Origin of the sequence: Curtobacterium sp. PhB136, assembly GCF_004346855.1 — a bacterium.
Classification (GTDB): domain Bacteria; phylum Actinomycetota; class Actinomycetes; order Actinomycetales; family Microbacteriaceae; genus Curtobacterium.
Map to the genome: position 1 here is coordinate 563,898 of NZ_SMGH01000005.1, position 55,485 is coordinate 619,382.

The following is a 55,485-nucleotide window of genomic DNA, read 5'->3' on the forward strand; positions in this document are numbered from 1 at the left end:
CTCGTGACTCCCAGCGCGTGCGGTCGAACGTCCGGTCGCCCCCGAGGTGGCTCGCACGGCCGGCCAGGGTCTCGGAGAGGTGGTCGAGCCGCCAGGCGATCGTCGTGATCGGCGGCGGCCACGGGCTCTCGGGGGCACCGTCGCGTCCCCACTCCCCGGCGCCGATGAGCTTCACCGCACCCCGACCGGGACCGTCGGTGCGCCTGCGTACCGACCAGCACGCGTCCACCGGCTCCCAGCGGTACTCGTCGTCCGTCAGCGGCGGCACCTCGACCTCGCGGCCGTCACCCGAGTCGCTCGACGGCCCCGCCAGGCGCGTGAGGAGTCGCTCCGTCGCGAAGTCGTACTGTTCGAGCAGCGGCTCGAGACGCTGGTTCGTGGCCATGGCGTGGAGCCTACGGGTCCGCTCGCCCGGCAGGGCATGCTGGACGGCATGACGACCACGACGGAACTGCGAGCCCGCGTCCAGGACGACCTGACCCGCCTCGGCGAGCAGCACGGCGTCCCCGGCGCGGCGGTGGCGTTCTCGCTGGGGACCGATGTGGTCGAGGCGACCCACGGGGTCCTCAACACCCGGACGGGCACCCCGGTCACCCCTGACTCGCTCTTCCAGATCCAGTCCATCACGAAGGTGTTCACGGCGACGCTCGTGATGCAGCTCGTCGACGACGGGCTCGTCGCGCTCGACGAACCCGTCCGCTCGTCCCTGCCGGAGTTCCGGACCGCCGACGAGGCAGCCAGCGCGAAGATCACCGTCCGGCACCTCCTGACCCACACCGGGGGCTTCGAGGGAGACCTCTGGCAGCCCACCACCTCGGGCCCCGACGCGCTCGACCGGTTCGTCCGCGACCTCGTGAGCCAGGCCGCGCAGCACAGCGCGCCGGGCGAACGGTGGTCGTACTGCAACGCGGGCTACGGCACCCTCGGACGGTTGGTCGAGACCACGCGCGGGCTGCCGTACGAGCAGGCGCTCCGGCGGCACCTGCTCGAGCCGCTGGGCATCGAGCAGGTGGCGTTCTCCGCGAGCCAGGCCCTGGCGTACAGCACCGCGATCGGCCACGTCCACCGGACGGACACCGGTCCGGACGCCGACTCGGACGCCGTCTCCGACACCGGATCGCACACCGACGAGCTCGGACCGTCCCGGGAGTGGGCCCTCATGCCGCCGTCGAACCCGGCCGCCGGCAACCAGCTCGCCATGTCCGCGCGCGGCCTCCTCGCCCTGGGGCAGCTCTTCCTGTCCCACGGGGTGACCCCGACCGGTCAGCGGCTGCTCTCGGAGACCTCGGTCGCGATGATGCTCCGTCCCGAGGTGCCACTCCGGGGTGTCGGTTCCGTGCCGTCGTACCAGTCGCTGGGCTGGGCCCTGCTCCGGCCGGGCGTCGCCGAGCACGGCGGCGGAGCCCCCGGTGTGGCCACCCAGTTGGCCATCGCACCCGACCGGTCGGTGGTCGCCGCCGTCGTCACCAACGCGGACGTCGGCGGGCGGCTCGCGCGTGACCTGCTGGACCCGTTGTTCGCCGAGTTCGCCGACATCGCTCCGGCAACGACTGCGCCCGTGCCGAGCCCCGCACGCCGCGTCGCCGACGCGACGCCGTACACCGGTCGCTACGCCACCAGGCAGACCGAGTCCGAGGTCACCCACGATGCAGACGGACGGCTCTGGCTCGCCGAGGAACCGGTGCGCGAGGGCGCTGCCATGTACCGCACGGCCGGGGCGTCGCCGACTGCCACGAGGAACGAGCTCCGCCCGATCGAGCGGGACACCTTCGGGATCATCGGCGCCGACGGCGCGCTCAGCGGCACGGTCGACTTCGTCGACCCCGACCGCCACGGCCGGTTCCGGCTCCTCGCCAAGGGTCGGGTGGCCATGCGGCGGTCCTGACCGCGGCATGGCACCGCATCCGGACAGGAGGCTCGGGTCGCGCCTGGCAGGCTGGTCCGGTGCACATCACCCTGGACTCCACGACCGACGTCGTCACCGACATCCGCTTCCCCGAGGGGAACCGCTGGCACGACGGTCGGCTCTGGTACTCGGACATGCACACCGGCGAGGTCTTCTCGATCGATCCGGCATCGGACGCCGGCCCGCGTCTCGAGACCACGGTCGACGGGCAGTCCTCGGGGCTCGGGTGGCTCGCCGACGGTCGCCTGATCGTCAGCTCGATGGAGTCCCGCACCGTCGTGGCGGTCGCAGCTGACGGAGCCACGTCGGTGTTCGCCGACCTGTCCGGGGTCGAGTCGTCGCTCCTCAACGACCTGGTCGTCGACACCGAGACCGGACGGACCTACATCGGCGCCTTCGGCTACGACCTGTACGGCGGCGAGGAGCTCCGCCCCGGACCGCTCTACGTCATCGACCAGGACGGCTCCTCCCGCCTCGCCGCCGAGGGCCTGGTGTTCCCGAACAGCGCGAACGTGCTCCCCGGCACCCGCACACTCGTCGTCAGCGAGACCTGGGGTGGCCGCCTCACCGCGTTCGACATCGCAGCCGATGGGTCGCTGTCCGGGCGGCGCGAGTGGGCGGCGCTGCCGGAGGGCGTGACGCCGGACGGCAGCACCGTCGACAGCGCGGGCGCGATCTGGGTCTGCTCGGTCGACACCGGGGAGTTCCTCCGGGTCGTCGAGGGCGGCGAGGTCACGGACCGCATCGATGCGCCCGGGCGGTGCGCGATCGACTGCGCGCTCGGCGGGCCCGACGGACGGACGCTCTACCTGGCGACGGCGGACAGCTACGACCCGGGAACGACGGCGCAGACCCGAGCCGGGCGCATCAGCGCGGTGCGGGTGGCGGTCCCCGGCGCCTGACCCCGGCGCGAGGCGTCGCGCCGGCGCGAACGCCGGCGGGGGCTAGACCGGGGCCAACGGCGTCCGCTCGCCGACCGGCAGCTCGACCCGCACGGTGTCGCCCGCGCGCGCCGTGCCGCCGGCCACCACGACCCCCATCACCCCGCCCTTGCGCTCGACCGCCCCGTCCTCCGCGCGGCCGAGGACCGCGCGCAGCAGCCCGGGCTCGAACCCGTTGATCTGCTGGCACGGGTTCCGCAGCCCCGTGACACGCACGCACGCTTCGGCTCCGATGTGCAGCAAGGCCCCGGTCGGCAGGCCGAGCAGGTCGATGCCGCGCGTCGTGATGTTCTCGCCCATCTGCCCCGGCGCGACCTCGAACCCGGCGTCCGCCACCTCGTCGAACAGCTCGGCGTGCAGCAGGTGCACCTGCCGCAGGTTCGGTTGCGACGGGTCACGCGCGACTCGGGACCGGTGCTGCACGGTCGTCCCGGCGTGCGCGTCGCCGTCGATGCCCCACCCCGCGATGAGGACGACGTGGTCGACCACCGGCTTGCTGAACCGGTGGGTGCCGTCCCTGCTCACCGCGACGACGCTGGGCTGGTCCGCTGATTCCGTGTTCACGACACCAGCGTCGCCGATCGGCCGCATCAGGACCAGCATGCGCACGGACACGCGTCGTACGGATCGCGCCAACCGACCCGCAATCGGCGAATCGTTGCGCAAGCCATTCGACAAGCCGCGCGACGATATCGAATGCGCACGATTCCACCGGAAACTAGCAACATTCCGTCCGTCGCTTTTCCCTAGGCTCGTGACGAGCACGATCCCCGCCGCACCGCAGCGGCCGACCCGATGACGGGAGGTTCGACATGTCGCAGTTCGTCCAGAGGTTCACGCAGGACGCCATCGTCGGAGAGCCCGAGGTCGTCGAGGACCGCCTGGACGTGCGCGATGTCGCCGAACTCCCCGCGTGGCGGCGTCTGAAGGACGCCGTCGAGTCGTTCCGTGCGTTGCAGACGGAGAACGGCTCGATACCGGACCGATCGGCCCACCCGGCCGCGTCCGCACACCTGGCCACGATCCTCCCGGCCGTTGCCGAACTGGCACCGCACTTTCCGCACGATGCGGCGTACCTCGCTGCGTTGCAGCGCGATTTCGCGCAGTGGGAAACGCAGGGATTCGGTGTTCCCGACTTCCTCGATTCGCTGAACGCCTTCCAACCGCAACAGCACCGTGTCGACGGACTCGGCCACCTCGTGGTGTTCCCGATGGTCACGCAGAACGGCAGTTCCTCGCGCCTGGTCGAGGCCGTCCTGGTCGAGGTCATCTGGCCGGAGTTCATCGCGGAACTCGAAGCCGGCGACTACGGCAACACGCTGTTCGTCGCACTGCGCTTCGTCGATTTCACCCCGGGCTACGACACGAACTCCGCGGTGCTGTTCCCCGAGACCGTCGCGATGCGGGAGATCCCGGCATTCACATGGGGTGCGATCTTCCAGGACCGCGAAGCCGCTCGGTACCGCCGGGTGGTCCGCGCCGCAGCCGAGATCACCAAGCTCGAACTCCCCGACGAAGCCGCGGCGATGCTCGACGATCAAGAACTCTCGGAGCGGGTCTTCGTGATGTGGGACATCATCCACGACCGCTCCCACATGCGCGGCGATCTGCCGTTCGACCCGTTCATGATCAAGCAGCGGATGCCGTTCTTCCTCTACTCGCTGGAAGAGCTGCGCTGTGACCTCACCGCATTCCGCGAGTCGGTGCGCCTGGAGCGCGAACTGTCGGCGAGACCGGACGAGGAACTGTCGGACGCGGATCGGGCAATTCGTGACCACGCCCGGCTGGTGCAGTACGCCGTCGTCTTCGACCGCATCTTCCGCTTCGCCATCACCGGCAGCCGCGTCCGGAACTACGACGGGCTCGGCGGTCAACTGCTGTTCGCGTGGATGCACCAGCACGACGTCCTGCACTGGACGGACACGCAACTCACCATCGACTGGGCGGAGGTGCCGGACGTGATCATCGCACTCAGCGACCAGATCAACGAGCTGTACCGACGCTCGATCGACCGGCCGAAATCGGCGCACTGGCTCGCCGCGTACGAGATGCTGACCCGCACGCTCACCCCGCACCCGGCTTCGAGATGGGCCCGCGGCCTTCCGGAGGAAACGCTCGCCGGAATGCCGAAGGGATACACCGACGCGGTGCTGGACGACGAGTTCCCGCTCTCGATGTTCTACGAGGCGCTCAACAAGAAGATGGCTGCGGTCATCGCGTCGACGGCCGGCATCACCGGCATCTCGTCGCCGGACGATTCCGCTCCCGCAGAGGAAGCCGCCGCGTGACCGACGGTGTGGCCGGCCGCCTGGTGCTGATCGCGGGAGCGACCAGTGCCAGCGGCGCGGCGGTCGCGCGGGCACTCACCGCCGCCGGTGCGGCCGTCGTCGCGGTCGGCACCAGATCCGACGCACTGGAGGCCCTGCACGCCTCCGTCCCGGGCGTCACCACCCACACGTGCGACCTCTCGGACCTCGGCGCGGTCACCGCGCTGGCGTCCGCCGTCCACACGCAGGGCCGCCTCGACGGACTGATCCACCTGGTCGGCGGCTGGCGCGGCGGCGGTGGCATCGCCGGCCAGTCCGACGAGGACTGGGACTTCTTCGACCGCGGCTTCCGCACCCTCCGGAACACGACCAGGGTCTTCCACGACGACCTCGTCGCATCCCCGGCCGGGCGGCTCGCGATCGTCTCGTCCACCGCGGTCGACTCCCCGACCGCCGGCGGTGCGAACTACGCCGCCGCGAAGGCCGCAGCCGACGCCTGGGTCCGTGCCGTGGCCCAGGGCTTCCGGAAGGACGCGCCGGAGACCGCTGCTGCCGCGATCTTCGTCGTCCGCGCGCTCGCCGGCCTGGAGGACCAGCTCGGCGACGCGGTGGTCCGGCTCTGGTCGGCCGCGCCAGCCGATGTGAACGGCGCCCGCATCCCCCTCTCCCCGTCGACCGGCCCCCTGTCGACCCGCTCCCTAGGATGAACCAGTGACCCTCCAACTCCACGACCTGGACCTGCGGGGCTTCGCCTCCGACAACTACGCCGGCGTCCACCCCGAGATCCTCGACGCGATCGCCGCGGCCAACCAGGGCCACCAGATCGCATACGGCGAGGACGTCTACACGGCGCGACTCAACGAGGTCATCCACGAACACTTCGGGACCCAGGCCCAGGCGTTCCCGGTGTTCAACGGCACCGGCGCGAACGTCGTCGGGCTGCAGTCGATGGTGCCGCGATGGGGCGCCGTCGTGTGCACCTCGACCGCGCACATCCACACCGACGAGGCCGGAGCCCCCGAGCGTGTCGGCGGCCTGAAGCTGCTCACCGTCGACGCGCCGGACGGCAAGCTCACGCCCGACCTGATCGACAAGGAGGCGTGGGGTTGGGGCGACGAGCACCGCGCCCAGCCGCTCGTCGTGTCGATCACCCAGACCACCGAGCTCGGCACGGCCTACACCGTGGAGGAGATCCGGGCGATCGCGGACCACATCCACCCGCTCGGCATGACGCTGCACATGGACGGCGCCCGCATCTCGAACGCCGCCGCGACGCTCGGTCTCCCGCTCCGCGACTTCACCACCGACGCCGGCGTCGACGTCCTGAGCTTCGGCGGGACGAAGAACGGCATGCTCTACGGCGAAGCGATCGTCGTGCTGAACCCCGCCGCGTCGGAGGGCCTGCACTACCTCCGCAAGATGAACATGCAGCTCTCGTCGAAGATGCGGTTCGTGTCGGCGCAGCTCATCGCGCTGCTGACCGACGACCTCTACCTCCGCTCCGCTTCGCACGCGAACGCCATGGCGCAGCGGCTCCGCGGCGCGCTCGAGGCCGGGATCGCCGACGGCAGCATCCAGGGCGTCGCGTTCAGCCAGGAGACCCAGGCGAACGGGGTGTTCGCGACGCTGCCCGCCGGGGTGGCCGATCGGCTGCGGGAGCACTTCCGGTTCTACGACTGGGACGCATCGCGGAACGAGGTGCGGTGGATGTGCTCGTTCGACACGTCGGAGCAGGACATCGACGCATTCGTGGCGGCGTTGGCGCGGGAGCTCGTCCCGGCCTGACCCAACGTATGATCTCGTGTGATCTCCGAGCACCCCGTACCCAGTGGCATCGCCGCCGAGGACCTCATCGTCACGCTCCGCGTCCTCGAGCAGATGACCGAGATCGAGGAGACGCACCCCGACTTCGTGCGCGTTCGCCAGGCGACGGCGAAGATGTTCAAGGCCGTGAAGCGTGCACACCGGCTCGAGAAGCGAGCGGTCATCGCCGAGGCCGACCGCCTGGTGATCGCCGCCACCGCGACCGGCGCGGCGGATCGCATCGACGACGAGACCCGCGGCGTCCCGATCAGCAGCTCCACAGCTGCCTCCACCGCCGGCACCCTGCTGAAGTCACGCCCGTGCTACATGTGCAAACAGCACTACACGGTCGTCGACGCGTTCTACCACCAGCTCTGCCCCTCGTGCGCTGCGATGAGCCACGCCAAGCGTGACGCCCGGACCGACCTGACGGGCAAGCGGGCGCTGCTCACCGGCGGTCGCGCGAAGATCGGCATGTACATCGCGCTCCGACTGCTGCGCGACGGCGCCCACACCACCATCACGACGCGCTTCCCCCGGGACGCGGTGCGCCGGTTCACGAGCCTGCCCGACTCCGCGGACTGGATCTCGCGTCTCAAGGTGGTCGGCATCGACCTGCGCGACCCCGCACAGGTCATCGGCCTCGCCGAGGACGTCGCCGCAGCCGGCCCCCTCGACATCCTGATCAACAACGCCACCCAGACCGTGCGCCGGTCCCCCGGCGCGTACCAGCCCCTCGTCGACGCCGAACTCGCGCCGCTCCCCGACGGGTCGCTCCCCGAGCTCGTGACCTTCGGACACACGAACGACCAGCACCCGCAGGCACTCGCCCGCTCGGTCACGGCGCACCCCATCCTCGCCGCCGCCGCCGCACGCGCCGACGAACTCACCGAGCAGGCCATGGCCCCGGGTTCGAGCTCACTCGAACGGCTCGCGATGGGCACCGCGATCGACGCCGGTGGTCTCGTGCCCGACCTGCACGACGTGAACTCCTGGACGCAGCACGTCAACGAGGTCGACCCCCTCGAGATGCTCGAGGTCCAGCTGGCCAACACCACGGCACCGTTCATCCTGATCTCGAAGCTCCGCCCCGCGATGGCGGCGAGCGCCGCGCCCCGCACCTACGTCGTGAACGTGAGCGCCATGGAGGGGGTCTTCGGCCGCGCCTACAAGGGGCCGGGGCACCCCCACACGAACATGGCGAAGGCGGCGGTCAACATGCTCACGCGCACGAGTGCGCAGGAGATGTTCGAGACCGACCGCATCCTGATGACGAGCGTCGACACCGGGTGGATCACCGACGAGCGACCCCACCCGACGAAGGTCCGCCTGGCGGAGGAGGGCTTCCACGCGCCGCTCGACCTCGTCGACGGGGCCGCCCGGGTCTACGACCCGATCGTGCGCGGCGAAGCGGGCGACGACCTGTTCGGCGTCTTCATGAAGGACTACAAGCCCAGCTCGTGGTGAGCAGCGGTCGCGAGCGAGACGCGGTCGCGCCGAAGCAGCGATGTCCTCACCCGAGCGGCTCGACGCCGTACCCGCTGACCACTGCCCGCAGCTCTTCGAGGTACGTCTGCGCCTGCACGGTGAGCGGGACCGAAGCGTGGGCGATCCACCCGATCTCGATGCGCTCGTCGACGTCGAGGGGGATGGCGACGATCTCAGGGTCGAGGTCGTCGCTGATGAGCCCGGTCGAGATCGTGTACCCGCCGAGGCCGATCATGAGGTTGAAGATCGTCGCCCGGTCCGAGACGCGGATCTCCCGCTTGCTGGACATCGTCGACAGGATCTCCTCGGACAGGTAGAAGGAGTTGTTCGCGCCCTGGTCGAAGGTCAGCCGAGGCAGGTCCGCGAGGTCGGCGAGGGTCGCCCGCTTCCGTGACGCGAGCGGGTTCCGCCGGGCCACGAAGATGTGCGGCTCCGCGACGAACAGCGGTGTGAACATGACCCCGGCGTCCCGCAGCAGCTTCCCGAGGACCTGCCGGTTGAAGTCGTTGCGGTAGAGGATGCCGACCTCGCTCCGCAGCGTGCGCACGTCCTCGATGATGTCCCACGTGCGCGTCTCACGGAGCGAGAACTCGTACTCGTCCGCCGCCGCTCCTTCGACCATCCGGACGAATGCCTCCACCGCGAACGAGTAGTGCTGCGCGGACACCCCGAGCAGACGACGCGACGGCTGCCCTCCGACGTACCGCTGCTCGAGGAGGGAGACCTGCTCGACCACCTGTCGGGCGTACCCGAGGAACTCGACACCGTCGACGGTGAGGACGACACCCCGCGCCGAACGCACGAAGAGCGCCCGGCCGATCCGAGCCTCCAGGTCCTTCATCGCTGCGGACAGCGTCGGCTGCGCGACGTACAGGAGATCGGCGGCCGCGCTGATCGAGCCCTCTGTCGCGACCTCGATGAAGTAGCGGAGCTGCTGCAGGGTGATGTCGTTCGAGACGCGGGCCATAGGCGGAGGCTATACCAGCGCATAGCGTCTGGGGATTACCCGATGGCCCCTGATTCCCGGCATCATCGAGGTACCCCCTTCCCCAGTGCTCACGGGCGCTCGACGTACGGATTGCCGACCATGGCGAACGACCTCACCTTCAGCATCACCAGGACCCGCTTCGACGAGGACTACTCGCCCGCGGACAGCTCCCGGCTGACCACGAACTTCGCCAACCTGGCGCGCGGCGAGCACCGTCAGCAGAACCTCCGCAGCGCGCTCGCCATGATCGACCGTCGCTGCAACGACCTGGCGGTGGGCAATCCGGACGGCGACCGCTACCGCACCGAGCTCGACATCGTCTCGGTCACGGCGCACTTCGTCGACGGAAGCGAGGACGGTGAGTTCCCCCTGCTCGAGATGCTCGACGTCGCGATCCTCGATCAGCACACCGGGGAACGCCGCCAGGGCATCCTGGGCAACAACTTCTCGTCGTACCTCCGCGACTACGACTTCGCGGTCCTGCTGCCGTCGCTCGACAAGAGCGCCGGCCTCCCTTCCGACTTCGGGCACCTGCACGGGCAGCTCTTCCAGCGCTTCCTGGAGTCGGACGCCTTCCGCTCGAACTTCGACCTGGAGCCCGTCGTCTGCATCAGCGTCTCGACGAGCCAGACCTACCGGCAGTCCGAGTACGTCCACCCGGTCCTCGGCGCCGAGTACCTGCACGAGCACTCCTCGCTCACCGACGACTACTTCGGTCGGATGGGGATGCAGGTGCGTTACTTCATGCCTGCCGGCGGGAAGGCGCCTCTGGCGTTCTACACGCGCGGCGACCTGGTCAGCGACTACTCGGACCTGGCGCTCATCGGCACGATCAGCACCATGGAGACCTTCCAGCGGATCTACCGGCCGGAGATCTACAACGCGAACACGGCCGCGCCGAGCACCTATCGCCCGAGCCTTGCGCACACCGACTACTCCACGCCCGATGTCTCCTACGACCGCGAGGAACGGAGCCGCCTCGCGATCACCCAGGGCCGCTACACCGAGGAGCACCTCGTGAAGCCGCACCGGGCATTGCTCGAGCGGTGGGCCGCCGCCGGCGCCGCCGTCCCTTCGCTCTGACCGACACCCCACTCGACAGGAATCCCATCCGCATGAGCACTCTCCTGCCCACTTCGATCGTCGGCAGCCTGCCGAAACCGTCCTGGCTCGCCGAGCCCGAGAAGCTCTGGTCCCCCTGGCAGCTGGAAGGCGCAGCGCTCACCGAGGGCAAGCAGGACGCACTCCGGGCGGCCGTCCACGAGCAGGAGCGGCACGGCATCGACATCGTCAGCGACGGCGAGCAGACCCGCCAGCACTTCGTCACGACGTTCATCGAGCACCTGGACGGCGTCGACCTCGAGCGCAAGGAAACCGTCCGGATCCGTGACCGGTACGACGCGGCCGTCCCCACCGTCGTCGGTGCCGTGAGCCGCCGGGCGCCGGTGTTCGTGGAGGACGCTGCATTCCTCCGCGCGCAGACCGACCGCCCGATCAAGTGGGCGCTCCCCGGCCCGATGACGATGATCGACACCCTCTCCGACCAGCACTACAAGAGCCGCGAGAAGCTGGCGTGGGAGTTCGCCACGATCCTGAACCAGGAGGCACGCGAACTCGAAGCCGCCGGCGTCGACATCATCCAGTTCGACGAGCCCGCCTTCACCGTCTTCCACGACGAGGTGCAGGACTGGGGCGTGGCCGCGCTCGAACGTGCTGCGGAGGGCCTCCGCGCCGAGACCGCTGTGCACATCTGTTACGGCTACGGCATCGAGGCGAACAACAACTGGAAGGCAACGCTCGGGGCGGAGTGGCGCCAGTACGAGCAGTCGTTCCCGCTGCTGCAGCAGTCGTCGATCGACATCGTCTCGCTGGAGTGCATCCACTCCCACGTGCCGCTCGAGCTCGTCGAGCTCATCCGCGGGAAGAAGGTCATGCTCGGGGCGATCGACGTCGCGACCGAGACCGTGGAGACGCCGGAGGAAGTGGCGGAGGTGCTGCGTCGTGCGCTCGAGTTCGTCGATGCGGACAAGCTCATCCCGAGTTCGAACTGCGGGATGGCTCCGCTGGCGCGGGGTGCTGCGCTGGACAAGCTCGGCGCGCTGTCCGCTGGAGCGGACATCGTGCGGGCGGAGCTCGTCGGCGCCGCAGTCCCGTCTGCGAACTAACTGCTGCGACACACCACGGCGGCTCTCTTCCGGAAGGAGGAGAGCCGCCGTTCGCGTTGCGTCCGCCCCGTGCGCGGCTCTCGATCCGGCCTGGAGGCGCGGCTTCCGTCCGGCCGACAGGTCGCGTTGGTACTGGTGTCACCTCCCACCGCCCCGCTCGTGCCGCACGTCCTGCTGGATGAGCGCCGTGGCGATCTTGTCTGCCGCGTGCGGCGCCTTCGCGAGCGCGTGAACCGCGGCGGTGACTCTTCACGCGTTGGCGATGACCGCGCCTGCCGCCCGCACCACGCCGTTGATCCAGACCGATGCGCCTTCCCGCTGCCAGCTCACCGTGCGGGAGTGCCCAGCGCCGGGCTCGAGCGCCCAGTCGGCGTAGCGGCAAAGATCGGCACGGGTCGGCGAACAGGCGGTTGCGCATCATTGCCGGAAGCCGAGGCAATCCCGAGGTGTGGTGGATGAGATCACCAACAGTCATCTCGGCATCGGGGACGCTGGGGAGGTAGTGCGCGACCGGCCGCTCGATTTTTGAGCAGGCGCCCGGTTGACGATCCGTTTCCGGACGCCGGGGGGCTACAAGCCTTTCCGCCTGTTCGTTTCCCAGTAGCCGAGCACCACGTCGTCCTCAGCCGGCAACTCGCGTTCGACGAGTTCAAGGAGGCGCTGCCCCTGAAGCTCGTGCACGCGTGCAGCAGCTTCAGTCGGCCAGTCCGCCTCGATGGCGTAGTTGTCGTTGAAGTCATTTGCCCAGGTCGAGCTGCGGTTGGTGCGGAATTGGTCCCGGAGCAGATCCGTGATGACCTGACACGGTCCTTCCCGAACCGGTCGGAGATGCACGTGTCGCACGAGACGATCTACCAGTCCCTGTTCGTGCAGGGCCGCGGGCACCTGCGGCTGACCTCCACAAACATCTCCGCACCGGCCGCGCCATCCGGCGCCACCGAGGTGAACCCCGGCGGGCGTCGTGGTCGAAGATCCGCGACATGATCCTGATCAGCGAACGCCCCGCCGAAGCCGACGACCGGGCCGTTCCCGGTCACTGGGAAGGGGACCTCATCGTCGGCACGAACGCGCGCAGTGCCAACGGCACTCTCGTCGAACGCACCACCCGCTACGTGATGCTGCTGCACCTACCCAACGGGCACAGCGCCGACGCCGTCCGCGACGCGATGATCCCCACCATCCAGACCCTGCCCGAGCATCTGCGTCGGTCGTTGACGTGGGATCAGGGCACCGAGCTTGCCCGGCACAAGGACATCACCCTCGCCACGGACCTCGCGATCTACTTCTGCGACCCCCACAAGCCCTGGCAGCGCGGCTCGAACGAGAACACCAACGGCCTGCTCCGGCAGTACTTCCCGAAATCCACCGACCTCACCATCCACAGCCCGGAACGGCTTCTCGAAGTCGCTGCCGAACTCAACGGACGACCCCGCAAAACGCTCGCTACCGGACCCCGGCAGAAGTATTCGAGCAGCTACTCTCGGACCCGAAACAACCGCCCGTTGCAACGACCCCTTGAAACCGCCATCGGCTATCGGACACGCAAAGAGCCCCAGGTAGCGAGAGGTGTTGCCTGGCGCTCGGATGCCGGCGGTGCCGGCTGCGCGTCAGCTCGAGAAGCCGGAGAACGTGGGGCGGACCTTGACACGCATCGGCTGCTCGGCGAGCAGCTCGATCACCTCGTCGTGGTTGGCGTCGATGACCGGGTTCGCGAAGTGGCGCTCGAAGGAGGCGTCGTCCTTGTAGAACTCGAATGCCCAGAGGGTGTCGAGGTCCTCGTCGTCGCGGCAGAGCACCCAGTCGGTGGGGCCGTCGGGGTCGCCGGTGAAGTGCAGATCGTTGGTGAGCTGGAACAGGCGGTCACCCTTGCCGGGCCTGGCCTTGAACTTGAGTACGGTGCCGGGCTGGCTGGGGTTGAGCGGCATGACGTTACTTCTTTCGAGCGCGGGAGGGGTGGGAGCTACTCGGCGTCCCCGGGCAGGACCGGGATCGCGGAGTAGGGGTGCGCTTCGATGCGTACCGGCGGCTCGGCGAGGAGGTCGATGATCTCGTCGCGGAGTTCGTCGGCCATCGGGCTGTTCTCGTAGCCGTCCTTCGCCTCGACGGAGCGGAAGACCTCGATGTTCCAGAGCACGTCCGGGTCGTTGTCCTCGCGCAGCATGATGAACCGGTCCGAGGAGCCGGACTTCTCCATGCCGACCGTTGCGAGATCGAACAGGCGATCTGCCATGCCGGGCTTGGCGCGCATCTTGATGATGTACGAGGGCTGGTCCTTGAAGGCCATGGTGGCTTCCTTCCGTTGTTGGAACCGTGTTCCAGAAGTATGGAACGCAGTTCCAACGTGTGTCAAGATGGTTCCGTGACTAATGTGCGACCGCGCCTTGAGCGCAGGTCTGATGCGTTGACGAAGGCCCGGATCGTTGGCGCTGCGATCGCGATCCTCGATGCCGGCGGAGCCGACGCGTTGACGTTCCGTGCCCTCGGCGCCAGCCTGTCGACCGGCGCCGGCGCGCTGTACCACCACGTCGCGAACAAGGGCGAACTGCTCTCAACCGCAGCGGCCGACATGATGACCGAGGTTCTCGCGGACGCGGGAAGTGCGGACCCGGCCGCGAGCATTCGCGCGGTGACCGCCGGGGTCTTTGACGCGATCACCGCCCACCCGTGGTTGGGGTCACAGCTGGTCGCAGCACCCTGGCAGCCGGCCGTGCTGCAGCTCTTCGATCGCATCGGCTCCGAGGTCACCGCCCTCGGCGTGCCCGAGGCGGCGCAGTTCGATGCCGCGTCCGCCCTCGTGCACCACGTCCTGGGCGTCTCGAGCCAGTACGACGCCGGCCAACACCTTGACCAGGCCGAAGCTGATCGACCCGGGTTCATCGCGTCGTCGGCGTCGCCGCTGGTCGGGCCCGACAGCGGCCGGTACCCGTTCCTGGTGCGGATCGAGCAGCAGCTCGTCGAGCATGACGACCGTCAGCAGTTCCACGCGGGGATCGAGATCATCCTGTCCGGCATCGCGGCGCTGCGTGGTGGATAGTCGGCTGACCGGGTTGGCAAGAAGACTCAGAGGGTGACGTCCTGATGGAGGCGCTGATCGCGTGGAGCGGCTTCCTGGGCGCGTGGCTCCTGGTCGCGGGGCCGCTGTACCAGGGTGTCCTCGAGCTCCGCGAGGAAGGCACCGACCAGACCGGTGCAGACCCCTCCTCGCCGGTAGCACCGCCCCGCCTCCGTCGCCGCAGTGGTTCCTGCCCCCGGTGATACTGCTTCTCCGCCGCCGCCGAAGTGTCGCGTACCACCGCACGATCCTCGCGGTGCTGACGCCCCAGCAGCGCGAACACCGCGAACGCTTCATCCACAAAGCAACCGGCTGGTTCGTCGTTGCCGTCGGCGGGTCGTTCATCGCGGTCAAGGAGACGTGGGAACTCGCCGAGCACAACGAGTGGCACCCCGCCGTGTTCGTGATGATGCTCGTCGTCATGCTCGCGCTCGTCGGAGGGAACACCGTCTGGCAAGCCAGCCGCTGGTCCCGCGGAACGGGTCCCCACGAGGCCGAGCGGCAGTCTCGCTAGCCCATCGGCTACCGAGACGGGATTGCGTTGGGGCTGAACCGAGCGCGAAGAGCGGCGATCGCTTCTGGCCGTACGCCCGCACGGTCCAACCATTCAGCGTCGACGACGTCAATGGCAGCGGCGATCGCGGCGTACGCGGTGATGCCGTGGTCGCGGAGCGCGTTCTCGAGCATCTGAACCGAGCGCGGGTCCTGCGCTTCAAGATTCCGGGAGCTCAGGAGGTAATCCTCAGCGATCGCCTCTGGCCGGACGCCGCCGAAAGTGAGGAGGAGTAAGGCGACGATACCCGTCCGATCATGCCCCCGACCGCAGTGGAATAGCACGGGACCATCGGCCAGCGCCAGGGCGTTGATCGCGTCGCCGTACAGGCGCGGCCACCGCTGCAGAGCGTCCGCGAAGTACAAGGGGGTGCCCCAGAGCCCGGTCCGCGCCCACTTCCCCATGAACTCCTGATCCGTAGCGTCCTCCACCGGCAGACGGAGAACCTCGACGGCGAGGTCATGAGGTAGTTCGATCGGCCGATTCGATCGCAGCGCAGCTTCGCCGTCGAGGCCCGCGGTTTCGAGTGAAGCGATGGTGTGGATGCCGTAGTCGGCGAGCTGCCCCCAGCCTTCAGGCGTCAGGTGCAGCGGATGGTCCGACCGTACGTAAACGCCAGGTGGGGTTCTACCGCCTGCCTGTAGGGGCAGGCCTCCGAGGTCCCGAGCGTTGTGTAGCCCATCCCACTGCAACCGCATGCGTACTCCTTGTGATTTCTCAATGACTAGTCGTTGACGATACTCAAGGAGTGGCGACAGGGGAAGTAGTGTGGCGTCGTGTCCGAGCGTCGTCCCGCAACTCACCTGGAAGCGAAGGCTCTCTCGCATCCCCTTCGGGTGCGTCTTCTCACGCTGCTCACTGGCCAAGCTGCAGGGATCAGTGAGCTGGCGCGTCGTACTGGCATGAACCCCGGCACGGTGTTGCATCATCTCCGAGTGCTGGTCGACGCAGGGCTGGTCGAGGCCGGCCTCGCGCGACCCGGCCTGCGAAACTCTCGTGAGGTGCCGTATCGCGCGACGGGGCGGACGGTCGAGATCAGTTTCCGGGAGGAGTCCGACTCTGGTGCGTCAGTGAGCGAAGCGATCCTGGAGGGTGCGCTGGCCTCGTACTACGCAGCCCCGGTCGCCGATCGGTTCGGGGAATCGGTTGCGACGATGCGGCTGTCCGCTGCTCGGCAGGAGCAGTTCCAACGAGAGCTTCGGGACCTGGTCAGTCGGTTCAACGATGAGGAAGGCGCCGCCGTCGAGATGCTCGTAGCCTTCCACCGCGCCGGTAGCGACGCCGTGACCAACTAGCTTCTCTCGCCAATTGCGAACGTCCGGTGGCCGATCCTCCAGCGTTCCCTAGTGGACTCGGCCTCCTCGTGGGAGCTTGGGACGATGCAGCACAACGACGTAACGCTCACCTGGCGATGCTCCGATCCAAGTCGGCCACGAGTAGCTCGGGAACGAGCGAGGGTTCAAGGGCTTCCATCACGCGACCATCGTCGCAGCCCTCACCCTGCGGGCAGTCCCGGTAGCGGATCCTCTACCGGGCGGCGCCCGGTAGGAACGACCGCTGCTTCCCCTATAGCCTCGTTGGCGTGAGCATCTCCGACTTCCACGTCGAGCCCAGAACCGGGTCGCGCTTCGGAGTGGTCGTGCTTGGAATCGCGAGCGCAATCGCCGGAGTTCTCGCGATCATCGGGTGGCCGTTGCCTGTCATCTCGTCGACACATGGCCGAGGTCAGCATGCTTGGGCACGGACCATCCGTGGAGTCCAAGACTGGTTTGCGCACGACGGCTGGCGGATGTCTGGCGCATCGTGGATCTACGGTGCTTTCGCGGTCGTCGCCGCGGCCGCCGTGGTCGTTCTGCTTCATCCTGCTTGGAGCGGCCGCCGCGCCTTGCTCATCGTCGTCGTGCCGGCCGGCGCGTTACTCGTGCTGGGCCCCGCACTGCAATGGGCTCTCGGGCTGCCTTGGTCAAACTACGGAAGCGGGTCGGCCGGCGGCACGGCGATTGGCATCGTTGCGACGGTTGTGTGCGGCGCCGTACTCATGGCCTTCCGTCGGGCAGTGAGACGAAGGGCCCGACGCGACAAAGCTCAGGGGACGCTCGTTCACTGACTTGGTGAGCCAGCGGGCGGCCTCCCAGGGAGAGGTGCGAGCTGTCGCCCCGACGCGTCTCGTAAGCCGATCGGCTGTCGAAGCGCGCCATCGGGCCGCACGCTCACCTCGATAAGCCGCTGGCTGCCCTGTGAGAATGAGCCATGCCAGTTTCCCTCCGACCGTGGTCACGTAGCGATGGGCCGGCGCTCCTCGCCGCCCGTTGGTCGAGCCCGGACCTGGACACGCAATTCACCGGAGCGGACCTTTCAGACGAAGCGCAGGCTGCCGACTACATCGGCAATTTCCTGCCGTTCAGTGACACGGCGAAGAACTGGGCCGTCATCGAGGACGGCATCGCCGTCGGGAACGTCGGACTCTCCGCGATTGAAACGCGGCACCAAACAGCGTGGGCTTACTACTGGCTGGCAGGAGGAGCTCGCGGGCGCGGCTACGCATCGCGGGCGCTGCAGGCCGTCGCTGACTGGGCCTTCGATGCGGGGCTGTTCCGACTCGAGCTCGGGCATCGAGTGAACAACCCGGCCTCGTGCAGAGTCGCCACAGCAGCTGGCTTCCTGAAGGAAGGAACTGAGCGCCAGAAGCTGCGATACGGCACTGAGCGCTTCGATGTCGAAACCCACGCACGCCTCGCAAGCGACCCTCACACGACCACAAGCGCTCTCGCATTTGAAACCGCCCGCTGAAGGATCGCCTACCGGACGCGTCTGGCGCAGCGTGCACCGACCAGCAATCGGCTGGACATGGCAGTCTCGAGGCATGGGGTGGATGAAGCAGGTGCCGACGTGGATAGCGGGCGTCATCATGGCCGTCATGTTTGCCGGCGCATGGTTCGGAGCGACCTTCATTACGACGCCGGAACTAGGCGTCGGACCTCGAGCGCTTCTGTCCATCATCGTCGGCGCGTTCTACGGAATCTTCATGGGGATCTGGGTCGGCCGGACACGACGTGCTCATGGGCGGGTAGGGCGGCGCCCCGAGTTCAGCAAGGCGGTCCGTTGGGGCACCGTTCCATCGAACGTTGACATCGCCGATTGGCGGCGAGCATTGCAATCTCGCCAACAGCAGTACCGGCCGCTCCGATGGTTGGCGCCGGTGTTCTACCTGCCGATGACGGCTCTCGCCATCTGGCTCGCCGTCACCGGCGAACCGCTTTTCTGGTTCGGTGCAGCGTTCTTCATCGCGATCTTCGTCATCACCGTCGTGACCACGCCGCGGGTGCTCCGCAACACGACGACGATGCTCACCGAGCTCGATCGACGCGAAGAAACGCAGCACTTCACGCAGTGACGGAAGGTCGTCGTAGCCGCCGATGCGGTGAGCGCGTACCACTGGACTTCGCGGACGGCGCGACGTCCCGCTGGCGGTACCCCGAAGTGGGAGTGGCGACAGAGGGCTGGCTCACGCGACGGTGTGTCATCTGTAACTGGAAGGCAATCATGGAACCGTCGATCGACTTCGAAGCAAACAAGCGGTACTTCCGTGGACCGGGGTGCGCAATCGTGCTCGCCGTCCTTCTAGCGCTCATCGGGGTATTCACGCTCTCGAGCTCCTGGGCCGCGGCCCTTGTTCTGATCGGGAGTGCAGCGATCGCAGGTGTCGTCCATTTCAAGCTGCGATCCAACGATCCGAGCTCCGTGGACGCTTCGCTCGAGTCGGTCGCGAGCAAGGCACGAGCAACTGCCGAAGCCCGATTCGGAGTACTCCAGCACCACGCTGCGCCGCTCGAAGTCGTCGGATTCACGCGAACCCGGACCACGACAGGGCCACTCGTTCAGCTCAAGGAGCAGGGCGGCCGTATGCGCACCAATTGGGTCGGTGGTTTTATCGCCCACTTCAGTGCGAAGCAGGTGCACATATTCACCACGGAAACCTGTATCACGACGCCTATGCAGACCGAGAAGACAGTCGAGTTCTTCTATGAAGACGTCGTCTCACTATCGACGGAAAGCGACCAGCACGGTACACGCCTGTCTCTGACGGTGAAAGACGGCAGCCGCTACGACGCGCCCATCGCTGACGAGGCGGCAGTAGACCGCGAGCTTGCCGCCGCACGTGATCTGATCCGACAGCGCCGGGCCTGACTCGCGTTCCGTGCGTCCGTCCCGCTGACCGATCGTCTGTCGGGACGGCACCCGTCCTGATTGACTCGCCCTATGTCCGCTCGGAGTCTCACCGTGCTCGGTGTCGTTGTGATCGCGATCGCGCTGCTTGTGTGGATCAGCAACCCGACGATTCACGGGGCGAGTTTCGTCGTGCTGATCGTCGCGCTCATCGCCGGGCTTGCCTGCGTCTTGCTGGGAATCACGCGGCGATCACGAGGTTGACCCTCGTCTGCGCTGAAACCCGTCCCGCCAGGGAATCTGTTAGCGAGCACGTCGCGCGAGTGTTCCAACTCCTTGCACGATGAGGACGGCTCCGACGACCGTCATGAGAGCTTCAACTATCCATACGGGTGCGCTCTGCGTGAATGGGTCGAGAACAACGCGATGCCCGGCGGGGCCAAGTTGAGGCGCCAGGATGAAGCCCATCACGATGAACAGGGCTCCGGCGACGATTTCGGCCACCGGGTGCGGCACCTCGAAGAACTTGCGCTTCACGCTCACGCGCTCAGTCAATCACTCTCCGAGCGGCATTGAGAGGTGTCCCGTAAGCCGGTGGCTCAAAGAGCGCCGCCCCGCCCCGCCCGACTCGGCCCGGTAGAGGATCCCTAATCGGGCCGCGCGATCGGCAGACGTCACGAAAGGATCTACCCCGGCCGAAGAGCGGCCGCCGCTGGTCGACGCTGCACTCGAATCTGACCGCCGCATGGCACCCTGTTGACATCCGACGAACGAACCAGTTGAGGAGCCCTGATGGCGTCCCGCACCCGACGCGCACCACTGAGCGACCGCGGTGCGCTGTGGAACCTCGCCCTCATCTGGGTGGTCATCGTCGTCGGACTGCTCACGGCGATCGGCTGCGTCGGGTACATCCTCAACGAGAGCCTCATCTCGTACAACACGTGCGGCGCCCGCACCGTGACCTGCGGTGATGCCGGCTGGTACAGCAGCATGGGCCTCACCTTCTTCGGCGGCTTCGCTGCCGTCATCACCGGGGGCGCGTTCGGCATCCGCCGCCACTACCGAGCCAGCGGCGTCTGGTACCCGCTCGCCGGCCTCGGCGGCGCACTCCTGCTGACCGCGGCCGGCGTCGTCCTCCTCAAGACTCTCACCCGCACGTAGGGCCTCCGACCTCGCCGCTTCGCAAGCCACGACTGAACAGCCGCGGTCTCGGTCTCCATGAGCCATCCGCTACCGGGACTGCCCGCAGGGTGAGGGCTGCGACGATGGTTCGGTGACGGAAGCCCTTGAACCCTCGCTCGTTCCCGAGCTACTCGTGGCCGACTTGGATCGGAGCGTCGAGTTCTGGTGCAACTTGTGCGGCTTCGACGTCGCCTACTCGCGCCCTGAGGAACGCTTCGCGTACATCACGCTCGGTTCTGCGCACCTGATGCTCGAACAAGCAGGCGTGGGTCGCAATTGGATCACGGGACCTCTTGAGCGCCCGCTGGGCCGCGGGGTAAATCTCCAGATCACGGTGCCGGACTCTGAGCCGCTGGCGCAGGCGCTCGGACGCGCTGGCGTTGAGCTCTTCATGCGACCTGAGACGAAGTGGTACGGCATCGGAGACGAAGAGGCCGGCGTACATCAGTTCCTCGTTCAAGACCCTGACGGATACCTCGTGCGGTTCCAGTCGTCACTGGGGCGACGACCAACCGCTCTAGGGACCACACTCTGAGCGATAGCGTCTGCTGATGCGGAACGTCGAGGGCGAGTGTGCCTGGTGGAGTGATCAGGACGGGTGGGGTGCGCTCCGTTCGAACGACGTCGAGTCGGAGGTGTTCGCGCACTTCTCGAACCTGAGCATGGACGGGTACCACACGCTCCAGCCCGGGGATCGCGTTCGGTTCGACGTCGAGCCGTACCCACCGGGGCAGGACGGCTACTTCTTCCGCGCTCACGACGTCACCCCGATCTAGGCCGAGCAGGAACTCCGTCCGATTGCGGATCGCCCAACGGACGCCGGCGCGAGCTAGGTTGGCGCAATGGACGTCTTGAGCGCAAAGGTTCTGGGCTCGATCGCGCTCGCCTTCGGTCTGGTGTTCGTCGCGACGTCGATCATTCGCCTCACTCGGCCCGACCTCGACGTGCTCTTGGTGATCTTGAACACCGTGCTCGGCCTCTTCTGGCTCGGCGCTGGCGGCTGGTTGTGGCGCTTCGCGCTTCGGAAGGCGAAGCGCGGCCGGTAGAGGATCGCTAATCGGGCGCTCGAGAGCAGTACGTGGATCGCCTGGATGTGGTGAGCGCGCAGGCGCTGGCTACAGGCGCTTTCGTCTTCGGGCGCGCATCGGGATTGGTGGGATCCTTCCGGTATCAGGCGAATATCCGGCTGGTGACCGTTCGCGGTCGGCGATCTCAGAGCCTGGCCTCTGACATCGATCTGGAAGTAACGCCACATCGAAGTGCGCCTGCCCCGTTGTCCGGGGCAGGCGCACTTTTGTCTGTGCCAGCGTCAGCGAGTGCGGACCGTCAGGCGATCAAGTGTGATGGCGCCGTCCTGCACGAACACGCCGACGTGGCCAGCAGGGTAGTCGTAGAGGCGTGTGCTCAGCGCGACCGACCCGTCGATGATGGCAACACAGATTTCCCCGTCCAAGTGGACGTCGAGGTGATGTGCGCCGGGGGCGAGTTCCACTGGGCGCTCGAGCTCGACGGCGTGCGGGACATCACCAAGGATCTGCCATTGCTCGGCGCCAGTCGTGCCACGCGGCCACCGGTCCAGCACGAGCCGGTTCCGGTCAGGTTCGAGGCGGAGTGCGTAGCCCTCTTCGCCATCGTCGCTGGTGCGCAGGAGCACCCCGAATGACCTGGAGTCTGCTTCAAGCGTCAGGTCCACGGCTACGAGCGCCTCAGCGGGCAGTTCCGGCCCAACCCAAGATGCGTATCGGCTGGCTGCGCCAGCGCCGACGGTTGCTGCAGCGCCGTTGACCGGTTCGAGAAGCGCCGTGGCATCGACCTCTTCGGTGTACGCGGCTCTGACGCCGTCGGGAAGGTCGAACCGCAACGATCCGTCAGCGCGCTGGTGTGCTTGCAGTGTTGCCATGGTGCCGGCCCACTGCCATGGGCCGCCATCGCGCCGGTCTTCCTTCGAGGCGATCCACCCAACGAAGTACCGCTGGTTCCCGAGCGTAATCGTCTTTGCAGCGTAGAAGGCTCGGCCATCGACGGTGTCATCTGCCGGCGCGAGCCATGGGCCGTCCGGCGACTTTGCGATGCGGTAGCGGGTGCAGAATGCGTCGGAGAACTCGGAGTACACCAGGTACCACCACTCGCCCCACTGGAACACGTCCGGGCATTCCTGCGTGATGAAGCGGTGCGGTTCCCAGATCGGGTCGGCGTCTCGCCATGTGATGAGGTCATCGGATTCGAGGCGTGCAACGAGGCCGGAGCGCCGGTATGGCTCACCGAGTCGCCGCGTGGCGAGGAGCATCTGCCAGGGCCGGTCGGCAGCGGGGCGGAACACGAAGGGGTCTCGCCAGTCTTCGGGGGAGTAGCCGGCGAGTGCGGGGAAGTCCCAGTCGGGGTGCTTGGTCCAGTCGGTCAGGTCGCCGGAGGACGTTGCGTGGCTCACGACCTGCGCGTCTTTACCGTCGCCGTCGGATCCGGTCTTGATTCGGGGATTGTGCCCCGTGTAGAACAAGTGGAGCGTCCCCTCGTCGTCGTGAACGACGCTGCCGGTGTAGCAGTCGAAATCGCTTGCGTCGGGCCCCCCGGAGGGCAGCACGACGCCCTTGTCATCGAATGTCACGAAGTCGGTCGTCGTGACGGCCGCCCAAGGCATCCCCGTCGGACGTTCGAGCGGCGGAGCATCCGGCCGTTCGTCGAGCAGGTAGAACAGCCACGCTGTTCCGTCGTGTTCGACCGGGATGACGTCGCCGACGAAGCCGTTCGGAGGCTGGAAGTGGGTGCTGGACGGGAGAGTCACTCAGGTTCCTTCGGGTCGCGGCGCAGCGAGCGAGCTACGGGAGATGTATTCGCACGGCACAAGGTGTCGGCCGGGCTGTTCTGCTTCCGCCAGCAGCAGGGTTCCGGCTTCGAAACCCATCTGCTGATGCGGGAGAGCAACGGTAGTCAGCGGCGGATGCATCTGATCGGCGAGGTCGGGCTGGTCGTCGAAGCCGACAATGCTGATGTCCTCTGGGCAGCGCATCCCCAGGGACTGCGCGGCCATCAACGCGCCGACCGCCATCCGGTCGTTCCCGCAGATGATCGCCGTTGGACACGCGCCTGCATCCGCGAGGACCTCTATCGCGAGGTCGTAGCCTGATCCCACCTGGAACGTGCCGAACGCGATGTGGATGCGCTCTGGTGCGATGCTCGCGTCTGCGGCGGCGCACTGGAGTCCGCGTTTTCGTTCCTGACAGGCGTAGTCGTCCTCGGGGCCGCCGAGGAAGGCGACATCGGCGTGGCCGGCTGCGAACACGGCGGCGGCGACGTCGTAGCCGCCCTGGTACTCGTCGGCGAGCACCGTCACCGCAGGCGTTTCACCGGGCGGAAAGCAGTTGACGAAGACCGTCGGAACAGCGTCGAGCCCATCGACCGGAATGACGTACTCGGGGCCGGGTGCCGCGTAGACCAGGCCGGCGACCCCCTGCTGGACGAGATTCTCGACGGCCGCCTTGCCGCCATCGGTCGTCTGCGCCGTCTCCACCACGAAGCAGACGTATCCAGCCTCCTGCACGGCTTGCTGGACACCCAGCACGATGTGGCCGGCGTAGGGCTGCGAGACGAGCCGGTCGGCGATCACGCCGACCGTGTAGGACCGGTTCGACCGCAACGACTGTGCTGCACGGTTCGGCTGGAAGTTCAGCTCCCTCGCGGCCTCGAGGACGCGGGTGCGCGTCTCGGCTGCGATGGACACATCGCGGCGGTCGTTCAACACGAACGACACCGTCGGTTGCGACACCCCAGCATGGCGCGCAACGTCCTTCATGGTGACGCGTTGTGGCTGCGTTGTCTGCTTGCGGCTCGCCATCGACCCTCCTCCGTTGCTCTCATCATGCCAGAACAAATACGTATTGCGTCTCGCCCGACCCGTGTGTACGCTCGCACCACAAATACGTATTGGTCCCGCTCAACCGGGGCCACGATCGCTCAGAGAGGAGCGACCCATGGCGAACGGATTCAGCACCCCGATCGACCGGCGCACGCTGTTCAAGTTCGGCGGGGCCGGGCTCGCCCTGGCCGGCATCGGATCGCTGGCTGCATGCTCGACCACTGGCGGTGGAAGCAGCAGCTCCGGAACGGTGAAGATGCTCTACTTCGGCGAGCAGAGCGCAGCCACTGCCCTGCAGAAGGCCATCGAGCCGAAGATCAAGCAGCTCGACAAGAAGGCCAGCCTGCAGGTCACCGCGATTAACGGGACCGACTGGAACGACTTCCTCGCAAAGGTTCTCACGCAGATCGCCTCGGGCGACGTGCCGGACATCGTCAGCGTCGCAACCGAGGGGCAGCAGCTTCTGGCGTCGAAGAACCTCCTCACTCCGCTCGACGACTACGTCACGAAGAACCTGTCGGACCTGCACAAGTACTTCACCGGCGCCCACCCGGTGCTGCTGGAGTCGACGATGTACCAGGGGCACCTCTACACGTTGCCCGACAGCTTCAACGCGGGCAGCATGTTCTACTCGACCGACCTGTTCGACAAGGCAGGCCTGTCCCGCCCGACGAGCAAGTGGTCGATGGACGACTTCCACTCCTCTGCAGCGAGCCTTGCAAAGGTCGGTGGCGGCACCTACGCCTTCGACTGGGTGGTGCGCCTCTGGGGCAGCTGGACCTCGTTCCTCTACGCCAACGACGGAAACCTCCTCGAGGAGGGCAAGTACTCCGGCGGCGATTGGCTGTGGAACAGCAAGGCCTTCGCGGACAACCCGATCGGGGTCTCCGGACGTAAGGGTGGTTGGAAGTGGGGCGACCCCACGGCGAACTCGGACGCCGCCGTCGAGGCGCTGCAGTACGTCATCGACCTGCAGAAGTCCGGCGCGTCGCCCTCGCCTGACGTTGGCGGTGGCGCCACGCTGCAAGGTCTGATGGCATCCGGCCGGATCGGTATGACCATCGGTGGTGGCTTCTGGGCCGGTGGCCTCCACAACGCCGGGATGAAGAACGGCAGCTTTGACGTCGTCGAGTTCCCGACGTGGAAGAGCAACAAGTCGCTCTTCGGCGCCGGCGGCTACGGCATCTTCAACTCCTCCAAGAACAAGGACCTCGCGTTCGAGGTCATCAAGGTCATGGTGCAGCCGGAGAGCTTCGACGCACTCTGGCCCGGCAACGTCACCACCCCGGCGCAGAAGTCGCTGATGACCGCGGACCGGTACAAGACCACCGGGCCGGAGCACTGGTCGGTGTTCTACGACCAGCTCGACAACTCAGTGCCCATCTCCGCCCCGCCGTACTACAACGCCCTCGCCACCGCCCTCAACCAGCGCACCACCCAGGCGATTTCCTCCGGGAATGCCAAGAAGGCGCTCGACGGCCTCCAGGCAGACATCGAGAAGGCAGCCTCGCAGGCTTCGTGATGACAACAGCAACAGAAACACCCATCCGGCGGGCTGCCAAGGTCGCAGCCCGCCGGCCGGCGGCCAAGCGCGCCCGCCGACGTGAATCCACGTTCGGTTTCCTGATGATCGGGCTCGCGATGATCTTCGTCGCCGTGTTCACCCTCATCCCCATCCTCGCTTCCCTCGGGCTCTCATTCACCTCATGGGACGTCATCAGCAGCCCCAAGTGGGTCGGGTTCGACAACTACAAGCGTCTCTTCACCGACGGGCCGGTCCTCGCGTCGTTCGGCGTGACCGTCGCACTCGCCATCGCCATCGTCGTGCTGCAGATCTCGCTCGGCTTGCTCCTGGCGGTACTGGCGAACAACCGGAAGCGCAACGCCACCCGCGTGTTCTTCCGCACCTCGTTCTACCTGCCGCTGCTGGCTTCCACCGCCGCCGTGTCGATCTTCATGGGCTACATCTTCGACACCAAGTTCGGGCTCATCAACTACTACCTCAATGAGATCGGGCTGCCCGGCGCACACTGGCTCAACGATCCGTTCTGGGCGAAAGTCACGGTCGTGATGGTGGTCGTCTGGCAGCAGGTCGGCTTCACCTTCGTGCTCTTCGTCGCCGCACTCCTCGCGGTGCCTGTCGACGTGCAGGAAGCCGCCGCGATCGACGGTGCCGGCCCCTGGCGGACACTGTTCCGGATCAAGATCCCCCTGATCAGCCCGACGATCCTGTTCGCGACCGTCATCGCCATGATCAACGCGATGCAGCTGTTCGACCAGCCGTTCATCATGACCAAGGGCGGACCCGGCACCGCGACGACGACCGCGACCATCTCCATGTACCAGGCCGGATTCCAGAACCTGCAATTCGGGTTCGCCTCAGCCATCGCGATCCTGCTGCTGGTCATCATCGGCATCATCACCGGGCTCCAATTCATCGCCGCACGAAAGCTGGTGTTCTACCAATGACGTCCACGGACACCCTCAACCCGTTGCACGCCCCAGAAACCGTCGCGCAACCAGCTGTCAGTCACATCGTTCGTCGCCGCAAGCCTGTCGCCAAGGTGGGGAGCATCATCGGGATGATCATCCTGATCATTGCCGCCGTGTTCGCGCTCGGGCCACTGCTCTGGACACTGACCACCTCGCTACGCACACCGGCGGAATCGTTCAACAACCCGCCGCAGTGGCTACCCCTGTCCTGGGACTTCAGCAACTACGCCGCGGTGTTCAACCAGATCCCGATCGGGCAGTACTTCATCAACAGCGTCCTCGTGACGTTGCTCATCGTCGTCGGCCAGACGATCACCTGCACCCTGTCCGGGTACGCGTTCGCGATGATCAGCTTCCCCGGCAAGAACACCATCTTCGGGATCTTCCTCGCCACGATGATGGTCCCGATCCAGACGATCATCATCCCGGTCTTCGTCATCCTGAAGGACATGGGCCTGACCGGCTCCATCGCCTCCCTGATCGTCCCTGCTCTCGGCAGCGCATTCGGAACGTTCCTCATGCGGCAGTACTTCATGCAGATGCCCAAGGAGCTCGGCGAGGCGGCCCGCATCGACGGCGCCAGCCAGTTCGGGGTGTTCTGGCACGTGTACTCGCGGATGGCCAGCCCCGCGATCGCGACTCTCGCGATCCTGAACTTCTCCGGCTTCTGGGCCGAGTACTACCGACCGCTGATCTTCCTCAACCAGCAGGACACCTTCACACTGCCGCTCGGACTCGTCGGCCTGCAGGGCAACCTCGGCACCGGATCGATCTCCGTCGTCCTCGCCGGCGTCGTGCTGACCATGATCCCGAGCGTGCTGCTGTTCATCTTCGCGCAGCGGTACTTCATCGAGGGCGTCACCGCGGGGTCGTCCCGATGACCGACCCCCACGCCCTGCCAACAGCACCCCAGGAAGCCGCAAGCGCCGTGACCGTAGCCGACCACCACCTCCCGCAGTTCCACGTCCGACTCCCTCGCGGGTACGTCAACGACCCGAACGGACCCATCGACATCGGCGGGCAGGCCCACCTGTACTTCCAGTCCCGACCCCGGGTCGACCTCGAGATCCCCGTCGAGTGGGGACACGCCACCAGCGACGACCTCGTGCACTGGACCCTCCACCGACCCGCGATCGTTCCCGTCCCCGGCGGCACCGACTCCGGGGGGGCATGGTCCGGCAACACGGTCCTGCACAACGGCACCGTCCGCGCCTACTACTCCGGCAAAGTCGATCACAGTCCGTTTCAGTCGGTCCTCCTCGCGGAATCCACCGACGGCGGGAACACGTTCGGCGCCCCCGTGCAGGTCGTCGCCGACCCGTCCGCCGACGAAGCAATCACCATGTTCCGCGACCCGTTCGTCTGGCAAACGAACGACGGCTGGTCGATGGCGGTCGGCGCGGCGGCCAGGAATCAAACAGCGTCCATCCGCCACTACCGATCCGTCGACGGCATCAGCTGGACCCACGCGGGCGATCTGGTGTCGATGACACGCGACACGGTCAACGGCATCGACACCGGTGAAGGATGGGAGTGCCCACAGATCCTCACCGTCGAAGGCACCGACGTCGCGATCGTGGCCTCCTGGTCCCACGCCGACGGCCCGGGCGACGTCGTCGCCATCCCCCTGACTGGGTCTCCTTCGCCGTTCAAGGTCGACGACGGGCAGCACTTCTACGCGGCTTCCGTGATGCGGACCAGCTCGTGGGGGCCTCTGCTCTTCGGATGGGTCACCGAAGGCCGAACCGAGCAGTGGACCGAGCAGGCAGGCTGGTCCGGCGCGATCTCCCTGCCGCGCCGGGCGTGGATCACGAACGGTCGGCTCGGCACCGAACCCCACCCAGCAATCGACGCCCTCCGCGTCGGCAGCTCGGAGGCTGCGCACGGTGCTCGCATCGGAGCACAAGCCGAAATCGTGCTGCCCGTCGCCGTCACCGGCTGCGTCCGGCTGCGCTTCTCCGATGCCGAATACCTCGACATCAACGTTGACGCCGATGCAGACACCCTCACCGTCGACCGGGCGCACGCCAGCACAGATCACCGCGCTGACTCGAGTCCCGCGGTGATTCGTGGTCCCTTCGACCGGACCGCGGACCGACCCGCAGTCCGAGTGGTGTTGGACGGATCGGTCGTCGAACTGTTCACCAGCGCCGGACGTTCCATCACCACCCGCGTCTACCCGACGCAGGCGCCGCCGTGGACCGTGGAAGCACCGAGCCAGGCATTGGTATGGGAACTCGAGCACACCGTCGGGACCATTTCGGCTCCCGCCGCCGACATCACCGCTGGATCCCCATCGATCTAGCGGAGCGGCGCCGACAGGTTCGCCGGCACCGACTCGTTCCCGATCATCGAAGGAGATGACTGTGCATCGAATTACCGTTGCCGGAGAAGCGCTCGTCGACATCGTCCACGACGACGCCACCCGGGAGATCCCCGGCGGGAGCCCCGCGAACGTTGCCCTCGGGCTCGGACGGCTCGGCGCGCCGGTCGAATTCGCCACGTGGCTCGGTGACGACGCCCGCGGCCAGCAGATCGCGGATCACCTCGAGGCGTCAGGGGTCGAGCTGGTTCCCGGCGTCTTCGGTGCCACGAAAACCTCCACGGCGACAATCCGGCTCGCTCCGGACGGCCAACCCACCTACGAGTTCGGCATCGAATGGGACCTGCCGCACCTGCCGCAAACGCCTCGCTGGCTGCACATCGGATCGATCGGCGCATTCCTGCAGCCCGGAGCGGGCAAAGTGCGAGAGCTCGCCCAGCGCACCGCAGCCGCCGGCGGCACGGTCTCATTCGATCCGAACATCCGGCCCGCGCTCCTCGGCGACCTGGCGGTTGCACGGGTCTGGTTCGAGCAGCTCGCTGCAGACGCCAGTGTGCTGAAACTCTCCGACGAGGACGCCGCCTGGCTCTACCCAGGCGACAGCGCCAATGCCGTCCTCGACCGGCTCCTCGAGCTCGGCGTGATGCTGGCCGCCATCACCAGTGGTGCCGCCGGCGCAACGCTCGCGACGACCCGGGAGAGGGTCACCGTGCCAAGTGAACGCGTCGACGTCGTCGACACGGTCGGCGCCGGAGACACGTATATGGCCACCCTCATCTGGCAACTCCAGGACAACACCATCACGCTCGACGCCTTGGACTCCATAGCTCTGACACGACTCGGCCAGGTCAGCACCAGCGCCGCTGCGATCACGGTGAGCCGTCGTGGTGCGGACCTACCAACCGCCGATGACGTGCTCGCAGCACTGGGCGAGCCCACCAGATGAGCGCCCCGTCCGTTCCCCGCGGAACGACGCGGCAGAAGCGCCCCGATGCCGGAACGATGTCACTCGGGCAACACTTCAACGAGCTCCGGAAGCGGCTCTTCCGCGCGGTGCTCGCCATCGCAGTCTGCGCGGTCATCGGCTGGTTCCTCACACCATTCGTGCTCGACCAACTCCGCGCACCCGTCACCGAGCTCGCAACCGCCGGCGGCGGTCACACCGCGGAACTGAACTTCCCCGCCATCAGCAGCGCCTTCGACCTGCGCCTCCAAATCACAATCACCATCGCGGTCGTCATCGCCAGCCCCGCCTGGCTGTACCAAGTCTGGGCGTTCATCGTTCCTGCCCTGGTTCGAAAGGAAAGGCTCTACGCCGTCGGGTTCCTCGGATCCGCGATTCCCCTCTTCCTCGGCGGCTGCTGGTTCGGCTGGTACGTCCTGCCGCACATCGTGCAGATCCTCGGCAGCTTCGTCGCAGACCAAGACACCTCGATCGTCGACGCGAAGGCGTACTACGACTTCGCCGTGAAGCTCGTCCTCGCCGTCGGTATCGCGTTCGTCCTGCCGGTGTTCCTCGTCCTGCTCAATTTCGTCGGGGTCCTCACCGCGAAAGCGATCCTCGGCGCATGGCGCATCGCCGTGCTCTGCATCCTCATCTTCACCGCACTCGTCACACCCTCCGCCGACATCGCATCGATGTTCCTCCTCGCCATCCCGATGGGCGTGCTCTACCTCGCAGCGTGCGCGGTCGCTTGGCTGCACGACCGCCGTCTTGCTCGCCGCCTCGGAGCAGCTTCCTCAACCACCACCCCGTGACGTAGCGTCCGCTGCGCCGCCTGCACACGAAGGACTTATCATGCTCGGCAACCTCACCGGCGTCCACCTGCTCATCATCCTCGGCATCGTCGTACTGCTCTTCGGCGCCACCAAGCTGCCCGCCCTGGCAAAGGGGCTCGGGCAGTCGCTCAACATCTTCCGCAGCGAGATCCACGCGGGCGACAACAAGAAGAGCGCCGACCAGGCCAGCACCCCGGTCGCACACGACGGCACCGTGCCGTCGCACGAGTGAGCTGCTCTTCGACGAGCTGACGGGGAAGCACCGTGGACGTCGAGAAGCTGCTCGTCATCGCCGCCATCGCCGGGTTCTGTCTCGGACCGGCTCGGCTGGCCACCCACAGCAAACAGCTCACCGCCTTCCTGCGTCAGCTGCGGGGATGGGCTGACACGACCAAAGCGCAGATCGAAGAGCAGACCGGGGTCGACATCGACTGGTCCGAACTCGATCCGCGCCGCTACGACCCGCGCCGCATCATCCGCGACGCGCTCACGCAACCTCCGACACCACACGAACCCACCGTTGAACCAACGGCGCTTACCCACACTGCAGGACCAACCAACGCTCGAACCGGAGTCAACGATGACATCTGAATTTCACCGCCGAACCCTCTTCCAGGGCGCCGGAATCGGCGCCCTGGCGCTCTTCGCCACAGCAGCGCCCGCTGAAGCCGCGCAGGCTGCCACCGCGGGATCCGCCTCCACCACGACCACAGCAGCGACCTCCTTCCGAGCGAAGTACCACATGACCCCGCCGGCGGGGTGGCTCTCCGACCCGCAGCGACCGGTATTCACACGGGGCGCCTACCAGCTGTACTACCTGCACTCCGACGTCGACAACGGGGACGGCGGATGGGACCACGTCTCCACCACAGACGGCATCAACTTCACCTTCCAGGGCACCGTCATCCCCCTGCAAACCGGCCTGCCCACCTGGACCGGGTGCACCCTGATCGACACCAACAACACCGCCGGCTACGGCGCCGGTGCCGTCATCGCGCTGGCCACCCGCCCCACCGGAGCCGTGCGGAAGTACCAGGAGCAGTACCTCTTCTACTCCACCGACGGCGGCTTCACCTTCACCGCCCGACCGAACCCCGTCATCGTCAACACCGACGGGCGTACCGCCACCACCGACGCGCAGATTTCCAACGCGGAGTGGTTCCGCGACCCCAAGGTGGCCTGGGACGACGTCCGCAACGAATGGGTCTGCGTCATCGGCCGGCAGCGTTACGCCGCGTTCTACACGTCAAAGAACCTCATCGACTGGACACTGCAGCACAACTTTGACTACCCCGACCACAACCTCGGTGGCATCGAGTGCCCCGACCTCTTCCAGATCACAGCAGATGACGGCACCAAGCACTGGGTCCTTGCCGGCAGCATGGACGCCTACAACGAGGGGCTGCCCTGCACGTACGCGTACTGGACCGGCTCGTGGAACGGCACCACGTACACCGCGGACAACCTCACACCGCAATGGCTCGACTGGGGATGGGACTGGTACGCGGCAGTCACCTGGCCTGCCAACGAAGCGCCGACAACGAAGCGGTACGGCCTCGGCTGGATGAACAACTGGAAGTACGCGAACCGGCAGGTCCCCACCGACGCATCCGACGGGTACAACGGCCAGAACTCGATCGTCCGCGAGATCACGCTGCAGAAGCAGACCGATGGTCGCTACACGCTGCTCAGCGCACCGATCGCGGCGCTCAAGGGCACCGCGAAGCGGACCGTGCCGATCACGAACCAGACCGTCAACGGTTCAGTGGTCTTGCCCTACAACGGCCGCGCGTACGAGATCGAGCTCGACGCCACCTGGACTAACGCCACCAACGTCGGAGTCTCGGTCGGACGCTCGGCGGACGGGGCGCGACACACCAACATCGGCAAGTACCGGAGCGACCTATACGTCGACAGGGCCTCGTCCGACCGTGCAGGATTCGCACTGACGCCCTACACCCGTGCCGCAGCGCCCATCGACCCCGCCGCCCGCGCCGTGCACCTCCGGATCCTCGTCGACACGCAAAGCGTCGAGGTGTTCGTCAATGCCGGCTACACCGTGCTCTCGAATCAGGTGAACTTCGACGCCGGCGACACGGGCATCTCGCTGTACTCCGACGGCGGTACCGCAACCTTCTCGAACATCACCATCCGCGAATACGGAAGCTAGCGCGCGCAGGGCGGAAGGCAGCAGTTGCCCTTCCGCCCTGGGGCTGCTTCTTCGCTGCCCGCTAGACGGTCGTCCTCCGGACGACTCGCTCCGTGCCGAGCAGCGTCAGGCCGTCCGGTCTCAGATGGGTGGTCCGCAGACTTTTTGAATCCGGGGTCCCCTATCCGGACGCCCTCGACAACGACGAGAACGCCCTGCCGGCCGAAGCCATCGGGGCGTTCTCGTAAGTCAGAGCAGGATCAGAAGTCCCAGTCCTCGTCCTCAGTGCTCTCCGCCTTGCCGATGACATACGACGACCCAGACCCCGAGAAGAAGTCGTGGTTCTCGTCCGCATTGGGCGACAGCGCCGACAGGATCGCCGGGTTCACGTCCGTCGTCTCCTTGGGGAACATCGGCTCGTAGCCCAGGTTCATCAGCGCCTTGTTGGCGTTGTAGTGCAGGAACTTCTTGACGTCCTCGGTCAGCCCGACCTGGTCGTAGAGGTCCTGCGTGTACTGGACCTCGTTCTCGTAGAGCTCGAACAGGAGGTTGAACGTGTAGTCCTTGATCTCCTGCTTGCGCTCCTCCGAGAGCCCTTCGAGGCCCTTCTGGAACTTGTACCCGATGTAGTACCCGTGGACGGCTTCGTCGCGAATGATCAGGCGGATCAGGTCAGCGGTGTTGGTGAGCTTGGCGCGCGAGGACCAGTACATCGGCAGGTAGAAGCCGGAGTAGAACAGGAACGACTCGAGCAGGGTCGAGGCGACCTTGCGCTTCAGGGGGTCGTCACCGGTGTAGTAGTCGAGGACGATCTGCGCCTTCTTCTGCAGGTTCGGGTTCTCGACCGACCAGCGGAAGGCGTCGTCGATCTCCGGCGTGGACGCGAGCGTCGAGAAGATGGACGAGTAGCTCTTGGCGTGCACCGACTCCATGAACGCGATGTTCGTGTAGACGGCCTCTTCGTGCGGGGTGACGGCGTCGGGGATCAGGCTGATCGCGCCGACGGTGCCCTGGATCGTGTCGAGGAGCGTCAGACCGGTGAAGACGCGCATGGTCAGCGTCTGCTCGGCCGGCGTGAGCGTGTTCCACGACTGCACGTCGTTCGACAGCGGCACCTTCTCGGGCAGCCAGAAGTTGTTGACGAGGCGGTTCCAGACCTCGACGTCCTTCTCGTCCTGGATGCGGTTCCAGTTGATCGCGCTGACCGAACGGATCAGCGGGACGGCTTTGCCGGTGGCGTGGACCGGGTCGGTGAGAGTCATTGCGTTCTTCCGGAATTCGTGGATCGGAACAGGTGTCGGACCGGAGGCGCGGTGCGGGCTGGCACCGCGCCTCCGGTCAGGAGAAGGTCAAGAACAAGGTCACAGCATGCACGAAACGCAGCCCTCGACCTCGGTGCCCTCGAGCGCGAGCTGGCGGAGACGGATGTAGTAGATCGTCTTGATGCCCTTGCGCCATGCGTAGATCTGCGCCTTGTTGATGTCGCGCGTGGTGGCGGTGTCCTTGAAGAACAGCGTCAGGGACAGGCCCTGGTCCACGTGCTGCGTCGCCGCGGCGTACGTGTCGATGATCTTCTCCGGGCCGATCTCGTACGCGTCCTGGTAGTAGTCCAGGTTCTCGTTCGTCATGAACGGCGCCGGGTAGTAGACGCGACCGAGCTTGCCTTCCTTGCGGATCTCGATCTTCGACGCGATCGGGTGGATCGACGAGGTGGAGTGGTTGATGTACGAGATCGAACCGGTCGGCGGCACGGCCTGCAGGTTCTGGTTGTAGATCCCGTGCTCCTGGATGGACGCCTTCAGCGCCTTCCAGTCGTCCTGCGTCGGGATGGTGATGTTCGCGTTGTCGAAGAGCGAAGCAACACGAGCCGTCGCGGGCGTCCACGCAGCGTCGGTGTACTTGTCGAAGAACTCACCGGACGCGTACTTCGAGTCGCGGAAGCCGTCGAAGGTCTCGCCGGTCTCGATGGCGATGTTGTTCGAGGCGCGCAGGGCGTGGAACAGCACCGTGTAGAAGTAGATGTTCGTGAAGTCGATGCCCTCTTCGGAGCCGTAGTACACGTGCTCACGAGCGAGGTAGCCGTGCAGGTTCATCTGGCCGAGGCCGATGGCGTGCGACTTGTCGTTGCCGTCCTCGACGGAACGCACCGAGTTGATGTGCGACATCTGCGAGACCGAGGTCAGGCCGCGGATCGCCGTCTCGATGGTCTTGCCGAAGTTCGGCGAGTCCATCGTGAGCGCGATGTTCAGCGAGCCGAGGTTGCAGGAGATGTCCTTGCCGATCTCCTTGTACGAGAGGTCCTCGTTGAAGGTGGTCGGGGTGTTGACCTGCAGGATCTCCGAGCACAGGTTGGACATGTTGATCCGGCCCTTGATCGGGTTGGCCTTGTTCACCGTGTCCTCGAACACGATGTACGGGTAACCCGACTCGAACTGGATCTCCGCGATGGTCTGGAAGAACTCGCGGGCCTTGATCTTCGTCTTCTTGATGCGCGAGTCGTCGACCATGGCGCGGTAGTTCTCGGAGATCGGGACGTCACCGAAGGGGACGCCGTAGACCTTCTCGACGTCGTACGGCGAGAAGAGGTACATGTCCTCGTTGTTCTTCGCGAGCTCGAACGTGATGTCCGGCACGACGACACCGAGCGACAGCGTCTTGATGCGGATCTTCTCGTCGGCGTTCTCACGCTTGGTGTCGAGGAACTTCATGATGTCCGGGTGGTGCGCCGACAGGTACACGGCACCGGCACCCTGGCGGGCACCGAGCTGGTTGGCGTACGAGAAGGAGTCTTCCAGCAGCTTCATCACGGGGATGATGCCCGAGGACTGGTTCTCGATCTGCTTGATCGGAGCGCCGGCTTCACGGATGTTGGAGAGCAGCAGGGCCACGCCACCGCCGCGCTTCGAGAGCTGCAGCGAGGAGTTGATCCCGCGAGAGATCGACTCCATGTTGTCCTCGATGCGGAGGAGGAAGCAGGAGACGAGCTCGCCGCGCTGTGCCTTCGCGGTGTTGAGGAACGTCGGGGTCGCGGGCTGGAAGCGCCCGGCGACGATCTCCTCGACGAGGTCGATCGCGAGCTGCTCGTTGCCCTGCGCGAGGCCGAGGGCGGTCATCACGACGCGGTCCTCGAAGCGCTCGAGGTAGCGCTTGCCGTCGAACGTCTTGAGCGTGTAGCTCGTGTAGTACTTGAACGCCCCGAGGAACGTCTGGAACCGGAACTTCTTCGAGTACGCCAGGTCGTTCAGACGCTGGATGAAGTCGAGCGAGTACAGGTCGATCGTCGCCTGCTCGTAGTACTCGTTCTCCACCAGGTAGTCGAGCCGCTCCTTCAGGTTGTGGAAGAAGACGGTGTTCTGGTTGACGTGCTGCAGGAAGAACTGCTTGGCGGCTTCGCGGTCCTTGTCGAACTGGATGTTGCCGTCCGCGTCGTAGAGGTTGAGCATCGCGTTGAGGGAGTGGTAGTCCATCCCCGTCGTCGGCGACGTCAGATCGACGTCTGCAACTGCTGCGTCCAAAATGCATCCAATCCTGAGTTGACCGCGGACACGTCGTCCGGCGTGCCGAAGAGTTCGAAGCGGTAGAGCACGGGCACGTGGCACTTCTGTGAGACCACGTCGCCCGCGAGGCCGTAGGCCTCACCGAAGTTCGTGTTCCCGCCGACGATGACGCCCCGGATCAGTGACCGGTTGTGTTCGTCGTTCAGGAACTTGATGACCTGCTTGGGGACCGCTCCCTCGCCGTTCCCGCCACCGTAGGTGGGCAGGACGAGGACGTACGGTTCGTCCACGTGCAGGAACGGTTCGCCCGGGTAGAGCGGGATCCGGTCCGCGTCGCGGCCGAGCTTCTCCACGAAGCGTGCGGTGTACCCGGACACGCTGGAGAAGTAGACGAGTCGGCTCATGCTGCGCTCCTCGACAGAAGGTGCGGACTGACGGACCGGAGGGGTGTCCGTGGGCGGTGAGTCGAGCCTCCTGATCGAGTTCGAGTCACCGCCCACCGGACGGGAGACGCCTTACGCCAGTTCGGCGCTGAGCGTCGCGATCTTGTCGGGGCGGAAGCCCGACCAGTGGTCGTCGTCGGTCACGACGACGGGGGCCTGGAGGTAGCCGAGGCTCTTGACGTGCTCGAGCGCGGCTTCGTCCGTGGAGACGTCGTGCACCTCGTACTGGATGCCCTTGTTGTCGAGGGCCCGGTACGTCGCGGTGCACTGGACGCAGGACGGCTTGGTGTAGACGGTGACGGCCATGTTTACCCCTGGTTCTGGGCCTGATTCCAGGTCCGAAGTTCGTGTGCTGTGCTGAGCACGACGCTACTACATGTAGTGCTCGATCGCGGTAGTGACCACAAGAGGAAGTGTTACACCCCTGTAGTTCTCCACAACACCCTCCACAGTCTGTGGATTCCCCACAGCCCCGGATTTCCGCCAGTCTCGCACCGGCCACCGACACTCCCAACAGGCTGTGGAGGCGGTTCTCCAGAGGTGTGGAAACCGGACGTTCGTACCCCTGCATCGGCGTGTCTGAGAACCGCGTTCCGGACCCCCTCCCCCGGAGTGGTCACACGGCCCGCGCCGTGCCCCGTCCGGTCCGTACACTCGGAGCGTGAGCGCGTACGGCAACCTCCTGAAGACCCCCGGCGTGGGTCGTGTGATCGCCGCGCAGCTCACCGCGAGGTTCCCCTTCGGGATGCTCTCGCTGGCGTACCTGCTGCACGTCGAGCACGTCTTCCACTCGTACGGATCCGCCGGGCTCGTGCTCGCCACCACCAGCGTCGGCCAAGCCATCGCCGGCCCGCTCACCAGCCGCTGGATGGGCAGCTGGGGCATGCGCCCCGTCCTCATCCTGACCAGCCTGATCGCGCTCGTGAGCATGGGCGTGATCGCGTTCGCCACCATGCCACTGTGGGCGTACGTGGTGGTCGGGTTCCTCGGCGGCCTTGCGGTCCCGCCCGTCCAGCCCGCCGTGCGCACCATCTACCCGAAGATGGTCACCTCGACGCAGCTGACACCCCTCTTCTCCCTCGACGCCAGCGCGCAGGAACTGATCTGGGTCGCCGGACCCGTCATCACGACGTTCGTCGCGACGCAGATCGGCACCGTCGAGGCGATCGTCCTCGCGATGGCGTTCCTCGTCATCGGCGGCGTCTGGTTCATCGCCTCCCCCGAGCTCGGCCGCGTCCGCATCCCCCGCTCCAAGCGCGCGTTCGGCGTCGTGCTGCAGCGCCCGTCCGTGGTCGTCGCGACCCTCACCGGCATGCTCCTCATCGGAGCGTGCGCCGCGGTGGAGGCCGGGGTCACCAGCGCCTTCGGCGAGGGCAGCCCGAACGCCGGCATCGTCCTGGCGATCTTCGCGGTCGGTTCGCTGGTCGGTGGCCTGGCCTTCGGCCACCGACCGATCTCGCCGAACACCCTGTGGACGCGGATGCTCATCGTCTTCATCGGCCTGGGGCTCGCCACGTTCGGCACCGGGTTCTGGTGGCTCGCGTTCGCGCTGCTCATCGCGGGCGGCGGGATCGCGCCGGCCCTCGCCGTGATGTTCGGGTCGGTCTCCGCCACCGTGAAGTTCTCCGACACGGCAGAGGCCTACGGCTGGATGGGTACCGGCCAGCTCATCGGTGCCGCGCTCGGTTCCGCGGTCGCCGGCTTCCTCATCGACATGCACGGTGCGACGGGCGGCATGGTCGTCGGCGCAGCCGCCGCCTTCGTCGGCGTGCTGCTGCCGCTGGTCGCGAAGCGTTGGCTCCCCGACCTGCGCGGTCGCGACGCCAGCCCCATCCCCGACACCGAGCCGGTGAACATCCCGACTTAGGCGCCGGGTCGCGGGTCGCGGGTCCCCGCCCGTCCCCCGCCGGGTCGTCCTCGCTGGCCCGTCCCCCGCCCCGCCTCCGCCGGGTCGCCCCTCGCCGGGTCGTCCTCGCTGGCCCGTCCCCCACCCCGCCTCCGCCAGGTCGTTTCGCGCGTGGGAGGTCGAATCGCGCGTAGGTGGTCGATTCTTCCGACCCCCTACGCGCGATTCGACTTTCCAGTGCGGGCGCGATGGGTGAGAACGGGCCTCCTCCACAACTCGGAGCGCGCGCCCGGTTCTGCACAGATCGGACGGGAGGCCCGACTCGACTCCGCCAGGACCGGCAGGATGGTCTGCATGGTCACCTCCATCCCCCTCCGCGACGGTCGGTCCGTCCCCGCCATCGGCTTCGGCGTGTACAAGGTCGACGACGCGGAAGCAGCGGTCGCGGTCGGAACCGCACTCGACGCCGGGTACCGCCACGTGGACACAGCCGAGATGTACGGCAACGAAACCGGTGTCGGGAAGGCGATCCGAGCCTCCGGACTGGATCGTGACGACGTCTTCGTGACCACGAAGGTGTGGAACACCAATCAGGGACGCGACGAGACCCTGCGGGCGTTCGACGCCAGTCTCGACCGACTCGGGCTCGACGCGGTCGACCTCTACCTGATCCACTGGCCGGCCGCTGCGAACGACCGCTACGTCGACACCTGGCGCGCGCTTGTGGAACTGCGGGAGTCCGGTCGTGCGCGCAGCGTGGGCGTCTCGAACTTCCAGGTGCCGCACCTCGAGCGGATCATCGCCGAGACGGGCCAGGTCCCCGCGGTGAACCAGGTCGAGCGGCACCCCTGGCTCCCCCAGCGCGAACTCATCGACTTCCACCGCCGGCACGACATCGTGACGGAAGCGTGGTCACCGCTCGGTCGCGGGCGGCTCATCGAGGACCCGGTGCTCGTCGGGATCGCGGACGCCCACGGGGTGAGTGTGGCGCAGGTCCTCGTGCGGTGGAACGTGCAGCAGGGGGTCGTGGTGCTGCCGAAGTCGGTCACACCGTCGCGGATCCGGTCGAACATCGACGTCGACGGCTTCGCGCTGACAGACGACGAGCTCACGGCGATCGCTGCGCTCGAGTCCGGCCAGCGCACGGGGTCGCACCCCGATTCGGTGTCCTAGCGCCCGCTACCCGCGGCGGTCGTCCTCGGACTGCCACGGCAGGTGGAGGTCCTCCGGCGCGGGCTCCACGTCGCCCGCGTCGTCGGCGCCGCCCGTGCCCGGGGCCGCGGTGATCTTCGACGGGTCGATGCCGTCCTCGCGCAGGTCGTCGTCGTCGCGCTGTTCGGTCTGCGACGAGACGCTCTCCCGCTCGCTCGACGGGCTGTGGGAGGTGTCTGCGGCACGCTGCTGACGCTCGCTCGCGCCCGCCACGTCCTCGCTGTGCGCGGCGGCGCGCAGTGCGTCGTTCCGGTCCCGGTCGTCCGCGTGCTCGGGTCCCGCGATGTCGTTGCTCATGCGCGTGACGGTAGGCCGCCGCACCTGCGTGCCCTCGCACCGTGCGAGCACGCGGTGCCGCGCCGCCGCGCCGCGCCGCTCCGCCCCGCTCTGATCGCAGCGTGCGAGGTTCCGTCCACTGTGCGAGCACCCACGCCTCCCACAGTGTCCGCAGCCTCGCACAGTGCGAGCACGCGGAGCCCCGCGCCCGTCCGCTACCGTTGTCGGGCACTCGCCCCACCTCAGGAGGTCCCCCGTGACGATCGTCGCAGCAGCTGACGGCTCCGCCCTCGGCAACCCCGGCCCGGCCGGCTGGGCCTGGTACGTCGACGACGACCGCTGGGCAGCCGGCGGGTGGCCGAACGCCACGAACAACCAGGGCGAGCTCACCGCCGTGCTGCAGCTGCTCCGCGCCACGAAGGACTCCGGCGAACCGCTGCACATCCTCTGCGACAGCCAGTACGCCATCAAGGCGTGCACCGAGTGGCTGGCGGGGTGGAAGCGGAAGGGATGGCGGAAGGCCGACGGCAAGCCGGTCATGAACGTCGAGATCATCAAGGAGCTCGACGCCGAGCTCCAGGGCCGCAAGGTCACCTTCGAGTGGGTCCGGGGTCACGTCGGCCACGAGATGAACGAGGCCGCCGACGTCCGCGCCCGTGGTGCTGCGACCGCGTACCAGAACCACACCGAGGTCCCCCACGGCCCGGGCTGGCCCGGCGTCGAGGTGACCGAGCCAGCGCCGCTGCCCGAGGCGACGCCGCCCGCGACCCTGTTCTGACGTAGAGAACGCTTCGGCATGACGGCGCCTGGGTGGCGGAGCGTGCGCACACCGCTCGTCGACCTCGTCATCCCCGACGGATGGCAGGAGGTCGACGCGCACGGGCAGGTGCTGGCGGTCGCGGCGCCGGACGACGGCGCCTGGACCTTCCGCCCCAACGGGGTCCTCTCGGTCCGACCGAGCACCGAGCCGATCCACGTCCTCGGCGCCCGCGCGATCAGCGAGGCGCGCGCCCACCCCGTCTGGTCGCACGTCGTCGCCGACCAGCCCTGGTTCCGCGAGGGCGGCGAAGGGCGCGTCGTCGAGTCGCTGTACGAGACCGACGGGATGTGCGTGTCGGTCACGCGGTACGTGATCGCGACAGGGCGTCACGCGATCGACCTGACGATGAGCGCCTCGATCCGCGATCGGTTCCTCGTCGAGGACCAGTTCGACATGATCGCCGGCGGCATGGAAGTGAAGGACGCAGCATGACCGACGTCGCGATCGACCAGGCAGCCACCGCGCGCCAGGGGCTCCCGCGCGAGTCGCTCGCACGGGTCGCCGTGGCGCAGCCGTACCCCGCTGGCGGCGTCCGCCTCTCCCAGGACAGCTGGGAAGCGCTGTGGAAGGCACGGAGAGGACGCTTCTTCCGCGTACGACCCTCGACGCCGGCATTCGAGGAGTTGCGCGCCGCCGGGATGATCACGGACGCCGGAGCCCCCAGCCCCGCCGCGCAGGAGTACCTCGACGTCCGCGCGGACACGGTGATCGCCCTCGGCGCGGAAGCACGGAGCGGCGGGGTCACGAGCAAGTGGTCGTGCTGGCTGTCCCGCGACGGCGCCGTCATCGCGGCTGGACCGCAGTTGCTCTCGACGGAGCTCCCGACCGATCAGCGGGTGACGCTCGCCCTGACGACCGAGTCGTTCGCGCTCGGCCTCCTCATCTCGTGGATGGGGATCGGTCCGACCTGGACGTTCGAACACGGCGACGATCCGAGTGCCTACCCTCGCGACGCCGTCGAGGCCCGGATCGCCGCGGCCTCGTCCATCCCTCCCGCCCCCGAGCCCGCGAGCTGGAGTGTCGGCCGGGCGTGGCAGCAGGGCCGTTGGACGGAGTTCGAGTTCGGCGTGCCCCGCACCGGGATCGGGCAGAAGCTGATCCGCGCGGGCGACCTCGACTGGTTCTGCCCCGAGAACCGTGACGACGGCCTCGTCGAGCTCGGGACGTCGGCCACGAACGACGTCATGCGCGAGGTGCTCGCGGTCTACCAGGAGTCCGTCGACGCCCTCGTCCGTCGCTGAGCGTTGAGCCGTCACCCGAGCTCCTCGATCCCGTGGGAGACCCCCGCCGCGGTCGCGCTCGCCAGCCTCGTGCTCACCTGGCACAGGCGCTGGCCCCGTCTATATACTCGCTTATACAAACGATGGGAGTCGGTATGGCAGTTACGACGATCGACCTCGATCAGCGCGTCCTCGACGATGCGAAGCAACTGACGGGGGCGCGTTCGAACCGCGAAGTCGTGCAGCGCGCTCTCGAGACGCTCATCGCAGTACGGCGTCAACCGGCGGCAGTCGAGCGGATCATCGCGAGGAACTTCGCTGACGAGCCCGCGGCGGCGGACGAACTGCACCCCTGATGGCGACCTACATCGTCGACAACTCGGTGTGGTGGAAGGCGGGCCGGGCTCCTGGGATCGCGGAGCGTCTGCGTGCCATCGCCACACAGGACCTCATCCTCACCTGCCCACCCCAGGTCCTCGAGTACTGCCACTCGGCCCGCTCGAGCTCGGATCACGACGAACACTGCGGGGACATGGAAGCCTTCCTCGAAGCATCAGTGCACCCCGACGTCGACGATGTCACGGCGATCCAGAGTGCTCTGTGGAGCAACGGGTTCGCACGAGGAGCCGGGCCGATCGACGTCCACATCGCGGCGTACGCGATCTGCAACGGGGCGACGGTGCTGAGCGCCGACCGCGACTACGAGCACATCGCGGCGAGTGTCCAGGGTTTCCGGCACGAGTACCTGCCCGAGCATCCCTGAGCGAGCGGGCAGCGTCAGACCGCGACGGTCGACGCCAGCAGCGCCAGCTTCTCCGCGTCCGCCGTGCCGGGGTCGGCGTGGTAGATCGCCACGGTCAGGTCCTGCGCCTCGGCGACGATGAGCTTCTCCCGGTGCAGCTGCAGTGCTCCGACCACGGGGTGGTCGAACCGCATCACCGCGCCCCGACGCCCGCCGATGTCGTGCCGTCCCCAGAGCCGCTGGAACCGGGGGCTCGCGATGGAGAGCTGCCCGACGAGCTCCACGCACCGCGGGTCGTCGATCGAGGTCCCGACGGACTGCCGGAACGACGCCACGAGCCCCTCGGTCGCCAGCTCCCAGTCGACGAACAGCGCGCGCTCCTCCGGGTCGAGGAACACGTCACGGAGCCGGTTCGCGCCGACGACCAGCCGGGGTGAGAGCGCGGCCGCCATCGGGTTCGCGGTGAGGACGTCCAGGTAGCGGCCCTCGACGAAGGCGGGGGTGCCCAGCCTGTCGACGAACGCACGGAGTCCGGCGGGCACGACCTCGCGCACGGGTCGGCGCTGCCGGTGTGCCCGAGGCTGCTCGACCACGAGCCCGAGCAGGTACGCCGTCGTGTCCTCGTCGAGCTGCAGCACCCGCGCGACGGACTCGAGGACCTGCGCCGACGGGTTCCGGTACCGCCCCTGCTCCAACCGGAGGTAGTACTCGCTGCTGATCCCGGCGAGCATCGCGACCTCTTCCCGCCGCAACCCGGGGACCCGCCGGACCCCCGACACCGGGATGCCCGCGCGTTCCGGGGTGACCAGCTCGCGCCGGGCACGGAGGAACTCGCCCAGGGGGTTCGTCTCGTCGGTCATGCTCCCCACGGTAGGCAGATCCGTGCGCCGCTGCCTGGTCGCCGCGCTACCAGGAGCGGAGCGGTCTGGAACGGCCGCCGACACCGCTGGAGGGTGGAACCAGACACCAGGAGGTCCACATGTCCGACACCACCCGCATCCTCGTCACCGGGGGCTCCGGCTTCATCGCCGGCCACTGCATCCTGCAGCTCCTCGACGCCGGCCACGACGTCCGCGCCACGATCCGCTCGCTCGACAAGGAGGCGGCGGTGCGTGCAGTCCTGACCGACTCCGGCATGACGGCCGGCGATCGGCTCGAGTTCGTCGCCGCCGACCTCACCGCGGACGACGGCTGGGCCGCTGCGACCGCCGACGTCGACGTCGTCCTGCACGTGGCGTCCCCGGTGATGCCCGGACACGTCGAGGACGAGGCGACGGTCATCGAGCCCGCGGTCGAGGGCACGGTCCGTGTGCTCCGCGCCGCCAGTGACGCCGGCGTGCGTCGTGTCGTCCTGACCTCGGCGTTCCACGCGGTGAGCTGGGGCCACCCGCACACCGACCACGTGTTCACCGAGGACGACTGGACCGTGCTGGACGGCCCCGGCGTGGACGCGTACGGCAAGAGCAAGACGCTTGCCGAGCGCGCGGCGTGGGATCTCGTGGCCGGCGCCGACGCTGCCGGGACGCCCGAACTCGTCACCATGCTCCCCGTCGCCGTGATGGGTCCCGCGATGGGCAGCAGCGTCTCCGGCGCCAACCACATCCTGCAGTCGATGCTGAACGGGTCGATGCCGGCGACCCCGCAGCTGTTCATCCCGATCGTCGACGTCCGGGACGTCGCAGCCGCACACGTCGCAGCGATCGATGTCCCGGAGGCTGCCGGCAAGCGGTTCCTGCTCTCGAACGGGCCGGCGCTCGAGATGGCCGAGATCGCTGCGACGCTCCGCGAGCGCCTCGGCGAGGCTGCGACGAAGGTGCCGAAGCACTCGATGCCGAACGCCGCGGTGCGTGCAGCGGCGAGGTTCCGTCCGGAGTTCCGGGCGTTCGTCCCCGACCTCGGCTACGCCAAGCGCACCTCGAACGAGCGCGCCCGGACGGTCCTCGGCTGGACGCCGCGGGACCCGAAGGACGCGATCACCGCCGCCGCGGAGAGCATGGTCGCGCGCGGGTTGGTCGGCTAGGGCCGGGCGCCCACGACGACGGGTGTCAGTACGACCCGTCGCGTCGGTCCTGCCGGGTGATCTGCTCGCCCGATGCGGGATCGACGCCCGACCGGGTGGTGGTGGTCGACCGACGACCACCGAACGCGACGGCCAGGCTGATGATGAGCAGCACGACGCCGGCCGCCATCAGGATGTACCCGATCAGCCGCAGGTCGACGCCCGCGAGCTGGAAGTCCAGAGCGAAGGCGACGATGGCGCCGATGACGATCAGGGCGATGCTCGATCCGATGCGCATGGTGGTTCCTTCCGTGGGGTCACGCCGAACGTACCCGGACGGGGCACCGTGTGTTCCCGGCGTCAGTCGACGTCGACCTCGGCCCACCCGTCGAACCGCCCGATCTCGGTGACCCGCACGACGGCCTCTCCGGCTTCGTCCGAGGCGTCGAGGTCGATCGTCGCCGAGAACCCGAAGTCCTTGTCCCCGGACGGGTCGGCGAAGATCTGTCGAGCACGCCACGTCCGGCCCTGCTCGGACAGCACCAGGTACTGCATCGACCGCGCTTCAGCGTCCGTCCCGACGTCGTCGTGTGACTCGTAGTACTCCTCGAGCACGGCGTCCCACGCGTCCGCGTCGAACCCGGCGGCACTGTCGAGTTCCGCCAGACCGTCCACGTCGTCGCGCGCGGCGAGCAGCACCCGCTGGAACAGCGCGTTCCGCACGAGCACCCGGAAAGCGCGGACGTTGCCGGTGAGTCGTGACGGCTGCGGCGGGGCGATCTCCTCGTGCTCGGCGGCGGCGAGCGACACGTCCCCGTTGACCAGGGCTTCCCACTCGTCGACCAGGGACGAGTCGACCTGCCGGACGAGTTCGCCGAGCCACTCGATGAGGTCGTCGAGCTCGGGCGTGCGCTGGTCTTCGGTGATCGTCTGCCGCATGGTCCGGTACGCGTCCGAGAGGTAGCGCAGCACGAGTCCCTCGGAGCGGGTGAGCTGGTAGAACCGCACGAAGTCGCCGAAGGTCATCGCTCGCTCGTACATGTCGCGGACGACGGACTTGGGCGACAGCGTGAAGTCGAGCACCCAGGGCTGCTCGGCCGCGTACGCGTCGTACGCGGCGGTCAGCAGTTCGTCCAGCGGCTTGGGCCAGGTGACCTCTTCGAGGAGCTCCATGCGCTCCTCGTACTCGATGCCTTCCTGCTTCATCCGGGCGACGGCTTCACCGCGCTCCTTGAACTGCTGCTGCGAGAGGATCGCCCGCGGGTCGTCGAGGGTGGCTTCGACGATCGAGACCATGTCGAGCGCGTAGGTCGGCGACTCGGGGTCGAGCAGTTCGAACGCGGCGAGCGCGAACGGTGAGAGCGGCTGGTTGAGCGCGAAGTTCGCCTGCAGGTCGACGGTCAGGCGGTAGGTGACGGGAGGCCCTGGCACCCGCTCGATGACCTGCGCGTTGATGAGCGTGCGCGCGATCGTGAGTGCGCGCCGCGCCATGGCGAGCTGCCGCGAACGGGGCTCGTGGTTCTCGAAGACGAGCGACCGCACCGCGGCGAACGCGTCTCCCCCGCGCCCGACGACGGCGAGGACCATCGCGTGCGTGATCCGCATCCGCGACACCATCGGCTCGGGTTCGGCCTGGATCAGGCGCTCGAACGACGCCTGTCCCCACGAGACGAACCCGTCTGGCGCCTTCTTGCGCTTGATCTTGCTCTTCTTCTTCGGGTCGTCGCCCGCCTTGGCCACGGCGCGCGCGTTCTCGATGTCGTGCTCGGGCGCTTCGGCGACGACATCGCCCTCGGTGTCGTACCCGGCACGACCGGCACGTCCGGCGATCTGGTGGAACTCGCGCGCGGAGAGCTGCCGCATCCGGGTGCCGTCGAACTTCGTGAGCCCGGTGAGCAGCACGGACCGGATGGGCACGTTGATCCCGACGCCGAGCGTGTCCGTCCCGCAGATCACCGGCAGCAGGCCGCGCTGCGCGAGTTGCTCGACGAGGCGCCGGTACTTCGGCAGCATGCCCGCGTGGTGCACCCCGATGCCGGCGCGGATGAGCCGGGAGAGCGTCTGCCCGAACCCGGCGCTGAACCGGAACCCGGCGATCGCCTCCGCGATCTGGTCGCGCCGTTCGCGTGTGGCGACCTTCGCCGACATGAGCGCCTGCGCGCGTTCCAGCGCGGCGGCCTGGGCGAAGTGCACGATGTAGATCGGTGCCTTGCCGTCGTCGAGGAGTCGCTCGACCGTCTCCTGCACGGGCGTCATCACGTACTCGTACTCGAGCGGCACGGGTCGTGAGACGCCGGTGACCCGGGCGGTCGGTCGGCCGGTGCGCCGGGAGAGGTCGTCGGCGATGGTCGTGACGTCCCCGAGGGTGGCCGACATCAGCAGGAACTGGGCCCGCTCCAGCACGAGCAGCGGCACCTGCCAGGCCCAGCCGCGGTCGGCGTCGCCGTAGAAGTGGAACTCGTCCATGACGACCACGTCGACGTCGGCGTCCGGGCCCTGGCGGAGCGCCAGGTTCGCCAGGATCTCGGCGGTGCAGCAGACGATCGGGGCATCGGCGTTGACGCTCGAGTCCCCCGTGACCATCCCGACGTTCTGCGCACCGAAGAGGTCGACGAGCTGGAAGAACTTCTCCGAGACGAGCGCCTTGATCGGTGCCGTGTACCAGCTCCGCTTGCCCTCGGCGAGCGCCGCGAAGTGCGCACCGGCCGCGACGAGGGACTTGCCGGTACCGGTGGGGGTGCTGAGCACGACGTTCGCCCCGGACACGAGCTCGATGAGCGCTTCGTCCTGCGCCGGGTAGAGGGGTCGGCCGCCGGCTTCGGCCCAGTCGGCGAAGGCCTGGTAGACGGCATCGGGGTCGACGACACCGCCGGGGGCCGCCGGCAGCGCGGCGACGAGTGGTGGCTGGGTGGTGACGTCGGTCATGGACCCATCCTCCCAGCATGGTGACCAGCGACGCTCGGGAGGCTCGGCACCTGTGGAGGAGTGGCGAACGTTCCACAGACGGGAACCATGGCCCCGTTGCATACAGGCGCATAGACTCACCCCGTGCGCGAACTCGGCTTCCTCTCCTTCGTCCCGAACCGCGGCGGTCCCGCCGGCGCGGCCGCAGCGCTCGAGGACGGCCTCCGCCTCTTCGAGACGGCCGAGCGCCTCGGCTACGGCACCGGCTGGGTGCGCGGCCGGCACTTCGAGCCGTTCCTCACCAGCCCGATGACGTTCTTCGCGGCCGCCGCGCAGCGCACCAGCACGATCGGGTTCGGCACCGCGGTGCTCGGGATGCGCTACGAGGACCCGGTCCGGCTCGCCGAGGACGCCAGCACGGTCGACCTCCTGAGCGGCGGCCGGGTGCAGCTCGGCATCAGCACGGGCATCGCCGGCTACGGCCCGATCCTCGACCCGGTGTTCGGCAGCGTCGAGCGGAGCTTCCGGGACGAGGCCGAAGCCCGCGCCGCCCGCTTGCTCGAAGTCCTCGACGGTGAGCCCCTCGGCACGGCCGGCACGGGGTACGAGAGCATCCCCGCTGGCGCCGACCTGACGTTGCAGCCGCTCAGCCCCGCCCTCCGCAACCGCGTCTGGTGGGGCGGCGGCAGCATGGGCACCGCCCTCCGCACGGCCGAGAAGGGGCTGCTGCTGCACTGCTCGACGCTGAACACGGAGGACACCGGTGAGCCCTTCGCGGTGGCCCAGGCTGCGCAGATCGACGCCTACCGCGCACGCTTCGCGGAACTGCACGGTGCGGACGGCCGCACCCCGAAGGTCGCCGTCGGCCGCATCGTCGTCCCGCTGCTCGACGACCACGACCGGGCCGTCCACCAGGAGTTCCTCACCGGCTACGCCTCGGGCATGGACGACGAGGGTCGTCCGCTCTCCGGCACCCCGCCGTTCCGCTTCAGCAAGGTCGTGTCCGGGGAGCCGGCCGCGATCGTGGACGCGCTCCGGGCGGACCCCGCCGTCGCGGCGACCGACGAGCTCGTCATCACCCTGCCCGCCAACGGCGACGCCGCGTCCCACGAACGCATCCTGACGGTCATCGCCGAGCAGATCGCCCCGCACCTGAACGACTAGCGAACGAGTGACCAGGGCATCCGGCGGGGCCCGCGGTGTGGTGAGTCCCGGGGCTCCTCGCCGGATGACCATCTCGTCCCTGATCCGTACGGGATGGTGCACCCATCGTTCCACCTGCCGCGTTGTTTGTCACAACTCGACGCCCGTGCATTCAGGAAACCGTGACAATTCGTCAGCAGATATTCCGTAGACGAAATATGCCCCGAGGACGCGACCGGGACGGGCAAAAGGGATGCGCCCCCGCGAGAACGCGGGGGCGCATCGTGACGCACCAGGATCACCGGGGCTCCATCGGCCGGATCAGGAGGCCGTGTCGCGCTCACGGTGATCCTCGTCGGTGCGCGCGTCGACGGTAACCAGCCGCCTGACGCATGATCAATGTTACTGAATGTATCCCTGGGGCGCGCGGAAACCGGATCAAACGGCCTCAGACGAGTTCGATCTGCACCGTTCCGGCCGCATCGACGACCGAACTCCCGACGTGCAGCATGAACGTGCCCGGCTCGTACGACCACGCGCCGTCCCAGTACGCGAAGGCCCGTGCCGGCACCTCGATCGACACCTCGGTGCTCTCCCCCGCCTCGAGCCGGACGGGCGCGAAGCCGACGAGCCACCGGACGGGCCGGTCCACCGCGGAAGCCGCGCGCGACGCGTAGACCTGCACGACGTGCTTCCCGGCGCGCGAGCCGGTGTTCCGCACCGTGGCGGTCACGATGGCCGCGTCGCCCTCGCGCACCTCGGGCGAGCCCGAGACGCCGTCGATCGTCCACGTCGTGTAGCCGAGGCCGTACCCGAACGGGTAGGCGGGTTCGGTGCCGGCGCGGAGCCACGCGCGGTAGCCGATGTGCACACCCTCGTCGTACCGGACGACGCCGTCGACCGGGGTGACGTCGAGCACGGGCACGTCCGCCATCGCGGCGGGCCACGTGGTCGGGAGCCGGCCGCCCGGCTCACGAGCGCCGGTGAGCACGTCCGCGAGCGCGTTGCCGTACTCCTGTCCGCCGAACCAGGTGAGCAGCACCGCCGCGACGTCGTCCCGCCACGGCATCTCCACCGGCGACCCGGCGTTGACGACCACGATCGTGTTCGGGTTCGCAGCGGCGACCGCGGCGACGAGCGCGTCCTGGTGGCCCGGCAGCGCGAGCGATGAACGGTCGTACCCCTCGGACTCGACCTTGGAGTTCGTGCCGACCACGACCACGGCGACGTCGGCGTCACGAGCGGTCGCGACGGCCGCGTCGATCAGGACGGACGGGTCCTCGTCCGAGGGTTCGGTGCCGAACTGGTAGGCGAGCACCCCGCCGAGCGCCTCGTCCTGCACGATGTCGTGCTCGATCCGGATCGCGAGCTCCTGGCCAGCGGTGACGGTGACCGGGACGGATCGTGCCGGCGGGTTGAGGAAGGCCGCGCCGAGCTGGTCGCCCTCGACGGCGACGTCCTCGTCGAGCACGAGCGAGCCGTCGATCCACATCCGCGAGCGACCGGACGCGCCGACGCCGATCCGGATCGTGCCCGGGGTCTGCGCCGTGTACGTCGTGGTGATGTCGAGCCGGTCGGCGGTCCGGGTCGGGGCGTCGCCGCCGAACCAGAACAGCGCCGTGGCCTGCCGGTCCTCGACGAAGACCTCGGACCCGTCCTGCACGAACGCCACGCGCGCACCGGGCTCGCCGGTCACGGGGTTGGTGACCGTCGCCAGCGGGAACTCCGCGATGCCCTCCTGCACGACGGCGCCGATGGCGTAGTCGACGGTGGCGCCGGGGAACGCTGCGCTGATCCCGTCGAGCGGCGACACGACCTGCGACGGCACGACCGTCGCCGAGCCACCGCCCTGCGTGCGAGCCTGGTCGGCGTTGTGGCCGATCACCGCGATGCGGGACACGGCCGGCGCGGACAGCGGCAGCACGCCGGTGTTGCGGACGAGCACGGTGCCCTCCGCCTCGGCCTCGCGCACGAACGCGACGCCGTCCTCGACGTGCACGGGCGAGGACGCGACGGCATCGAACCCCGCCAGTGCCCCGACGCGGGCTGCGAGCGTCAGGATCCGACGGACCTTGCGGTCGATCGCCTCGACGGGGACGGAGCCGTCCTGCACCGCGGCGAGCAGCGGTCCCTCGCTCCACCACGGGTTCGGCCCGGGCATCGCGACGTCCTGGGACGCCTTCGCCGAGTCCACGGAGCGGACGCCGGTCCAGTCGGAGACGACGATGCCGTCGAAGCCCCACTCGGAGTTCAGCGGCGTCTCGAGCAGGTCGTTCTCGGACGCGGTGACGCCGTTGATCGCGTTGTACGAGGACATGATCGCCCAGGTGTGCGCCTCGGTGACGGCCTTCTCGAACGCCAGCAGGTACAGCTCACGGAGTGCCCGGTCGGACACCTCGGTCGAAGCGGTGAAGCGGTCCGTCTCGTAGTCGTTCGCGATGTAGTGCTTCGGCGTCGCGGCGACGCCGTTCTCCTGCACGCCCGCGACGTAGGACGCGGCGAGGTCCCCGGTCAGCACCGGGTCCTCGCTGAACGCCTCGAAGTGGCGGCCGCCGAGGGGCGACCGGTGCAGGTTGATGGTCGGGCCGAGGACGACGTCGACGCCCTTGCGCCGGGCCTCGACGGCGGCGGCGGCGCCGTAGCGCTTGGCGATCGCGCGGTCCCACGAAGCGCTCAGCGCGGTGGCGGACGGCAGGTTCAGCGACGGGTCGCGTTCGTCCCACACCTCGCCACGGACCCCCGACGGACCGTCGGACATGAGCATCCGGCGCAGCCCGATCTTCTCGATCGGCCAGGTGGTCCAGAAGTCACGCCCGGTGAGCAGCTGCACCTTCTCCTCGGCGGTCAGCTGGTCGACGAGCGCGCCGATGCGCTCGTCCAGCGAGGGCGGACTGGAGGCTGTGGTCACGTCGTTCACGGTGGTCACGGTGGTGTGTCCTTTCGTTCAGAGCCGGGGTCGGGTCATCAGCGCACGCCGCGGATGCGCGAGACCGAGACGATCCCGAGCAGTCCGACGACGGCGCCGGTGATGAAGAAGCCGCTGTACCCGCCGGTGAGGGCGATCACGCCGGGTGCGGACGCGGGGACGATCGACTGCGGCAGGGCCTGCGCGATGTTGACGACGCCGAGGTCCTTCGCATTGTCCTCGTCCGAGGGCAGCACGTCCGTGATCAGGGCGAGGTCGACGGCGTAGAAGACGCCCATGCCGGCGCCCATCACGAACTCGCCGACGAGCACCATGCCGAGGGACGGCGCCATGGCGATGAGCACCAGACCGACGACACCGACGATCCCGGCGATGGCGACGAAGAGCTTGCGGCGGCCGAGCTTGTCGGACAGCCACCCGGCGATCAGCGAGGTGAGGACGATGCCGACGACGTTCCAGAGCGTGCCCTGGAAGACGGCGTTCGCGACGTGCGCGTCCGCGATGCCGATGTCGTCGCGCAGGAAGTAGGTGAGGTAGCTGACGGCGGTGTACTGCGCGGCGACCATCATGAAGCGCGTGAGCCAGGCCCAGCCGAGGTCCGGGTGCTTCACGGGGTTGAACACGAACGAGCCGAACAGCTGCCCGACGCCGAGGCGCGAGGTGGGGCGCTCGACGAGCACCCGGTCGCGGAACAGCAGCGCGTAGAGCACCACCACGGCGGACCCGATCGCCCCGGGGACGATCATCTGCGTCGCCGACGTCGTGAACAGCTGCACCAGGAACGTGCCACCGACGAGCGCGAGGTTCTGCGCGAGGCCGAGCAGCGCCGCGACCCGGCCGCGCTGGGACCGCGTGACGTGGTCCGGCATGACGGCGGTGAGCGCCGCGATCGTGGCGTTGAACGCGATCTGCGTGACGCCCCAGGCGAGCACCAGGACCAGGGTGGAGGACGTCGTCGCGACGACCACGAGGCCCGCGAAGCCGACCACGGTGCCACCGATGATCCACGGACGACGCATGCCGAACCTCCCGGCGGTCCGGTCACTGAAGCGACCGGCCAGCGGGTTGGCGACCATCGCGGCGAAGGCGCCGACGCCGAGCGCCAGGCCGAGCACGCCGGCCTGGTCGTCCGGCGCGATCTCGGCGACCTTGAGTGCCATCGCGACGAGCACCGGCGGGAGCAGGGCGATGTACAGGCCGAGCATCGCGATCGGCATGCCGAGCGTGTACATGAGCGAGCTGCCTCGGCCGCGCGTGGGTGCGACTGCGGTCGGGGCGTCGGAAACGGTCAGGGCGTCGTTGGCCACTGCAACCTCCATCGGGTGCGCCGCCGGCGTCGGCGACTCGCACGCCTTCGTCGGCGGCTCCTGCCACGGTACCACCAAAACCAAGCGCTACTAGGTTTTACCGGAACGAGCCAGGCGGTACAGTCCTGCCATGGCACGACGGGGTTCATACGCGAAGGGCATCGCGAAGCGCGACGAGATCCTCACGGTGGCGCTCGAACTCGTCGCCCAGCAGGGCTTTCGGCGCACCAGCATCAAGGACATCGCGGACGCGGTCGGCCTCACGCAGGCCGGGCTGCTGCACTACTTCGACTCGAAGGACGAGCTCTGGGTGGAGATCCTCCGGCGCCGCGACGAGCTCGACAACGCCACCGAGTGGAACGCCGCCGACCCGGCCGAGCTCCTCGCCGCGATCGTCCGGCACAACGCCGAGGTCCCCGGGCTCGTGCAGATGTTCGTCAACCTCTCCGCCGCGGCCGCGACCGACCCGGAGCACCCGGCGCACGAGTACTTCCGCCAGCGCTACGAGAACTCCCGCCGCGACATGGCCGCCGACTTCCGCGCCATGCAGGAGGACGGCCGGCTCCGCACCGACGTCGACGCCGAGGAGCTGACGAGCGTGCTGCTCGCGGTGTCGGACGGCATGCAGATCCAGTGGCTCTTCGACCCGTCGCGCGACATGGCGGCGCACGTCGAACTCGTCGCCAGGCTCGCGCTCGCCCAGGTCGCATCGGGCAGGATGAAGGCGTAGGACCCTCACCCGACGGTCCGACAGACTCGACGACGAGCGGAGGCGCGATGACGCGCGTAGTGGTGACCGGCGGCAGCGGCAAGCTCGGACGAGCGGTGGTGCGCGACCTCGACGAGCACGGGTACGACGTGGTGCTCCTGGACCGCGTGCCCTCTCCGGACAAGCCCGAGGACGTGCAGTTCGTGCGCATCGACCTGACCGACTACGGGCAGGTGCTCAACGCCCTGCTCGGCATCGACGATCGCTACGACTCCGTGGACGCCGTCGTGCACCTCGCCGCGGTCCCGGCACCCGGGCAGGTCCCGGACGTCGCGCTCATCACGAACAACGTGACCGCGTCCATCAACGTCTTCCATGCCGCACGCGCGGCGAAGATCACGAACGTCGTGTGGGCGTCGAGCGAGACCCTGCTCGGCATCCCGATGGGCGAGCACCACCCGCCGTACCTGCCCGTCGACGAGGAGTTCCCGGTGCGTCCGCAGTCCTCGTACTCCCTCGGCAAGGCCGTGGAGGAGGAGATGGCCCGCCACTTCACGCGCTGGGACCCGACGCTGAAGATGATCGGGCTGCGGTTCTCGAACGTGATGGACGAGACCGACTACCCGTCGTACCCGTGGGACGCCACCCCGGAGGCGAAGACCTTCAACCTGTGGTCCTACATCGACTCCCGCGACGGTGCGCAGGCGGTCCGGAAGGCCCTCGAGGCCGACCTCACCGGCTTCGAGGCGTTCGTCATCGCGAGCCCCGACACGGTGATGGACACCCCGACGATCGAGCTCGTCGAGCGGTACGTGCCGGACATCGAGCGCCGCTCGGACATCGACGGCGTCAGTTCACTGCTGTCGTCGGAGAAGGCCCGCGAGCTCCTCGGGTACGACCCGCAGCACTCCTGGCGCGACCACCGCTCCTGAGCGACGGCGACGGCGGGGCCGGTCACTGCCGACCCCGTCCGCTCACGCGGGGGTGAGGAGCCCGTCGAGCACCAGGTCACGGGCGGCCGGCAGCAGGTCCGCCGCGAGCACCTGTTCGTCGACGCCCGTGATCTGCGCCAGCGCGCCGATGATCGCCGCGACGGACAGGTCACCGTCGCAGGCGCCGACGAACGCGGCGAGCGCCGTGTCCGCGTCGACCCGTCGACCGAAGCCACCGCCCTGCACGAGTGTCATCACCGTCGGGTCGTCGTTGCCGGGCCAGTAGTACCGCTCCTCGGTGACGTCGCCGGCGGTCCGCAGGTGTGCGGCCGCGAGCGCCTCGTCGTCGTGCGCGGCCAGCCACTCCGCGGCGTCGAGGACGCGAGCGACCGTCGCGCCG

At 67.9% G+C, this 55,485-nt stretch carries 61 protein-coding genes and 1 pseudogene (2 of these 62 running past the window's edge); 40 read left to right on the forward strand and 22 right to left on the reverse strand.

Features of this window, described 5'->3' with window-relative positions:
- A protein-coding gene (locus tag EDF27_RS09045; protein ID WP_123701572.1) for a DinB family protein crosses the window boundary here: on the reverse strand, positions 1-385 show its 5' portion. 233 nt of this gene lie to the left of the window's left edge; only the first 385 of its 618 coding nucleotides appear in the window; it begins with the start codon at positions 383-385; its stop codon lies off the left edge, out of view.
- 48 nt (positions 386-433) lie between these two features.
- Here EDF27_RS09045 and EDF27_RS09050 point away from each other — a divergent pair, with 48 nt between their 5' ends.
- Both EDF27_RS09050 and EDF27_RS09055 read left to right on the forward strand, forming a co-directional pair.
- Positions 434-1,885, forward strand: coding sequence for a serine hydrolase domain-containing protein (locus EDF27_RS09050; protein ID WP_165931416.1), 1,452 nt, complete (start codon positions 434-436; stop codon positions 1,883-1,885).
- A 59-nt stretch (positions 1,886-1,944) separates the two neighbouring features.
- Complete coding sequence (locus EDF27_RS09055; protein ID WP_165931417.1) at positions 1,945-2,808, forward strand: SMP-30/gluconolactonase/LRE family protein; 864 nt, start codon at positions 1,945-1,947, stop codon at positions 2,806-2,808.
- A 42-nt stretch (positions 2,809-2,850) separates the two neighbouring features.
- Here EDF27_RS09055 and EDF27_RS09060 read toward each other — a convergent pair whose 3' ends face one another.
- Entirely contained in the window at positions 2,851-3,411 is a 561-nt protein-coding gene (locus EDF27_RS09060; protein WP_243698269.1) for an MOSC domain-containing protein, read from the reverse strand.
- A gap of 248 nt (positions 3,412-3,659) precedes the next feature.
- Here EDF27_RS09060 and EDF27_RS09065 point away from each other — a divergent pair, with 248 nt between their 5' ends.
- From EDF27_RS09065 to EDF27_RS09080, 4 genes are read left to right on the forward strand one after another with little or no spacing between them, the layout of a single operon-like run.
- A complete protein-coding gene (locus tag EDF27_RS09065) occupies positions 3,660-5,135 on the forward strand; it encodes a DUF6421 family protein (protein ID WP_132048334.1) in 1,476 nt (491 codons plus the stop codon).
- Positions 5,132-5,821 (forward strand): SDR family NAD(P)-dependent oxidoreductase, encoded by a 690-nt coding sequence (locus EDF27_RS09070; protein WP_123655915.1) that lies wholly within the window; start codon positions 5,132-5,134, stop codon positions 5,819-5,821. Before EDF27_RS09065 ends, EDF27_RS09070 begins: the two co-directional genes overlap by 4 nt.
- A 4-nt stretch (positions 5,822-5,825) precedes the next feature.
- Entirely contained in the window at positions 5,826-6,899 is a 1,074-nt protein-coding gene (locus EDF27_RS09075; protein ID WP_132048336.1) for a low specificity L-threonine aldolase, read from the forward strand.
- 18 nt (positions 6,900-6,917) lie between these two features.
- Positions 6,918-8,384 (forward strand): SDR family NAD(P)-dependent oxidoreductase, encoded by a 1,467-nt coding sequence (locus tag EDF27_RS09080; RefSeq protein ID WP_123655917.1) that lies wholly within the window; start codon positions 6,918-6,920, stop codon positions 8,382-8,384.
- Positions 8,385-8,430: 46 nt separating this feature from the next.
- Here EDF27_RS09080 and EDF27_RS09085 read toward each other — a convergent pair whose 3' ends face one another.
- On the reverse strand, positions 8,431-9,372 hold the full coding sequence (locus tag EDF27_RS09085; protein ID WP_123701558.1) for a LysR family transcriptional regulator: 942 nt from the start codon (positions 9,370-9,372) through the stop codon (positions 8,431-8,433).
- Between the two features lie 120 nt (positions 9,373-9,492).
- Here EDF27_RS09085 and EDF27_RS09090 point away from each other — a divergent pair, with 120 nt between their 5' ends.
- The gene (locus EDF27_RS09090; RefSeq protein WP_132048338.1) at positions 9,493-10,476 is read left to right on the forward strand and encodes a putative oxygenase MesX; all 984 of its coding nucleotides are present in this window, start codon (positions 9,493-9,495) and stop codon (positions 10,474-10,476) included.
- Positions 10,477-10,508: 32 nt separating this feature from the next.
- Complete coding sequence (locus EDF27_RS09095) at positions 10,509-11,558, forward strand: methionine synthase (RefSeq protein ID WP_132048340.1); 1,050 nt, start codon at positions 10,509-10,511, stop codon at positions 11,556-11,558.
- Positions 11,559-12,128: 570 nt separating this feature from the next.
- Here the strand turns inward: EDF27_RS09095 and EDF27_RS09105 are convergent.
- Positions 12,129-12,392 (reverse strand): hypothetical protein, encoded by a 264-nt coding sequence (locus EDF27_RS09105; protein WP_132048342.1) that lies wholly within the window; start codon positions 12,390-12,392, stop codon positions 12,129-12,131.
- Here EDF27_RS09105 and EDF27_RS20090 point away from each other — a divergent pair.
- A pseudogene (locus EDF27_RS20090) lies at positions 12,384-13,077 on the forward strand (IS30 family transposase); the annotation flags it as partial. The gene EDF27_RS09105 and the pseudogene EDF27_RS20090 overlap by 9 nt on opposite strands.
- 88 nt (positions 13,078-13,165) lie before the next feature.
- Here the strand turns inward: EDF27_RS20090 and EDF27_RS20095 are convergent.
- Positions 13,166-13,483 (reverse strand): antibiotic biosynthesis monooxygenase, encoded by a 318-nt coding sequence (locus EDF27_RS20095; RefSeq protein ID WP_132048344.1) that lies wholly within the window; start codon positions 13,481-13,483, stop codon positions 13,166-13,168.
- 35 nt (positions 13,484-13,518) lie between these two features.
- Positions 13,519-13,842, reverse strand: coding sequence for a hypothetical protein (locus tag EDF27_RS09120; RefSeq protein WP_132048346.1), 324 nt, complete (start codon positions 13,840-13,842; stop codon positions 13,519-13,521).
- A 75-nt stretch (positions 13,843-13,917) separates the two neighbouring features.
- Here EDF27_RS09120 and EDF27_RS09125 point away from each other — a divergent pair, with 75 nt between their 5' ends.
- Together EDF27_RS09125 and EDF27_RS09130 are read left to right on the forward strand one after the other, a co-directional pair.
- Complete coding sequence (locus EDF27_RS09125) at positions 13,918-14,592, forward strand: TetR/AcrR family transcriptional regulator C-terminal domain-containing protein (RefSeq protein WP_207909590.1); 675 nt, start codon at positions 13,918-13,920, stop codon at positions 14,590-14,592.
- A gap of 274 nt (positions 14,593-14,866) precedes the next feature.
- Positions 14,867-15,124 (forward strand): hypothetical protein, encoded by a 258-nt coding sequence (locus EDF27_RS09130; protein WP_132048350.1) that lies wholly within the window; start codon positions 14,867-14,869, stop codon positions 15,122-15,124.
- Positions 15,125-15,132: 8 nt separating this feature from the next.
- Here the strand turns inward: EDF27_RS09130 and EDF27_RS09135 are convergent, their stop codons facing one another.
- Positions 15,133-15,861, reverse strand: a complete 729-nt coding sequence (locus EDF27_RS09135; RefSeq protein WP_165931418.1) for a tyrosine-protein phosphatase — start codon at positions 15,859-15,861, stop codon at positions 15,133-15,135.
- Between the two features lie 78 nt (positions 15,862-15,939).
- On the opposite strand from EDF27_RS09135, the gene EDF27_RS09140 reads away from it, so the two are divergent.
- The 6 genes from EDF27_RS09140 to EDF27_RS19660 all read left to right on the forward strand — a co-directional run bounded on the left by EDF27_RS09140 (position 15,940) and on the right by EDF27_RS19660 (position 19,594).
- Complete coding sequence (locus tag EDF27_RS09140) at positions 15,940-16,458, forward strand: helix-turn-helix domain-containing protein (protein ID WP_132048354.1); 519 nt, start codon at positions 15,940-15,942, stop codon at positions 16,456-16,458.
- Positions 16,459-16,745: 287 nt separating this feature from the next.
- Positions 16,746-17,270 (forward strand): hypothetical protein, encoded by a 525-nt coding sequence (locus tag EDF27_RS09145; protein WP_132048356.1) that lies wholly within the window; start codon positions 16,746-16,748, stop codon positions 17,268-17,270.
- Between the two features lie 143 nt (positions 17,271-17,413).
- Complete coding sequence (locus EDF27_RS09150) at positions 17,414-17,953, forward strand: GNAT family N-acetyltransferase (RefSeq protein ID WP_132048358.1); 540 nt, start codon at positions 17,414-17,416, stop codon at positions 17,951-17,953.
- A 73-nt stretch (positions 17,954-18,026) separates the two neighbouring features.
- Positions 18,027-18,557 carry a hypothetical protein gene (locus EDF27_RS09155; protein ID WP_123939416.1) on the forward strand — a complete coding sequence of 177 codons (531 nt, stop codon included), beginning with the start codon at positions 18,027-18,029 and terminating at the stop codon, positions 18,555-18,557.
- A 149-nt stretch (positions 18,558-18,706) separates the two neighbouring features.
- Positions 18,707-19,351: a hypothetical protein gene (locus EDF27_RS09160; protein ID WP_132048363.1), complete on the forward strand. Its 645-nt coding sequence runs from the start codon at positions 18,707-18,709 to the stop codon at positions 19,349-19,351.
- A gap of 93 nt (positions 19,352-19,444) precedes the next feature.
- Positions 19,445-19,594 carry a hypothetical protein gene (locus EDF27_RS19660; RefSeq protein WP_165931419.1) on the forward strand — a complete coding sequence of 50 codons (150 nt, stop codon included), beginning with the start codon at positions 19,445-19,447 and terminating at the stop codon, positions 19,592-19,594.
- Between the two features lie 39 nt (positions 19,595-19,633).
- Here EDF27_RS19660 and EDF27_RS09165 read toward each other — a convergent pair whose 3' ends face one another.
- On the reverse strand, positions 19,634-19,873 hold the full coding sequence (locus tag EDF27_RS09165; protein WP_132048365.1) for a hypothetical protein: 240 nt from the start codon (positions 19,871-19,873) through the stop codon (positions 19,634-19,636).
- Between the two features lie 249 nt (positions 19,874-20,122).
- Here EDF27_RS09165 and EDF27_RS09170 point away from each other — a divergent pair, with 249 nt between their 5' ends.
- The 4 genes from EDF27_RS09170 (at position 20,123) to EDF27_RS09185 (ending at position 21,558) form a co-directional block, all read left to right on the forward strand.
- A complete protein-coding gene (locus tag EDF27_RS09170) occupies positions 20,123-20,491 on the forward strand; it encodes a hypothetical protein (protein WP_132048367.1) in 369 nt (122 codons plus the stop codon).
- A 112-nt stretch (positions 20,492-20,603) separates the two neighbouring features.
- Positions 20,604-21,047 carry a VOC family protein gene (locus EDF27_RS09175; protein ID WP_132048369.1) on the forward strand — a complete coding sequence of 148 codons (444 nt, stop codon included), beginning with the start codon at positions 20,604-20,606 and terminating at the stop codon, positions 21,045-21,047.
- A 16-nt stretch (positions 21,048-21,063) separates the two neighbouring features.
- Positions 21,064-21,288, forward strand: a complete 225-nt coding sequence (locus EDF27_RS09180) for a cold shock domain-containing protein (RefSeq protein ID WP_132048371.1) — start codon at positions 21,064-21,066, stop codon at positions 21,286-21,288.
- A gap of 66 nt (positions 21,289-21,354) precedes the next feature.
- The gene (locus EDF27_RS09185; RefSeq protein ID WP_132048373.1) at positions 21,355-21,558 is read left to right on the forward strand and encodes a hypothetical protein; all 204 of its coding nucleotides are present in this window, start codon (positions 21,355-21,357) and stop codon (positions 21,556-21,558) included.
- Positions 21,559-21,821: 263 nt separating this feature from the next.
- On the opposite strand, the gene EDF27_RS09190 is transcribed toward EDF27_RS09185, so the two are convergent.
- A complete protein-coding gene (locus EDF27_RS09190) occupies positions 21,822-23,294 on the reverse strand; it encodes a glycoside hydrolase family 32 protein (RefSeq protein WP_132048375.1) in 1,473 nt (490 codons plus the stop codon).
- Positions 23,295-24,344: a LacI family DNA-binding transcriptional regulator gene (locus EDF27_RS09195; RefSeq protein ID WP_132048377.1), complete on the reverse strand. Its 1,050-nt coding sequence runs from the start codon at positions 24,342-24,344 to the stop codon at positions 23,295-23,297. It abuts the gene before it with no gap.
- A gap of 136 nt (positions 24,345-24,480) precedes the next feature.
- Between EDF27_RS09195 and EDF27_RS09200 the strand changes: the two genes are divergently transcribed.
- From EDF27_RS09200 to EDF27_RS09240, 9 genes are all read left to right on the forward strand, one after another.
- Positions 24,481-25,887: a sugar ABC transporter substrate-binding protein gene (locus EDF27_RS09200; RefSeq protein ID WP_123291690.1), complete on the forward strand. Its 1,407-nt coding sequence runs from the start codon at positions 24,481-24,483 to the stop codon at positions 25,885-25,887.
- The gene (locus EDF27_RS09205) at positions 25,887-26,834 is read left to right on the forward strand and encodes a sugar ABC transporter permease (RefSeq protein ID WP_132048379.1); all 948 of its coding nucleotides are present in this window, start codon (positions 25,887-25,889) and stop codon (positions 26,832-26,834) included. The genes EDF27_RS09200 and EDF27_RS09205 overlap by 1 nt, the downstream gene beginning before the upstream one ends.
- A 95-nt stretch (positions 26,835-26,929) precedes the next feature.
- Complete coding sequence (locus tag EDF27_RS09210) at positions 26,930-27,739, forward strand: carbohydrate ABC transporter permease (protein WP_347812798.1); 810 nt, start codon at positions 26,930-26,932, stop codon at positions 27,737-27,739.
- 47 nt (positions 27,740-27,786) lie between these two features.
- Entirely contained in the window at positions 27,787-29,163 is a 1,377-nt protein-coding gene (locus EDF27_RS09215; RefSeq protein WP_165931420.1) for a glycoside hydrolase family 32 protein, read from the forward strand.
- Positions 29,164-29,218: 55 nt separating this feature from the next.
- Positions 29,219-30,127, forward strand: coding sequence for a carbohydrate kinase (locus EDF27_RS09220; protein ID WP_132048385.1), 909 nt, complete (start codon positions 29,219-29,221; stop codon positions 30,125-30,127).
- 56 nt (positions 30,128-30,183) lie between these two features.
- The gene (gene tatC, locus EDF27_RS09225; protein ID WP_132048387.1) at positions 30,184-30,939 is read left to right on the forward strand and encodes a twin-arginine translocase subunit TatC; all 756 of its coding nucleotides are present in this window, start codon (positions 30,184-30,186) and stop codon (positions 30,937-30,939) included.
- Between the two features lie 40 nt (positions 30,940-30,979).
- Positions 30,980-31,192 (forward strand): twin-arginine translocase TatA/TatE family subunit, encoded by a 213-nt coding sequence (locus tag EDF27_RS20255; RefSeq protein ID WP_132048389.1) that lies wholly within the window; start codon positions 30,980-30,982, stop codon positions 31,190-31,192.
- Positions 31,193-31,224: 32 nt separating this feature from the next.
- A complete protein-coding gene (locus EDF27_RS09235) occupies positions 31,225-31,551 on the forward strand; it encodes a hypothetical protein (RefSeq protein WP_132048391.1) in 327 nt (108 codons plus the stop codon).
- Positions 31,541-33,130 (forward strand): glycoside hydrolase family 32 protein, encoded by a 1,590-nt coding sequence (locus EDF27_RS09240; protein WP_132048393.1) that lies wholly within the window; start codon positions 31,541-31,543, stop codon positions 33,128-33,130. Before EDF27_RS09235 ends, EDF27_RS09240 begins: the two co-directional genes overlap by 11 nt.
- A gap of 239 nt (positions 33,131-33,369) precedes the next feature.
- Here EDF27_RS09240 and nrdF read toward each other — a convergent pair whose 3' ends face one another.
- From nrdF to nrdH, 4 genes are all read right to left on the reverse strand, one after another.
- Positions 33,370-34,371, reverse strand: coding sequence for a class 1b ribonucleoside-diphosphate reductase subunit beta (gene nrdF, locus EDF27_RS09245; RefSeq protein WP_243698270.1), 1,002 nt, complete (start codon positions 34,369-34,371; stop codon positions 33,370-33,372).
- Positions 34,372-34,470: 99 nt separating this feature from the next.
- A complete protein-coding gene (gene nrdE, locus EDF27_RS09250) occupies positions 34,471-36,576 on the reverse strand; it encodes a class 1b ribonucleoside-diphosphate reductase subunit alpha (RefSeq protein WP_123655943.1) in 2,106 nt (701 codons plus the stop codon).
- 17 nt (positions 36,577-36,593) lie between these two features.
- On the reverse strand, positions 36,594-37,010 hold the full coding sequence (nrdI, locus tag EDF27_RS09255; RefSeq protein WP_123701521.1) for a class Ib ribonucleoside-diphosphate reductase assembly flavoprotein NrdI: 417 nt from the start codon (positions 37,008-37,010) through the stop codon (positions 36,594-36,596).
- A 111-nt stretch (positions 37,011-37,121) separates the two neighbouring features.
- On the reverse strand, positions 37,122-37,355 hold the full coding sequence (nrdH, locus tag EDF27_RS09260) for a glutaredoxin-like protein NrdH (RefSeq protein WP_022904483.1): 234 nt from the start codon (positions 37,353-37,355) through the stop codon (positions 37,122-37,124).
- A 355-nt stretch (positions 37,356-37,710) separates the two neighbouring features.
- Between nrdH and EDF27_RS09265 the strand changes: the two genes are divergently transcribed.
- On the forward strand, positions 37,711-38,916 hold the full coding sequence (locus EDF27_RS09265) for an MFS transporter (RefSeq protein ID WP_123655945.1): 1,206 nt from the start codon (positions 37,711-37,713) through the stop codon (positions 38,914-38,916).
- Between the two features lie 333 nt (positions 38,917-39,249).
- Positions 39,250-40,068, forward strand: a complete 819-nt coding sequence (locus tag EDF27_RS09270) for an aldo/keto reductase (RefSeq protein ID WP_132048395.1) — start codon at positions 39,250-39,252, stop codon at positions 40,066-40,068.
- Between the two features lie 6 nt (positions 40,069-40,074).
- Here EDF27_RS09270 and EDF27_RS09275 read toward each other — a convergent pair whose 3' ends face one another.
- A complete protein-coding gene (locus EDF27_RS09275; protein WP_132048397.1) occupies positions 40,075-40,404 on the reverse strand; it encodes a hypothetical protein in 330 nt (109 codons plus the stop codon).
- 235 nt (positions 40,405-40,639) lie between these two features.
- On the opposite strand from EDF27_RS09275, the gene EDF27_RS09280 reads away from it, so the two are divergent.
- From EDF27_RS09280 to EDF27_RS09290, 3 genes are read left to right on the forward strand one after another with little or no spacing between them, the layout of a single operon-like run.
- Positions 40,640-41,161, forward strand: coding sequence for a ribonuclease H (locus EDF27_RS09280; protein ID WP_123701517.1), 522 nt, complete (start codon positions 40,640-40,642; stop codon positions 41,159-41,161).
- A gap of 18 nt (positions 41,162-41,179) precedes the next feature.
- Entirely contained in the window at positions 41,180-41,635 is a 456-nt protein-coding gene (locus tag EDF27_RS09285; RefSeq protein WP_132048399.1) for a hypothetical protein, read from the forward strand.
- Positions 41,632-42,444 carry a hypothetical protein gene (locus EDF27_RS09290; RefSeq protein ID WP_132048401.1) on the forward strand — a complete coding sequence of 271 codons (813 nt, stop codon included), beginning with the start codon at positions 41,632-41,634 and terminating at the stop codon, positions 42,442-42,444. The genes EDF27_RS09285 and EDF27_RS09290 overlap by 4 nt, the downstream gene beginning before the upstream one ends.
- 11 nt (positions 42,445-42,455) lie before the next feature.
- Here the strand turns inward: EDF27_RS09290 and EDF27_RS20105 are convergent, their stop codons facing one another.
- On the reverse strand, positions 42,456-42,773 hold the full coding sequence (locus tag EDF27_RS20105; protein ID WP_243698271.1) for a hypothetical protein: 318 nt from the start codon (positions 42,771-42,773) through the stop codon (positions 42,456-42,458).
- Between the two features lie 5 nt (positions 42,774-42,778).
- Between EDF27_RS20105 and EDF27_RS09300 the strand changes: the two genes are divergently transcribed.
- On the forward strand, positions 42,779-43,186 hold the full coding sequence (locus EDF27_RS09300; RefSeq protein ID WP_123701513.1) for a PIN domain-containing protein: 408 nt from the start codon (positions 42,779-42,781) through the stop codon (positions 43,184-43,186).
- Between the two features lie 14 nt (positions 43,187-43,200).
- Here the strand turns inward: EDF27_RS09300 and EDF27_RS09305 are convergent, their stop codons facing one another.
- A complete protein-coding gene (locus EDF27_RS09305; protein ID WP_123655953.1) occupies positions 43,201-44,025 on the reverse strand; it encodes a helix-turn-helix transcriptional regulator in 825 nt (274 codons plus the stop codon).
- A gap of 119 nt (positions 44,026-44,144) precedes the next feature.
- Here EDF27_RS09305 and EDF27_RS09310 point away from each other — a divergent pair, with 119 nt between their 5' ends.
- A complete protein-coding gene (locus tag EDF27_RS09310; RefSeq protein ID WP_132048403.1) occupies positions 44,145-45,185 on the forward strand; it encodes an aldehyde reductase in 1,041 nt (346 codons plus the stop codon).
- Positions 45,186-45,210: 25 nt separating this feature from the next.
- Here the strand turns inward: EDF27_RS09310 and EDF27_RS09315 are convergent, their stop codons facing one another.
- Both EDF27_RS09315 and EDF27_RS09320 read right to left on the reverse strand, forming a co-directional pair.
- Complete coding sequence (locus EDF27_RS09315; protein ID WP_123655955.1) at positions 45,211-45,462, reverse strand: DUF6458 family protein; 252 nt, start codon at positions 45,460-45,462, stop codon at positions 45,211-45,213.
- A 62-nt stretch (positions 45,463-45,524) separates the two neighbouring features.
- Positions 45,525-48,089, reverse strand: a complete 2,565-nt coding sequence (locus EDF27_RS09320) for a DEAD/DEAH box helicase (RefSeq protein ID WP_132048405.1) — start codon at positions 48,087-48,089, stop codon at positions 45,525-45,527.
- Between the two features lie 123 nt (positions 48,090-48,212).
- Between EDF27_RS09320 and EDF27_RS09325 the strand changes: the two genes are divergently transcribed.
- A complete protein-coding gene (locus EDF27_RS09325) occupies positions 48,213-49,232 on the forward strand; it encodes an LLM class flavin-dependent oxidoreductase (protein ID WP_132048407.1) in 1,020 nt (339 codons plus the stop codon).
- 427 nt (positions 49,233-49,659) lie between these two features.
- Here EDF27_RS09325 and EDF27_RS09330 read toward each other — a convergent pair whose 3' ends face one another.
- Together EDF27_RS09330 and EDF27_RS09335 are read right to left on the reverse strand one after the other, a co-directional pair.
- A complete protein-coding gene (locus tag EDF27_RS09330) occupies positions 49,660-52,137 on the reverse strand; it encodes a glycoside hydrolase family 3 C-terminal domain-containing protein (RefSeq protein WP_132048409.1) in 2,478 nt (825 codons plus the stop codon).
- A gap of 38 nt (positions 52,138-52,175) precedes the next feature.
- The gene (locus EDF27_RS09335; protein ID WP_243698272.1) at positions 52,176-53,444 is read right to left on the reverse strand and encodes an MFS transporter; all 1,269 of its coding nucleotides are present in this window, start codon (positions 53,442-53,444) and stop codon (positions 52,176-52,178) included.
- 130 nt (positions 53,445-53,574) lie between these two features.
- On the opposite strand from EDF27_RS09335, the gene EDF27_RS09340 reads away from it, so the two are divergent.
- Together EDF27_RS09340 and EDF27_RS09345 are read left to right on the forward strand one after the other, a co-directional pair.
- The gene (locus EDF27_RS09340; RefSeq protein ID WP_123701501.1) at positions 53,575-54,174 is read left to right on the forward strand and encodes a TetR/AcrR family transcriptional regulator; all 600 of its coding nucleotides are present in this window, start codon (positions 53,575-53,577) and stop codon (positions 54,172-54,174) included.
- Between the two features lie 47 nt (positions 54,175-54,221).
- Positions 54,222-55,085 (forward strand): NAD(P)-dependent oxidoreductase, encoded by an 864-nt coding sequence (locus EDF27_RS09345; protein WP_165931422.1) that lies wholly within the window; start codon positions 54,222-54,224, stop codon positions 55,083-55,085.
- 42 nt (positions 55,086-55,127) lie between these two features.
- On the opposite strand, the gene EDF27_RS09350 is transcribed toward EDF27_RS09345, so the two are convergent.
- Positions 55,128-55,485, reverse strand: partial view of a methyltransferase gene (locus EDF27_RS09350; RefSeq protein ID WP_243698273.1) — the final stretch only. Its footprint extends 1,268 nt past the window's final position; only the last 358 of its 1,626 coding nucleotides appear in the window; its start codon lies beyond the right edge, outside the window; it ends in the stop codon at positions 55,128-55,130.

Bases quoted from the DNA above. Each gene is read 5' to 3' on its own strand.
- EDF27_RS09050 (WP_165931416.1), top strand. From the start codon at position 434: ATGACGACCACGACGGAACTGCGAGCCCGCGTCCAGGACGACCTGACC.
- EDF27_RS09065 (WP_132048334.1), top strand. From the start codon at position 3,660: ATGTCGCAGTTCGTCCAGAGGTTCACGCAGGACGCCATCGTCGGAGAG.
- EDF27_RS09085 (WP_123701558.1), bottom strand. From the start codon at position 9,372: ATGGCCCGCGTCTCGAACGACATCACCCTGCAGCAGCTCCGCTACTTC.
- EDF27_RS09090 (WP_132048338.1), top strand. From the start codon at position 9,493: ATGGCGAACGACCTCACCTTCAGCATCACCAGGACCCGCTTCGACGAG.
- EDF27_RS09095 (WP_132048340.1), top strand. From the start codon at position 10,509: ATGAGCACTCTCCTGCCCACTTCGATCGTCGGCAGCCTGCCGAAACCG.
- EDF27_RS20095 (WP_132048344.1), bottom strand. From the start codon at position 13,483: ATGCCGCTCAACCCCAGCCAGCCCGGCACCGTACTCAAGTTCAAGGCC.
- EDF27_RS09120 (WP_132048346.1), bottom strand. From the start codon at position 13,842: ATGGCCTTCAAGGACCAGCCCTCGTACATCATCAAGATGCGCGCCAAG.
- EDF27_RS09135 (WP_165931418.1), bottom strand. From the start codon at position 15,861: ATGCGGTTGCAGTGGGATGGGCTACACAACGCTCGGGACCTCGGAGGC.
- EDF27_RS09150 (WP_132048358.1), top strand. From the start codon at position 17,414: ATGCCAGTTTCCCTCCGACCGTGGTCACGTAGCGATGGGCCGGCGCTC.
- EDF27_RS09155 (WP_123939416.1), top strand. From the start codon at position 18,027: ATGGGGTGGATGAAGCAGGTGCCGACGTGGATAGCGGGCGTCATCATG.
- EDF27_RS09160 (WP_132048363.1), top strand. From the start codon at position 18,707: ATGGAACCGTCGATCGACTTCGAAGCAAACAAGCGGTACTTCCGTGGA.
- EDF27_RS09170 (WP_132048367.1), top strand. From the start codon at position 20,123: ATGGCGTCCCGCACCCGACGCGCACCACTGAGCGACCGCGGTGCGCTG.
- EDF27_RS09180 (WP_132048371.1), top strand. From the start codon at position 21,064: ATGCGGAACGTCGAGGGCGAGTGTGCCTGGTGGAGTGATCAGGACGGG.
- EDF27_RS09185 (WP_132048373.1), top strand. From the start codon at position 21,355: ATGGACGTCTTGAGCGCAAAGGTTCTGGGCTCGATCGCGCTCGCCTTC.
- EDF27_RS09195 (WP_132048377.1), bottom strand. From the start codon at position 24,344: ATGGCGAGCCGCAAGCAGACAACGCAGCCACAACGCGTCACCATGAAG.
- EDF27_RS09200 (WP_123291690.1), top strand. From the start codon at position 24,481: ATGGCGAACGGATTCAGCACCCCGATCGACCGGCGCACGCTGTTCAAG.
- EDF27_RS09205 (WP_132048379.1), top strand. From the start codon at position 25,887: ATGACAACAGCAACAGAAACACCCATCCGGCGGGCTGCCAAGGTCGCA.
- EDF27_RS09220 (WP_132048385.1), top strand. From the start codon at position 29,219: ATGACTGTGCATCGAATTACCGTTGCCGGAGAAGCGCTCGTCGACATC.
- tatC (WP_132048387.1), top strand. From the start codon at position 30,184: ATGTCACTCGGGCAACACTTCAACGAGCTCCGGAAGCGGCTCTTCCGC.
- EDF27_RS20255 (WP_132048389.1), top strand. From the start codon at position 30,980: ATGCTCGGCAACCTCACCGGCGTCCACCTGCTCATCATCCTCGGCATC.
- EDF27_RS09240 (WP_132048393.1), top strand. From the start codon at position 31,541: ATGACATCTGAATTTCACCGCCGAACCCTCTTCCAGGGCGCCGGAATC.
- nrdF (WP_243698270.1), bottom strand. From the start codon at position 34,371: ATGACTCTCACCGACCCGGTCCACGCCACCGGCAAAGCCGTCCCGCTG.
- nrdE (WP_123655943.1), bottom strand. From the start codon at position 36,576: ATGGACTACCACTCCCTCAACGCGATGCTCAACCTCTACGACGCGGAC.
- nrdI (WP_123701521.1), bottom strand. From the start codon at position 37,010: ATGAGCCGACTCGTCTACTTCTCCAGCGTGTCCGGGTACACCGCACGC.
- nrdH (WP_022904483.1), bottom strand. From the start codon at position 37,355: ATGGCCGTCACCGTCTACACCAAGCCGTCCTGCGTCCAGTGCACCGCG.
- EDF27_RS09270 (WP_132048395.1), top strand. From the start codon at position 39,250: ATGGTCACCTCCATCCCCCTCCGCGACGGTCGGTCCGTCCCCGCCATC.
- EDF27_RS09275 (WP_132048397.1), bottom strand. From the start codon at position 40,404: ATGAGCAACGACATCGCGGGACCCGAGCACGCGGACGACCGGGACCGG.
- EDF27_RS09285 (WP_132048399.1), top strand. From the start codon at position 41,180: ATGACGGCGCCTGGGTGGCGGAGCGTGCGCACACCGCTCGTCGACCTC.
- EDF27_RS09290 (WP_132048401.1), top strand. From the start codon at position 41,632: ATGACCGACGTCGCGATCGACCAGGCAGCCACCGCGCGCCAGGGGCTC.
- EDF27_RS09300 (WP_123701513.1), top strand. From the start codon at position 42,779: ATGGCGACCTACATCGTCGACAACTCGGTGTGGTGGAAGGCGGGCCGG.
- EDF27_RS09305 (WP_123655953.1), bottom strand. From the start codon at position 44,025: ATGACCGACGAGACGAACCCCCTGGGCGAGTTCCTCCGTGCCCGGCGC.
- EDF27_RS09310 (WP_132048403.1), top strand. From the start codon at position 44,145: ATGTCCGACACCACCCGCATCCTCGTCACCGGGGGCTCCGGCTTCATC.
- EDF27_RS09315 (WP_123655955.1), bottom strand. From the start codon at position 45,462: ATGCGCATCGGATCGAGCATCGCCCTGATCGTCATCGGCGCCATCGTC.
- EDF27_RS09320 (WP_132048405.1), bottom strand. From the start codon at position 48,089: ATGACCGACGTCACCACCCAGCCACCACTCGTCGCCGCGCTGCCGGCG.
- EDF27_RS09340 (WP_123701501.1), top strand. From the start codon at position 53,575: ATGGCACGACGGGGTTCATACGCGAAGGGCATCGCGAAGCGCGACGAG.
- EDF27_RS09345 (WP_165931422.1), top strand. From the start codon at position 54,222: ATGACGCGCGTAGTGGTGACCGGCGGCAGCGGCAAGCTCGGACGAGCG.